A 56468-nucleotide genomic window follows, 5' to 3' on the forward strand; every position below is an offset into this window, starting at 1 on the left:
TAAAAAAGGCTATAATTTCAATCTACACTAAATATTATGCCTTGTGAAGCAAAACATCAATTCATATTTGCTACTCTTTAATCCGAACTCTTTATTCTGATTCTCCCCATAAAAATTAACATGAGCCGTCTTTATCTAGATAAATAATCATAGTCTAGGCAAAGACGCTCGATTTTTTAATGCTTATTAATATAGCATTTTTCCTTATCTCAAGTAAAAATAACTATCTTAGCAACGCTATCTGTGATGGGTGTGATTTTTAAATTATGCCCAATAGAAACAACGCTGCTAAGTGTAAAAATAAAAGCTGAGACAATAGTGAATCCAAGAGTTGTAGCCCGTTTCAACAACTTTGAAACTTGACAGGAAAGGGCCATGCAGTCGGCTACATATTCTTATACTAAATGTTTTAAATCAAACCATTTAATATGCCAAAAGAAAAAATCATCGAACTTAAAATCTATGACAAAAAAACTGGAGTGATCAATACGCTCGTTATTTGTGGATCGGAATGGGACTTTTTTTATCCCCTTTGCTATCATTGTCCTAACCCATACCAATGAAGAAATCTCAGCAAACCCATTCCTTAAAGGATATAGCTATTTGATGATCCCTTTAGTGGTCGTATGTGGAGCTTATAAGGTTGTCGATTCTTATGAAACCCATATGAAGAAACACGGCCCAATAAGCTCCTTAACACTATCTGATAAGGCAATAGAATTATTCAACAAGGAATTTACCTACTCAAACTTACAACATATTACTATTCGACTCAGGGATGAGAAAGTGCAACCATTGCATTCAGCAAACAATTATCTTAAAATTGAAACTTTTAATGACACATATGAACTAGCCCTTGTGATCGACTCTAAGGAAGATCTTGAAACAGTCAAAAAGGCGGTCGCGCATTTTAAATCAAAGGATGTGTCAATCATATTTAAAAACATTTTTTTAAAAACAAAATTATAAGAACGAAATATTTGCACCGTTATTTGCACCGAAAACCTCTGTAGTACCAGTGTTTAAGGGCTATTTGAGTCTTGTTGGGGGTGCTTTTACAGAAAACAATAACAATCATATTTTAAATCCCATATCCAACATGAATACCCAAGCTGATATGGATGTCCTCAGGATCAAAGGCGAATTCGAGAAGAGGTCCAAGATGGAAATCATAAATCTCAAAACCATATGAGGTTTCAAAATGAAAAGCAAAATTTACCTCTGAGCTTCCATCTTCAAAAGTTATTCCTGGCGATACTGCTAAATGTAACCTTTCCATTGGGCTATATCCACCTACAATTCCGAATGTATTGTGACCATGCTCATCAAATACCCGTTCGTATCCAAGTCCTAGCCCAAATTTTGAATGTGGTAGGGAACGAATATAATGAAGGTGAAGTCCATATGCCAATTCTTCGGCATTAGTGAAATACACAAGTGAGTTGGCAATACCAAGCTCGTTTTTGTGATGACTGTGGGTATGATTGTGTTCTGTGTTTTGAGCAAAAAGATTGCTTGAGATTAGACTAGCTAAAATGGCGATATATATCGTTATTTTCATAAATAAGCTTTGATGGGTAGTTATTGTGTTTAAATGATATGAGCAGGCAATTTAGTGAATATAGTTTAATGCTATTGTCGTTTTCAATAAATTAACAAGCTAAGGTGGTTTTATAATTGTTTATCTATTCACCGATAATTTCTATGAAAGCAATCGGGATACAGTATTGTGTATCAGTTGGATGATTGGTGTTTGGGTGCCTAAATCCTGAGAGGTGATCGCGATTTACACTCAAAAACGAATATGAGCCAAGAGGCTAAAAAAGGATGCTTATACCATTCAAAAAGTGGTTTGTTATAGTCCTTTTGATTCTCCAAATACTATTTTTGGTTTTATCTAAGAAACACTTGTTGAGCTAAAAAAAAAGATGCAATTTTACCTCGAATTTAAAAAAAGACTCTAATGATTTTTAGTTCTCTCGTATTCTTATACGTATTTCTGCCAACCGTTTTGTTGCTATATTACATGATCAGAAAGTCTTATAGGAATTATTTACTTTTTTTGGCGAGTCTAATCTTTTTTGCTTGGGGTGGGGTGAGCTACTCTGCTTTGCTCATTGTCTCTATTATTTTTAATTATTTAATTGGAAGGCGGATTGCCGTTTCTGAAAAAGCTAAAGTTTGGCTTTTATTTGGTGTTATTATTAACATATCGCTGTTGGGTGTATTTAAATATGCTGGATTGTTTACCGAAACCATAAATGTATTTCTGGGCTTAACCCAAAACTCATTGCTGCCTATACCTGAAATATTACTGCCCATAGGAATTTCATTTTATACTTTTCAGGCCATGTCCTATTTAATAGATATATATAGAAAAGAGGCTGAAGTCCAAAAAAACATTGCTAATCTAGGCCTTTATATATCATTATTTCCTCAGTTAATAGCTGGACCCATTGTAAGATATCATGATATCTCCTTGCAGATTAATAACAGAGCACATACTTATGAGAAATTTTCAGAAGGTGTATTGAGGTTTGTTTTAGGCTTAGCAAAGAAAACACTGATTGCTAATAATCTTGCTATTGTAGCTGATCAAGTTTTTAATACCCCAGCTGGAGAAATATCTACATTGGCGGCATGGATAGGCATTATTGCCTATACTTTCCAAATCTATTACGATTTTGCAGGCTATTCTGATATGGCTATTGGATTGGCTAAAATGTTTGGATTCGACCTTCTCGAGAATTTTAACTTCCCTTATATCTCTAAATCAATTCAAGAGTTTTGGAGAAGATGGCATATTTCTCTTTCAAGCTGGTTTCGAGATTATCTCTACATCCCTTTGGGAGGCAATAGAATTGGTGTGAAGCGTACTTATGTGAATCTATTTATTGTGTTTTTTGTTACTGGTTTGTGGCATGGCTCCAGCTGGAACTTTGTGGTATGGGGACTGATTCATGGTTTGTTTATTGTTATAGAAAGACTCGGATTTAAAAATACGCTAAAAAAATTACCTGCTTTGTTTTCTGGAACCTACACTTTGTTTATTGCCATGATGGCTTGGGTGTTGTTTAGAGCGGAGGATTTTGGTTTTGCTAAGGAGTTTTATATGACTTTGTTTGGTTTTTCAAACACAACAGATATCGATGTTGATTTAGCATTAATGATAAATTCAGAGTTTGTTTTAAGTTTGATGATTGCTATTTTTGGTGCTTTTGGTGGATTCATGTTGATAAAAAAGCAATTATTGAAGACTTTAAGTACAAACCTCCTCGCAAAACTAAAGCCCATAAGCTATTCTTTATTCATTATCATCATCATGATTTTGGTGACCACTTATTTGGCCAATAGCACTTATAACCCTTTTATTTATTTTAGATTTTAATAGCCAATTATGATGAAGTTAGCTGTAAATATTAGTTTTTTAGTCCTGTTATTCGCTTTTTCCCTGAATCATCTTTTTCATATTGTTCATAAAGAAGATACTTCTGAGAATAGAAAGTTAGCCGAAAAACCTAAACTTGATATTAATCAATTAGATCCCTATCCTAATGCTTATAATGATTATTTTAATGATCACTTTGCTGGTAGAAACTATCTTATTGATATATATGAATGGTTGAATAATAGTGTATATCAGAAAAAAACGAGTAGGGGTAAGTATATCAGAGGAAATGATAATTATGTTTTTGAAACTTCAAAAAACCTGCCTGTTTATACTGGCAAGAAAACCATTAGTAATGAGCAAATAGAGCGTATGGCTCTTGAATTTCAAAAGCGTAAAGAATATTTCAACAACAATGGAATGGAAATGTATATCCTCATTATTCCATCTAAATATAAAGTATTGTCGGAGAAGTTACCTATGCTCATTAGAAAAGGCTCCCAAAATATGGGAGATAGGTTTATTGAATATTTTAAAGCAAATACCAACATTGCTGTTATAGATGGATTGCCCATCTTGAAAGAGAAAGGCAAAATAGATCCTGTGTTTTTAAAATATGATACCCATTGGAATCAATTGGGGGCTTTTTATGTTTACCAAGAACTGGTTCAGAGTATTTATGCTGATATGGGTATTTCCCAATCAATGGATACCTCATTGTTTACTTTTGAAAGCTATGATAAAGAGGGTGGTAATATGAAAAATGCTGCTGTCGATCAAAGTGACTTTGATTTTGGATATCGTATTTCACCAAAGAATATGACCTTTAAAAAGGATTCTGGATACCGACATCATGATCCCGATTTCAGATATGGGGATTTTGAGTTTTGTAGACGATTTAAATCTTCGAATTCTGATTTTCCCAAAGCTATAATTTTTAGAGATTCATTTGGCAATACTAGTTTATCCTTCTTACCTGAGGTTTTTAGTGAAACAGTATATATTTGGGACGATTGGCAGTACAAATTTAATAAGGAAATTATTGATATTGAAAAACCTGATGTGGTCATTTATTCCATTTATGAAACCTATATTGATAGATTATTGCAGGAGCCTTCTTTTGTGGAGCCAGATATAGAGCAGGATAAAGAGGACGTTCAATAGGGAGTCAGCCAATAAATTACCCAAATACAAAGCGAAAAACTTCCTCAATCTTACTGACTGCCACTACTCTAATACCTTTGTCCTTTTGGAGGTTCTTTCCATTATATTTAGAAACCACTATAGATTCAAAGCCCAATTTCTCTGCTTCTGATATTCTTTGCTCAATGTGATTTACCGAGCGTATTTCTCCTGATAAGCCTACTTCTGCAGCAAAAGCAATTTTTTGATCTATGGCCACATCTTCACTACTGCTTAATATGGCACAAACTACGGCTAAATCTATTCCAGGGTCGACTACCTTAATTCCTCCAGCAATATTGAGAAAAACATCTTTAATACTCAACCTAAATCCGCTTCTTTTTTCTAAAACAGCCAATAACATATTGAGTCTACGGGCATCAAATCCAGTAGTGCTTCTTTGAGGTGTTCCGTATACCGCGCTGCTTACCAAAGCTTGAATCTCAATTAGCATAGGTCGCATACCTTCTATGCTTGCTGCTATGGCTATGCCACTCAGGTTATCTTCTCTTTGTGAAAGTAATATTTCAGAAGGATTGCTAACCTCTCTTAAGCCATTGCCACTCATCTCGAAAATCCCCAGCTCCGAAGTGCTACCAAAGCGATTCTTTACAGTTCTTAAAATCCTGTAGCCATAGTTTCTGTCTCCTTCAAAATGTAAAACCGTATCAACCATGTGCTCCAAGACCTTAGGGCCTGCCAATCCTCCATCTTTGGTGATGTGACCAATCAAGAAAACAGAAGTATGGGTTTGTTTGGCAAACTTCTGAAATTCACCAGCACATTCTCTAACTTGTGAAACAGAGCCGGCAGAGGATTCTATATGTTCGCTTTGTAGGGTTTGAATGGAATCCACAATAAGTACTTTTGGTTTTACTTCTTTCACTTGCTGAAAGATTCTTTGGATATTGGTTTCGGTAAGGAAGTAGCAATCGTCGGAGGTGATATTTAATCTTTCCGCTCTCATTTTTACTTGTTGTTCGCTTTCTTCTCCACTGACATATAGCACATCTAGATTCGTCATCTTCATGGCTAATTGTAGGAGGAGGGTAGACTTTCCAATCCCGGGCTCTCCACCCAAAAGTATCACTGAACCCGGAACTAAGCCTCCTCCTAGTACTCTGTTGAGTTCCTCACTTTGAGTATTAAGTCGGCTTTGCTCTTCTACCGAAATATCTTTGAGTTTACGAGCTTTGCTTTTAGCTGGACTAGTTCCTATGGCATTGGCGGTATCGCGCCAACTGTCTTTGGTACTTTCTTTTTCAATAATCTCTTCCACAAAAGTATTCCACTGATTACAACTCGGGCATTTCCCAACCCATTTAGGCGATTGTGCTCCACAATTTTGACAGAAGAATGCTTTTTTTACTTTGGCCATGATCTTATTGTTTTTTTTGAGGAGGTAAAATTAGATAAAAAGCTTTTCTTATTTATCATTTTCTAGATTCATGATGTGATTTTTTCTTCTTAGCTAGTGAATGTTTGTTCTGGTGTATAATACTGTGAATCAGTCAAATGTTAAAAAAATATTTTTTCTTGACCTTGCCTATTTACTGTTATAATTTTAACAAATCGTTTATAATCACTTAAAATCAAAATCTTATGAAAAAATCAATACTTATTGTTTCGAGTTTATTATTTTTTAGTGCCTCCTTGTTTTCCGCTACTTGGCGGGTGAATAATTTCCCAAATGCTCAAGCTGATTTTACCACTTTGTCGGCAGCCATTGAAGCGGCGACTGATGGAGATGTGATTTATATTGAAGGAACGGGCTTAAATTATGAAGAAGGGCAAATTAATTTAACTAAATCACTAACCTTTTATGGTACAGGTTATTTTTTGTTGGAAAATGAAGATACTCAAGCCAATCACTTGCCTGCTGTTGTGAGTGTTATGCTAATTGTAGATGCAGGTAGCGAAGGGAGCCTTTTTTCTGGAATCAGCTTCGTTGGTGGTTTATTATATGTATATACAAGTGAGATTACCTTTGAAAGATGTCAGATTTCTAGCGAAATGAGATTACGAGGCTGGGATCAGGACATCTCTAACTTTATGATGAAACAATGCTACGTTTATGCTAATTTATGGGTTTGGGACATGGCCTATCCATCATCAAATATTGTATTTCAAAATAATGTATTCTTTGATGGCATGAGTTTGAATAAAGACTTAGGGAGTTATGTGGTCAGGAATAATATTTTCGCAGGTCATTATTCTTCTCTATTTGGCGTTAATATGACTGTGCAAAATAATATTATTGATGGAGGAGTCAATTCTAGTGTGGGGAATAATAATTTAGTAGAAAATAATATTATTGGAACAGGAGAGATGCCTGAAATGGGTGAGAACAATATAGGCGGAATTGTGTTGTCGGAGGTTTTTGTGGATTATCCAGATGGCGAAAATACCAGTCCTGATGCTATGTTTGTATTGCAAGCAGGTTCAGTAGCCCAAGGCCATGGTATGGGTGGAATTGATTGTGGTATTTTCGATGGGAATTTTCCCTATATCTTAAGTGGTTTGCCTCCCATTCCACGTATTTACGAATCTAATATTTCTGGTGTTGGAAATACCAATGGTCTACAAGTTCATATTAAAGCAAAATCTCAACATTAATCTAAAGGTCATGAAAAAGCAATTAATAATATTGTTGGCCTTTATGGTCACTTGTTTGTATGGTCAGCAATTAAATCAAGTAGAATATTTCTTTGATGAAGATCCAGGTTTCGGTTTGGCGACTCCCATCAGCATCAATCCCTCCGAAGATGTTGAGATTATTGAAAGTCTCGATATTTCTAATCTTTTGCCAGGTTTTCATAGCCTATTTGTTCGAATAAAAAGCGAAAATGGAAGCTGGAGTAGTGTTTTATCAAAAGGCTTTTATATAGAAGCAAATAAAGGGGAAGCCTCCCTAATTAGTGAGGTAGAGTATTTTTACGATCAGGATCCGGGATATGGAAATGGGTTTCCTTTTCTTGAATTTCAACATCATAATGAATTACAATTGAGTTTTTTGGCAGGAGTGAGTCAATTGGAACCTGGAACTCATGAATTCAATATCAGAACCATGAATGACTTGAATCAGTGGAGTCAGACCTTTTCTCAGCAATTCGACTTGCTCAATTGTGATTTAAGCATTTCTGGTTTTATCTTCGATGCGGATGAAACCCCTATTCCATCTGGTATGTTGGTTCTGTATCAGTATTTTGGCGAAGGATCTGCCGTGGGGGTAGATACGCTGTATCTTGAGGATGGGAATTATGAGTTTTCTCAGGTTTGTCCCAACTCGAATTATTTTATAAAAATAATACCAGAAGATAATAATAGCTTTCTTCCCACCTATTACGGTGATACCCCTTATTGGCAAGAGGCTGCCATCATTTCCACCCAACAATCTAGTCTGTTAAATATGAATATCATGGTTTCCTCTTTTTCGGAAATGGATGCGGGGACTAGTCAAGTGAAAGGACATATTTATCATGCTGAATCAAGAGGAGAGCCTGTTAAAAATGTGGATGTGATACTTGAATTTGATGCTGCTGATGATAAAGGAAACTTTCTTCCTGTGGCTTACAATAGGAGTAATGACATTGGAGAGTGGAGCATGTCGAATCTTCCTATAGGGAATTTCAGAATAAAAGTAGAAATACCTGGTTTAGAAATGGATACTACCTACTATATCCAAATAGCAGAGGATAATACCACTGTGGAAGACTTGAATTTCTATGTAGATTTTAATACTGGAATATTTGTAGCACATATAGGAGTATCTGAATTAAACATGGAATCAAGTATCCAAATATTCCCCAATCCAACATTGGGAACAAATCTTTGGATTCAAAGTGTTAACCCTGAATTAAAAATTGTTGAGCTAATTATTTATAATTATGCGGGACAAACCCAAGACTTAAATAATGGGCTGCACACAAAAAATGCCATTGATATTAGTGAGCTTTCAAAGGGCTTTTATCTTCTGAGGATAAAAACCAACAAAGGGATAATGGTACGAAAAATCATTATTCAATAATATAAATATAGTTAAGTATCACATATTAAGGGTTATATATTTCTTTGCTCTTTAGGGCAGGGGTGAAAGCTATTATGATGATATGAAATGGTTGGAGTAATTTCTTATTATTCTAGCAGAGGCTATCAGAAGCTATGATTCCAAAATGGCATCTTCTGATGGCCTCTAATAATATTAGGGATTTCATTTCATTTTAAACATTTGCATAATAAATAAATCTATTTTGAGTTATACACCAGAAGAATAGAAACTATAAAGTCAAAATTCTTATTATTGTAGATTAGTATCTATACTATAGTTTTTATATTTGGTATTGATATTGATATAATATAAATGATTGAAAATAAATACAATGAATAAAATATTTACATTTTTTGCTCTTATTTTAAGCCTTTCTGTTTTTTCACAAAGTATTAGTATTGGAGATTGGCGCGATGAATTACCCTATCGCGAAGCCATTGCAGTGGCCATAGCTGATGATATCATATACGCGGTTACTCCTTATAGCCTATTCACGCTTAGGAAGTCTGATGAAGTGATGAAACGCTATAGTAAAATTAATGGTTTGAGTGATTTTGGAGTGAGTACTATTGAGTATAATAAAGCTGAAGATGTTTTAGTTATAGCATATTCCAATACCAATATCGATTTAGTGAAAGATGGGGAAATCATCAATATTTCTGATATCAAACGTAAACAGATTTTGGGTAAGAAAACCATTAACAATATTTATTTTATTGACGAGATAGCCTATTTAAGTTGTGGATTTGGAATTGTACTGTTAGATGTTAAAAAGGAAGAAATTAAGGATACATGGTATATTGGTGATGATGGCAATGCATTGGAAGTCTTTGATATAAGTCGTTTGGGAAACGATATTTATGCAGCAACCGAGGAAGGGCTAAGAAAAGCTGATTTATCAAGTCAAAACTTAGCCGATTTTCAGAGTTGGACAGTGGTAACAGAAGTCCCTCATTCTGATGGCGTATTTGATCAAGTAGAAAACCATCAAGGAAAAATATTGGTGAATCATCATCCTGATAATAATTTAGATAGTATTTTTATTTTGCAAGATAATACATGGAGCCCACTTGAAATTCAAAATGTAAGAAGAAATGTTAATTTAACTAGCGGTAATAGATATTTGTATCTATATAGAACTAATGCTCTGGTCCTATATCAGCCAGAACTCGATTCTAGTAGCACTGTTAGCCAGAATGGTCTTTCGTATAGCATGAAGCCTGCAGAAGTAGCAGAGGATTCGGATGGCTCGTTTTGGATAGCAGATGAACTTAGTGGTCTTGTTAATACGATTGACTTTTATCGTTTTAGTAACTATATATTGAATGGCCCGCGAACAGCTAATGTTTTTGATATGAGTGCCCAAGGGAATCGATTAGTAGTTGCACCTGGAGGTCGAGATGATTCTTATGCTAACGTTTATAATAGTGATGGAGTGTTTAGTAAAATTGATGGAGAATGGGTAAATTATTATAAAGGTAAAGATTCTGCCCTTGATACCATCTATGATATGGTTTGTGTTTCCGTTAATCCAAATAATATTAATCAATATGCTTTAGGAAGTTGGGGGCGTGGAGTCACTGTTTTTAATAGTGAAGGCGTAGAAGCGGCCTATGGAATAAGCAATAGCACCTTGACACCATATAATGGTACAACCAAGACATTAAGAATTGGTGGCGTAGCTTATGATGATGCAGGAAGTCTTTGGGTAAATTGTGCATATAGTAATGCATTAATGCATCGTTTGTCTCCAACAGGAGAATGGACTGCCTGGGAATTAGGAGCTTCCAGTGCTCAAGATGTGGGTAAAATGATGGTGGATTCAAGAGGATATAAATGGATGCAAATGCGCCAAGGAGGAAGTAATTATATTTTCGTCTTCGATGAAACTCAAGAGCCAGGAAATCAGTTGAAAGGACTAAATTCTTATCCCAATAATGGAAATATACCAGGAAGTACTGTTACGGCCATTGCTGATGATTTAGATGGCGAAATTTGGCTAGGAACAGATGCCGGAATTGGTGTGATTTATAATGCTTATGGTATATTTAATGGAGGTGATTTTGATGCACAAAGGATTATTGTGGAAAAAGATGGCTATGCTCAATACCTCCTTGAAGCAGAAAAAGTAAAGGCTATTGCTGTGAATGGAGCCAATCAGAAATGGGTGGGTACAGAAAGAGGTGGTTTGTTTTTATTATCCGCAGATGGTCAAGAGGAGATATATCATTTTACAAGTGAAAACAGTCCCCTTTATTCCAATAATGTGGTAGCTATTGATATTTTAGATAATGGCGAAGTGTATATTGGAACCGATAAAGGGGTCATAGTATTTAAAGATAGCCCTGTTCCTCCTGAACCAAAACTTACGGATGATGTTTATGCTTATCCCAATCCTGTTCGTCCAGATTATAATGGTGTCATTGCTATTAAAGGATTGGTAAGAGATGCAAATATTAGGATCACTGATGTGTATGGTGGATTGGTACATCAGAGTGTTTCCTATGGTGGACAAGCCATTTGGGATGGTCATTCCTTGAATGGAGGAAAGGTAAATACTGGTGTGTATTTGGTATATATCTCCGATGATTTGGGGAACGAAACCATGGTGACTAAAATATTGTTTGTGAAGTAGAAATCCTTATTGAAATAGCCTCAATAAATAGATTTAGGGCTACTAAAGATTGAAAAATATTCAGCCCGATATTATAAATGCAATTTATAATATCGGGCTGAATATTTTTTATTTGCGGCTATAATATATTTTGTTATTCCCACTGAACATGCCATATAAAATGATTAACTTTGTTCGCTCAGATGGAAAAACAATGGGTCATATTACCAGAAAGCGATGAGAAAGTTATTTCTCACTTGCAGGATGTTCTAAAACTAGAACCAACTTTGGCTAACTTATTAGCACAAAGAGGAATCACTAATTACGATGAAGCCAAAACCTTTTTTAGACCAGAATTAAGTCAACTTCATGATCCTTTTTTAATGAAGGATATGGATAAGGCTGTGGAAAGAATTGAAGAAGCAATCAATCGTCGTGAGAAGATATTAGTCTATGGTGATTATGATGTGGATGGTACCACCGCCGTAGCATTGGTTTACTCTTTTCTTAAAAAACTATACTCCGAAGTAGATTTTTATATTCCAGATAGATATAAAGAAGGTTATGGGATATCAGTTCAAGGAATTGATTTTGCAGCCAAATCTGGTTATAAATTGGTGATTGCACTTGATTGTGGAATCAAAGCTGTAGATAAAATAGAATATGCCCGTTCCAAAGGAGTTGATTTTATTATTGGCGATCATCACCGACCAGGAGATGAAATTCCCAATGCGGTAGCAGTATTGGACCCTAAGCGTGTGGATTGTGAATATCCATACAAAGAGCTTTCGGGATGTGGTGTGGGATTTAAAATGATACAAGCCTATTCTCAAAATAATACTTTTCCTTTTGATGATTTGAATGAGTATTTAGATATGGTGGTAGTAGCGATTGCTTCTGATATCGTACCCATTACTGGTGAAAATAGAATCTTAGCCTATTATGGCTTACAAAGAATCAATAGTAATCCACGCCCAGGAATAGAAGCGATTTTAGAGTATACTAGCTTTAAAAAAGTACGTCCTAGGAATGTGGAGGATGGAGATTATATATATAATAAAGAATTGACAGTAAGTGATTTGGTGTTTCAGATTGGTCCTAGAATTAATGCTGCTGGGAGGATTGAAAGTGGTAGGAACTCAGTGGAACTATTGATCAGTCAAACCCTTGATGAGGCCTATTCTTTTGCTAAGAAAATAAATGAACTCAACACCGAAAGAAGGACCTTGGATTCTGAAATCACTGAAGAAGCCATGACGGTGATAGAGGATGATCCAGAGGATGATACTAAACTAAGCACCATTGTTTTTAATCCCAATTGGAGCAAAGGAGTTATTGGTATTGTGGCCAGTAGACTGATAGAATCTCATTATCGACCTACTATTGTCTTCACCAAAAGTAATGGTTTGCTCACAGCCTCCTGTCGTTCCGTTCAAAATTTTGACATCTACGATGCCATTGACCATTGTAGTGAGTTGCTAGAGCATTTTGGAGGCCATAAATATGCGGCTGGTTTTAGTCTTAAGCCTGAAAACCTAGATGCTTTTAGAGCCAAGTTTGAGCAATATGTAAAAGATAATATCACCGAAGAATCCCTTACTCCTGAAATAACTATCGATGCTGATATTCACTTAAATGAGATCAATAATAAGTTTTTTAGAATCCTCCGTCAGTTTGCACCCTTTGGGCCTGGTAATATGGCTCCAGTATTTGTAACCACCGATGTGATGGATACGGGTAGTGCCAGAACAGTTGGTAAGAATCATTTAAAGCTAGAGGTGGTACATGCCAATATTTCTGGTTATCCCTTGCCTGCTATAGCTTTTCAGCAAGCAGATAAACTAAATATGATTAAAGGACAAGGTCTTACTTTTTCCATTTGTTACCATTTGGAAGAAAATGAATGGAATGGTCAAAAAAACCTTCAATTAAATATTAGAGATATCAAACCCGATATGGAGTAAGGATTAGTTGGATAATGTTTAACTTCTTCTGGTTGATATTCATACTAATTCTCTCGATTATCACCTAAAAAAGCAAGCACATAAGAAGAAAAGGTGCTAGGGATTTGGTACATCATACCATGGCCACTATCATATACATTAATCAAGGTGGAGCTTCTTATAGAATCATGGAGGATGCTAGAATTTTGGCAGGGGACCACTTTATCTTTATTTCCACAAATGAGAAGCACAGGCATTTTGAGTTGATGGAGATGACCCACAGATCCGCCCAATGGTTCTAACCATTTTTGAACCGCTTCATATTCCATTCCTATTGTTTTGGGATGGTAAGCTTCTGTTGCATGTGGCAAAACTAACCATGGTTTTGGATGTTTGGCTAACCAATCGTTTGGGAATAACGTTTTTAGTAAATCTAAGGATGAGGATTTTGGAGAACTAAGTATCCCAATGATTTCTTTTGAGGGATTGATGGTGATACCATCTCCAGGGTCTGTTGCATATAAAATCAATTTCTTTAGTTTTTCTGGGTATTGAATAGCAAACATCTGTGCCACATATCCTCCCATGGACCATCCCAATATATGAGCTTCTTTTATGCCAATGGCCTCCATAAATTCACTAAGATCTTTTGCCAATGAAGCCATAGTAAATGATGTGCCAGAATTGGAGCTTTTCCCCATTCCTCTGTAATCAAAAACAATGACTTGATAATGTTTTTGAAGGGCTTCAATGAATACATTACTCCATAAATCCATATTGGTGGCGTATCCTGTACACAAGATTATTGGGCTTCCTTCTCCATAGACACGATAAGCGATTTTGGCGTCTGTGATTTCTGCATATAGAATGCTGGAATCTGGATTTGCAAGTGTTTTATTAGGAGCGAATAAGGAAAGGAAGAGGACAAGGATGAACAGGTGAATGGCACTAAATGATGTTCTTAATGTGTTTTTCATGTCGATTATATTAAGTGTAATGATTGGTTTTTTCTTCTTTCAGCAGGCAGCGTTTCGGAAAGTGATAGGGAGAGTTCTCTTCTTTAAGCCACATGATGATCTTGATGACTCCTGCATAATTTAATAGAATTCCTAGAAGGATACCTATGAAATAATCGGATGCTTGAACAAGGTGTTCTGTATGTATGATATAGAAAAACATAATACTCAAGGGTAGGAATAGTAATACACTAGTGGCCATTCCAGCATTATAAAATGTTTTGCCCTTAATGTTAAAAATAAAGCTGTGAGCAATGATGTTTCCTGTAGAAATCAGGATGGTAGCCATACCCAACCATATTGCTTTTTCAGCGAATACAATGGCCAGAAAATAAGTCGTCCATCCCATAAAAACATTTACAAATACTGCGGATTGGGCATTTAAGGGATATCTGTCGGGCTTTTGGCTTTTAAACATCATCATATTTACCATGCCCGGAAAAGTACCCACAATTCGATATTCCTCCAGTTGATGAAGGAATAAACTCAATAAGCTCAAGCACATTAATAGTTGATAGAAACTCATATTCTGGCCATTTAATAGTAAAATTACGATAAGAAAGAGGGCGAAAAATCCTCCTAAATCATACCAATGGTTTCTTAGAAATTTCATGATGAAAGCCGTTTATGTTTAAAGGTAGTGATAATATTTTGAAAATGAACATTATAGATTCGTGTTTTTGCGGCTTTTTTTAGATTCTGCTTTTGTTTTCTGCCATATTTTTGAATATAGAGCTTTTTAGTAAGTTAGATAAATTCAATTTTGATACTTAACATTTATTAAAGCCACCATATATTTCTTTTTCTTATTTTAGCGCATTAAACAATTTGAATGAAACCGCAAAAGAAAGTCAGTAAAAGAAAACTTCAATCCTCCTACCTTACCACTATTGTAAGTATTACTTTAGTGCTTTTTATGTTAGGCTTGTTGGGTCTGATATTGCTTAATTCTAAGAAGTTGGGCGATCATGTAAGAGAAAATATTGGCTTTAGTATCATCATGAATTCAGAAGTAAAAGAAGCTCGAATTATGGAGCTGAAGAAGAATTTAGATGCTTCAGATTTTGTGAAATATACCGAGTATATTACCCCTGAAGAGGCTGCTGAAGAATTACAAAAAGAACTGGGAGAAGATTTTATTGGCTTTTTAGGTTATAATCCACTCTTACCCAGTATCGATTTACGCTTGAATGCACAATATGCTAATGTGGATAGCCTTAAAGTAATAGAAGCTCAATTGCTTCAGAATACAGATATTAAAGAGGTCTATTATCAAGAATCCTTAGTGGAGATGATTAATGCCAATGTGAGAAGAATAAGTATCTTTATTCTAGTGTTTAGCTTTTTATTATTGGTCATTGCCATTGCACTGATTAACAATACCATCCGATTATCGGTTTATTCTAAACGTTTTCTAATTAGAAGTATGCAATTAGTAGGAGCCACTAAGTCATTTATACGAACCCCATTTATCCTAACCGGAATATTGCACGGTCTTTTAGCGGCATTATTCGCCTCTATGGCTTTGGTTGGGATTTTGTATTTCTTATTACAGCAGGTCCCCGATTTAGTAACCATAAACGATTTTAAACTCTTTGCGGTATTGTTTGGTTTTGTGATTGCAACGGGAGTTATAATTACTTGGTTATCCAATCTTTCTGCAGTTAATAAATACTTGAAGGCCAAGCCCGACGAATTATATCAATAGAAAAGAAACATATTTACTATGAGTAAAATAGATAATAAACAAGAGAACCCAGACAGAGAGGTTTTTGTATTTGGAAAAGAGAATTATAAATTCTTATTCATTGGATTAGGTTTGATTGCACTAGGCTTTATCCTAATGATTGGAGGTGGTTCTGAATCTCCTGATGAGTTTAATGAAGGTATTTTTAACTTTCAAAGATTAACCTTAGCCCCTATTTTAATTTTGGCTGGTTTTGGTGTGGAAGTCTATGCCATCATGAAAAGAAACAAGTAGTACTAAGTTCCAGATTTAAAGAATAATAATGAAGTTCAAAGTTTTTAATTAAGCTTTGAGCTTTTATATTTTACTTGGGTCTGCTAATTATTTTTATTATATTTGATAGAATCACCAAATAAAAATCAGAAATGAGTTGGATAGAAGCATTAGTTTTAGGAATTATTCAGGGTTTAACAGAGTTTCTCCCTGTAAGTAGTAGTGGTCATTTAGAGTTGGCGAAATTTATTCTTGGCGATACCAGTTTGCCCGAAGATAGTATGCTGATGACAGTGGTTTTGCACGCTGCTACTGCTTTGAGTACTATCGTTGTTTTCAGAAAAGATATACTTGAAATCATTGTGGGTTTGTTTCAATTTAAGTGGAATGAACAGACCAAGTTTTCCTTAAAAATTATCATTTCCATGATTCCTGCAGGTATTGTAGGTGTATTCTTCAACGAAGAAATAGAAGCTCTTTTTGGTGGAAGATTGATGTTGGTGGGCTCTATGTTAATTCTAACTGCAGTTTTATTATTAATGGCGGATAGGGCAAAAACAACGGATAAAGGAGTAGGAAATTGGCATGCCATCATCATTGGTATTTCACAAGCTATTGCTATAATGCCAGGGATTAGTCGTTCAGGCGCTACTATATCTACTAGTGTGTTATTAGGTATTGATCGTTCCAAAGCCGCCCGTTTTTCTTTCTTAATGGTAGTTCCATTAATTCTTGGAGCTATGGCCAAAGATTTAATGTCGGGTGAAATTAATTATGAAAGCTCTCAGATGCTTCCTTTAATAGTGGGGTTTATTGCTGCTTTTATCACAGGAATTGCTGCATGTACTTGGATGATAGCATTGGTTAAGAAAGCCAAACTAAGCTGGTTCGCTTTATATTGTTTCATCGTGGGAGTCATTGCTATTGTTTATACCTTTGCGGTCTAATTAAGATTTTAATGGAGATTAATGAAAAACCCGACTTTAGAGCGGGAGAAGTATTTTTGCTAGACAAGCCCTATGAGTGGACTAGTTTTAATGTGGTGAATTCCATCCGATATCAAATGTCTAGGGTTACTGGTTTTAAAAGAAACAAAGTTGGGCATGCAGGAACTTTGGATCCTCTTGCTACAGGACTACTTATTATTTGTACTGGAAAAGCTACCAAGCAAATAGACAGTTATCAAGCCCAAATTAAGGAGTATACCGGAACCTTTAAAATAGGGTCGACGACCCCTTGTTTCGATAAAGAACAAGAAGAGGATAAGCAATATCCCACGGAGCATATTACTGAAGAGATGATTCGTGAGGCTACAAAGTACTTTATGGGTAAGATAGAGCAGACTCCTCCTGTGTTTTCAGCTATTAAAATCAAAGGGAAGCGAGCTTATGATTATGCTCGAAACGATGAAGAAGTGGTGATAAAACCCAAAAACATCGAGATTATGGAATTCGAAATCACTGATATCAGAATGCCAGAAGTTGACTTTAGAATAGTTTGTTCTAAAGGAACTTATATTCGGTCTTTGGCACGGGATTTTGGATTAGAGCTAGATTCTGGAGCCTATCTAATTGCTTTGAGGAGGACCAAGATTGGAGACTATGATGTAAAAGATGCTTTGACTCCTCAGGAATTTAAAAAGAAAATGCATGGTTTCTGGCCTGATCTTATTCAGGATGTTGAATAGAAATTTTATAAAACCAGTAGCCAAGGTATAAATGGAATACTACCTGAAAAGCACAAACTATCATTAAAGATGTTTCTATAGTCCCATCTGTAAAATGTCCTATAACAAAGGCAATAATCACCATGATATTCATACTTAAACTAAGCGCAAAAAATCTTTTCTGATTTTGAGTGATTAAAGGAATATGTGTGAAAGGAGAAATAAGAAAGTTTAGAAATAACCAAGGGCTTAGAATTTGAGCATAATGTCCTGCAATAGCCCAATCTTTACCCAATACAAAACCAAATATCTGGGTTCCAAATATCGCTAATAGTATAAAGATGGGTAAACCTAATAAGGCCATCATCTTTACTTGGCTGGTAAATAACGCTCTAATATCTTTATCCTTTTGCCATTGTTCACTTGCTTTTTGATAGAATACTTGTCCCATAGCTGAACCAATAAATCCGGCAGGAACTTTTACTATTCTTATCATTCTGCTATAAAACCCTAAAGTAGCATCGGAGAAGAATCGCGAAATAATTATATTCACAATACTCTGTTGTCCTATGTCGCTTAATACATGTAGAGAGTTGATTTTTGGGAAGTCAGAATGCTCTTTTGCTTGTCTTACTATCTCTACTCTATTTACTGACTTTAGCAAACTCATATCATTTCTCCAGAACTTGAAAATTAAAGGAAGACTTCCAATAAACCATCCACTAATTTGCCCCCAGATTAATCCAATGGAATTAAATCCTAAATATCCAGTTCCTATACTAACAGAAGCATTGGTGCTACTTTGACTCACCTTGGAATAGGCAATGTTTTTATAATATTTCTTTCGAGTTGCCCAAAGATTAAAGCTTTGAAAAATGCCACTGACCAAAACAAAAAGAGGAACCCATTTTAGAAAAGGAAATAAAGCTGGAGACTTTGCTATTTGCGAAATTTGTTCTCCAAATATCCATACAATTATTCCGGAGAGAATAGTCATGAGGAGGGCAATGGTTAAAGATAAGGCCAATATATTTATCGCTTTATCATCTTCTTTAGGAAGCACAATAGCCATTTCGTAACGAGCAGTGGCCAAAGCAGAAAAAAGAGTTGCAACAGCTAAAAATAGGGCCAAAATACCAAATTCGGCAGGGGTAAAGAGTCGGACGAGAATAATTTCAGAAGCCAGCGGAATAAGTTGTGCCAAAGTGCTGCCACTCAGAATAGTGAGGACAGGGCCCATAAATCCCGATTTTTTAAACTTCTCTATCATTCATTTCTGCCTTGGTGGAGATAGAAAAACTCGATGGGTCTGGTGATTTTGTCAAAAACAAAATATTGAACCATCAACATTTGGTTATTATGCCAGCCATACATTCTATCATAATCATATTCAGCTTCAAAACCATGTAATTCTTCATCGTGCAAGCCTTTCATTTTGAAAGTTTTTATCTCATGTTCTTTGCCATTGGTTTCTTTTACCTTAATGATGTAAACAGGTTGTGAATGAATAATAGAATCTACCTTAGTCTCTTGCATATCGTCTAACAAACTCTCGTAGTTGATGTCTTTAAAGGCATCTAAAAAAGTATATAAGGCCACGGTATCATATACAGGTAGTATTTGACGGTTCACCAAAGACATGATCTCATATCCCTTATCCATTTTTCTGATTTGGTAGGACTTACTTGGATGCTCTGGGGATTCCACAGAAACTTCAGCAATTCTATGATATGGGATTTTGAAAATTTCATGACTTAGCCAGTCTTTAGGATTAGTTGTGAAACGAGCGGCCACAAAACCTCTAAATCCTGGCAAGGTTACTACATAAGGTCGTTCGGCTCCTTCTAAAAGCATGACCGTTCCTTGATTGTCTTGGGTGGCATTCCCCACATAAAAAACCTTAGATTTATTCACGTAAGGGAACAACTTTAATGAGCCCATATTGATATAATGGTCGTTTTGATAAACTTCAACCTTAATGGAATTACCAGCCATCACCTTTACTACATTATTATGAGCTTTTTGAGAAACAGGGAATTTAACTTCTAATCTCTTTAAAGTGGTCAATAGCATTTCCATATTTAATTGATGGGCTTTGCCATTGCCATTTAATGTCCACCCTAGATCTGTCCTTTCAAAAGTAAGAGACTTCCCATTTTTATCGGCCATATATATTTTTACAATGTTGGCAGTGTCTTTAGTCGCGAAATTTGATTCACTGCCAAAAAGGGTAGAGTTTTTATCGGTCATTACAAAGCTAATGGCTATAATAACCAAAATAATCATTGTAATTAAAACGAGTTTGTTCTTCTTCATTCTATATCTTTTTCAAAAAAATGTCAATCAATAATTAATTCTTCACGGTATATTTTCTTTTTCTTCTCCATTGAAGAAACAAGGCCATGATAAAGATCAGGACAATGGGCGTCATTACATTTAACGATTTGATCAGCAACATATTCTCGTCCATCTTGTTTTTGTCCAATAGACGAAGTTTTATCTCTCTACTTCTGATGCTGATTAAGCCATTCTTATCTATTAAATAATTCATGGCATTTAAGATGAAATCTTTGTTCCCAAATGTCTCTCGAGTATACTGGTCAAATCCTAAAGGAAGTGGATAGCCTTTGCTATAATGTAACTGATTCTTGATAATATCACCATCTGAAACAAATATTTGAGCTGTTTTTTTACTTGCTTTTTGAAATCCTATGCTGTCGTTATTGGCTAATTTAGGTGGGATTCTGTTGGCAAATAATGAGGTGAACTCCCCCTCAACCAATACGGCAACCATTTTAGGTGGCAGATTATACATCCTAGGGTCTGGTGGATTATCCATAATCTGTAGATCGATAAGTGCAGGTGACTTAGATATTCGGGTATAATCGGAGGAGGCCAATAAAGCAGTTTTCTTTACATTTTCAGACTTTACCGTATCTAAAGTACCAGAGAAATCAGTCATAATGGAGTTCATATTATTCACTATCGGATGCTTACTGGCACTGGTTAAAATAGGAAAATAAAACCAAGGTAGGAATTCCTGTCGGGGTTGGTCTCCAATCATACCTGTAACAATAGGGATAGGCCGAGCATTTAAATCCATTAATAACTCCTGATTCATCCTCACTCCATATTTGAAGAACATATCATTGAGATTCAAATCTAATCCAAAACCTAAAGTTGTTCTGGCGTTTTGAAGGCTATCCATGGAGGCATAAACAGGATCTACGAGCCATAATACTTTACCACCTCTCATGATATATTGATCGATGATGAATTTGTCTTTTTCAGAAAATGCAGAATCCGGTTTAGCAACAATAATGGCGTCAAATTTATTGGTGATGATGATTCTTCCGGTACTGTCGTAGGTTTTGAAATCGGAAAGACTAGTTATTTGTTCATTCAAGCGAATATTGGTCACACTATAATGTTCTGATAAAGCATTACCTATATCTGCTGTTTCTTTTTTACTCAACTCACCATGACCTTCTATAAAAGCTATTTTGGCTCTGGTATTTACTGCCAATTGGCGGATGACGCTAGCCAAGGTGAATTCCAAATTCTCAACAGAACTATTTAAAACTTCTTCCGGAGGCATCCCCAGTTGGGTTTTCAATAATTCAACATGCCCTTCGGCATTCATATAACTCACAATGGCTCCTGGGAAGATAAGTTGTGCGGAATTTCCTGTTTTGTCGTTTACTTGAAGGTTGGTGGGTTGTAAGCCCTTTTCCATGAGTAATTTATAAACCTTGTTTCTTTCTTCTTCATCGCTGCTTTCGGAAGGGTTAGAGAATTCAAACTCAATATATTTGCTATAAGCCCTAAACTCATTAAGCATTTCCTTGGTTTCGTTTCTTAAGCGTTTGAAACCAGCAGGGAAATCCCCATCTAAATAAACTTTGAAGAATACATATTCATCTAGGTTTTCCAGCATATCGATGGTGGCAGGAGAGAGGGTATATCTTTTTTCACTGGTGAGATCGAATCGGGTATACACATAATTCGAAATGATATTGATGGTCATGATGATGATAAGACCATAAACCAGCTGTAGTATATTATTTCTTCGGTGATTGTTTCTTGTGTTTTTCATGTCAGCTTACCATTTACGTGATTCAAGAGATATTTTAGTTAACATGATGAAAACAGCAGCAAAGCTGAAAAAGTAGATTAAATCTCTAGTGTCAATCACCCCTCTACTCATGGAGGCGTAGTGGGCACTAATTCCCAAGGACTTAATAAATAAATCTACTGGACCAAAAAGGTCAAGAGAATAGATGATCTCGAAGCCTAAATAGCTAAAAGCAGTGATAACAATGGCTAATATAAAGGCTACAATTTGATTGTCAGTTATGGAAGAAGCAAAAAGGCCAATAGCTACAAAGGCTGCCCCTAAAAATATTAATCCAATATAGGATCCCCAGGTGCCACCTAGATCTACATTTCCTGCCGGAAAACCAAAGATATAAATGGTGATTAAAAATACTAGAGTTGGTAAAACACTAATGATAACCAAACTTACACCTGCAAAGAATTTAGCCATAATGATTTGTAAATCACTTAGGGGTTGGGTGAGTAAGATTTCTATGGTTCCTGATTTCTTTTCCTCGGAAAACATGCGCATGGTAATGGCAGGAATGAGGAATAAAAATACAAATGGGGCCATGAGGAATAAAGATTCCATGGAGGCGTATCCAAATTCTGGGATGTTAAATTCAGTTGGAAAAACCCATAAGAAGAGACTGTTGATCAATAGAAAAACGATGATCACGATATAGCCTATCAATGAATTTAAAAACGAACTGATTTCTTTTATGTATAGTGTAAACATTGCTTAAGAAAATCCTGATTAATAGCTGCAAATGTAATTAGTTTTTGGGAAATAATAGCCCAAGATTTAAATGCAGGATTCAATTTTGATTTTTTATGAATAAACTAGCAAATGATTAAAATAGATCCTCAAAAATTTGAAAAACAGATTTCATATCTTTAGCATAAGCTAGCAATCCCTCTTTATGTCCTTTCATTAAAAATAGGCCTTCGTCTTCTTGCTGATTTCGGATAAGGAATTTCACTGCGCTAGCCATATCTGTTGTTCCATAAGGTATGTGAGAACAGGTGGAGGGTAAAGAATGATAATATCGGTTCCAAAGTTGAAGATGATGGATATGGAGGATGGCATTAATTTGTGGAAGCTCTTGATAGATGACAGCATGAGTTAGTGATTCGGAGGAGGCTGCTATTGGTCCAGTGCACCAGATCTTATTGTTTTTGATAGCCCATTGATGAACCAAAGAATAGTGGTTTGAATTGGATGGTGTAATGGAGCCTGTGGCGCTACCGCTGACTAAAAATCCACCTTCTGCTCGTATGCTAATATTTCCATAACCAATTCCATTTTCATAAACTCCAATATATTTCTTTTCATGGGCCAAGTCTCTATAATATATAAGCTCCTCCAGATTTTTTGTATTTTGTAATTCTTCTTTTTTCCAATCATATTGGAATTTAATAATACCATCGTCGCTCATTATGATTTCCTTTCTGGATATAGGTTTAGCATTTCTTCTTCATTGGCTTTGCTGATTCCTCTTTCTGTGATGATTCCTGTAATAAGTCGAGCAGGAGTAACATCGAAACCGTAATTTACGGCAGGGCTATCTTTCGGACAGATCAGAATTTCTTCTATTTTGTGTTCTTTACTCAGTCCACTCATGTATTTTATTTCATGTGCATCTCTTTCTTCAATGGGGATTTCTTTAATACCATCCCTTAAATTCCAATCGATGGTGGAGGAGGGTAGAGCTGCATAGAAAGGGATATGATTGTCAAATGCGGCTAATGCTTTTAAATAAGTTCCTATTTTATTGGCTACATCACCAGTTCTAGTGGTTCTGTCGCTTCCCACTATCACCATATCAACCAAACCATGTTGCATAAGGTGGCCACCAGTATTATCTGCAATGATGCTGTGTGGTATGCCATGCTCTTTTAATTCCCAAGCTGTTAATGATGCCCCTTGATTTCTGGGTCTAGTTTCGTCTACCCAAACATGAACTGGGATTCCTTTTTCATGTGCTGCATAAATGGGAGATAAGGCCGAACCATAATCCACAAAAGCCAACCATCCTGCATTACAATGGGTGAGAATATTAAGTGCTCTTTGAGGATTCTTATGATGAAGCTCTTGTAATACTTGTAGTCCATGTTGACCAATTTTTCTGCACATTTCTGCATCTTCGTCAGCAATTTGATTCGCTATAGCTAGTGCTCTATTTTTAAGCTCCTCTAATTCTATAAGATCTTGCAATTCTACTAACATTCTGTCAATAGCCCAGCTTAGGTTTACAGCCGTTGGACGGGTAGATTTTAGCAATTGAGCTGCTTTAGTGAGTTTGGAATCAAAGTTATCATTTTGTTTTAAAGTCAAGCAAGCCAAATAAATCCCATAGGCACCAGAAGCTCCAATGAGACCCGCTCCTCTTACCCACATGTCTTTAATGGCTTCGGCTACCATGCTGTATCTGTTGAGTTCCTTTATCACAAATTGATGGGGGAGGAATCTTTGATCAATAATTTGTACTACTTCTGGCTTCTCCGGGTTTACCCAAATGGTTCTATATGATTGGTTACCAACTTTCATTTTTATTCAAAGATAAAAAAAAGAGCTGTCGGTTAGAACAGCTCTTTTGATGATTGATGTTGATTAATTCTTTTATATTCTTAGTCGATGTGATAAATATTCAAATCGTTTCTGTAACCACTCTTATTCATATACCAATCTGGATAATTACTGCCGCTTGTTTCCACCCAATTGATGAATTTTAAATGTGCATCGTTAATTGGTGATTTTTCTAGAGCATAGTCAAGTTTACTAGCAATGTTTAAACCGAATGGTAAATTAAATTCTGTTTTGTAATATCTTCCTTCTTCAGGATTAGAACGGTCAGAATACTGTCCAAAATAACTAGCATCCACCAAATCGGTAGGTGTATAATTGGCTAGATGAACTTCGCGGCCTCTTTCACCATTCACAAAAATGAATGGGTTGAATGGTGCTAGTCCAAAGTCAGCTACATCCATGGGGCTACTTAGTTTTATGCTTATTGTCATGGTATCAGGAACAATAAACTCTTGGCTCTCTTTGGTGTTTCCATGTCCATGGTCCCAAGCATCGTCAAATACAATCACAGTAGCATTGCTTTGTCCTGCTTCAGTTCCATTGGCATTGGTAGCGATAATATCGTGTAATAAATTTTGACCGTTGATGTATTCGATATCTGCAGGGTCTATTCCTTGCATCTCGAATCCAAACCCATTATGGAAGCTAGCTCCAATGGCTCTCACCACAAATTTAGCATCTAATTTCACTACATCGTTTTGAGCATTAGTGATTCTATTAAAATTATAATCGATAACGAGGTCGTTGAAATCATAATCACCTACTGATGGCCATAAGTCTTCAAAGGCAAGAGTTCCGTAATGGTCTAAACTGCTATAATAATTATTGAAAGCCAGTTCAGGGTCTTCAGGATATTCGTCAATTCCATCTTCTATACCATCACCATCTGTGTCAGTTGGGTCAGAATCAAGAGGAGGGAAGTTGATAGTCTCAACAGCGTCGATAGGGTCAACATAGGCATAGAAGATAGCATCGTTGAAATCATTATCACCACCTGGGCGAATTAAATCTTCGAAGCTAATGACAAAGGTATTCTCGCCCTCGTTATGCAATAATACCACGTGTTGTCTATACTCTTCATTAGGTTCGGGATTTAAAATTTTGTCACTGAAAATTGCTCCAGCGCCTGTGCTCACAGTTTGAGAAGTCTGATTCCAACCATTACGAAGCAAAACCCAACCTATAACAGTTTCAGCAGGAAAGCTTCCTAAATGCACTTTGCTTCCTGAGTTTAATTTACCACCACTACCTCTGTAGGAAACATTAGGAAAAATGATCTTGCATTCTTCAATATCTTCAATAGTTTGAGGAGGGAAATCTCTATGATATGTATAATAACCAAGGGCATTGGTGTATCCAGCTCCTTCGTGCACAAAAGTAACCCATACATCAGCATCGGCAACAAGAGTTAAATTTTGACGATTGACATCGTAAAGGTATTCAGGATGATATGTTGGTACAGGACGATTTTCGGGAAGAGCGGTGTTAATTTGTGTCATTAATTCAGGAGAAATATCGTCTCCAGGAGATTCTAGATAATTAGGTACGCCCCATCTATTATAGCTCCCCATATAATTAATGGTCATGTTAGTAGCATGACTTGATTTTAAAGCTTTTGCTAGTGGTGCAGGAGTAAAAACTTGATTTAAGGCTGTTTCTTCACTGCCTCCCAATGTATAATTAATGCGACCATCAACTATAGGAACCATGGCTTCATTAACAAATCCAATATGATTGGTGGCAATAACCACTTCTGATAAATGACCAGGGAATTTATAATCTAATTCAAATATACCATTCGCATTGCTGATACCATTAATGATAACAGAACCACCTTTGTCTTGAAAGTCGGTTAAGATGCTCACCTTTACGTTTGGGAAAGCATTGTCACTATGGTCTAAAGTTTGAATTTCGATGCTGGCTGTTGTAGAAGTTTCCCAATTGAAATTTGCTGCTGCTTTCACATCACCCATGCCTGATGCGTTTTGAGATGTTGCATTTGGATCTTGTTCCAGTTTTGGAAGGTGCTTAGCACATGAACTTACTAATAGGCTTCCTGCAAATAAGAAGGCAAATAATCTAAAATTTTTCATTTTCATAATATTAGCTCCGACTCAAGGAGTGTTTATTGACTCTATTCACTAATGTATATGCAATATCGATACTTTTTGTTTACCATAATATAGGAACGTAGCGATATTGTTAGCAAATGTAGCTATTTAACTCGTAAGTGTGAATAAGTAAATCCAAAAATCAGAACATTGTCCAGAAAATGTCCAAAAGGTTTGGGCTCGGAAATTTGTTGATAAGGGTATTGATGCTTTCGATGAAATCAGGATTGCTAACAATTACAAATCCGTTTGATGGGTCAAAACTGAGGTTACAAGATGTGAGTGACACTTGCGTTCCGGAGAATAAAAAAAGCCAAAACATAAAAAGTCTTGGCTTGATATTTTACATGGTTTCCATTAATTATTCAGGAATACCTTCTACAAAATTCAAATCAGGAAGCGTTTTTACTTTGCTAATGGTTTGAAGGTTCATTCTGTAGAACCCTCCCCCACTAGATCTTCCTGCATAAATTCCGTATCCATTTTCGATATTAGTAAAAGCTGGGCGATCAATAACTAAAGAAGAACTGGGTTTGTTCACTTCTAAATAGGTATTGAAAGTATCGTCGGCTGTACTTAAAATCAATTCGATTTGGCCATAATAACGTTTAAGATTTCCAGCAGGAGGTATGTTATTCATGAGGTTAGCATAGAATTCTTCTCCAATATATGGGACTTCCATATTTTCACCACCTGTTAAGGTAAGTGAGGAATAAGTAGGGAAAACCCAATCTACATATTTGTATTGACGAGTGGTGGTGTCATTTAGTATTTGTTCCATATAATGAAAGCGAAGATTGAGCTGGTAGGTTCTCGCATTTGCGATACTCTTAAATTCTACTACTTTGTCGCTTTCAAAAGTGATAGAGAAATTGGGGTAATCAAATCTCAAGCCACTACCATTGTGAAACTTTGAAGTGGAAGTGATAAGGCTCCCTGTTTTTGGGTTGCTAATTTCCAAATCATAATTGTTATCAGAATTGAATTTGCCTTTAGTCACCGCATAATATACTTGCATTTTGGGAGCGTAAAAGATGCCTTCATTTTTGTTAAAAATGGTTACCGTATCAAAGGTAATGGTTTGATTTCCTGATTTTATTTTTACATCTAATTTATATGGATAAAGGTTGGAGTCGGCAATTTGTGCTGATTGATAAATGTCTCCATTAGTTAAATAGGCTCTTTCGATTCTAATATAACTAATACTATCGTTAGGGTTCATTAACCCATAAACTATGGTAATATCTTTAAAATCATCTAGGATTTTTACATCTTTATCGCAACTCATCCACATAAATGGGATGGTGAGAAATAATATTATCGCGTATAATCTGTTCATATCTATCAATTATGGTAATGTTGCACAAAAGTACACATATTTCCTTTGTGGCCTTATTTTACAGTAAATATTTAAGGGATTCTGATGATTTTAGGTGATTAACCAAGAAGAATAAAGAAGATGAAATGATTTAGCATTAGAAAACACCTTTTTTAAAATGGGATATTGTTCTATTTGTAGAAATCGTTGTAAAAGCCTGATAAAAAGGTAGATAAACTACACTTTTTAAAAAGTGTAAGATAGTACTTAGAAGCTCAATTATAAAACATATATAATATTGTTCTATTTATAAAAAAAGGTGCTAAAAGCCATAGATATATTGCAATAAGCCCGATAAGTAATCAAAGCGGCTAATGACAAAAACGATTTGTTGGTACATTTTGATCAGCTATTGGAATTATCTTTTTACTTAAATGAACCAAGGTATAATCTAGCATAGGGATATTTAGTTTTAAATACATGATAATACTGCAGCGCATCAAAATCAGGGCAAACGCATACTTTGTTAAAAAGCTAAATTTAGAAGAAAATAGTTTAATCTATAGGTATATTGCTAGCGCGGAAATGTTTTCCGTGCGAAAATATTAACATTATGGAATGTATTTAAATCACACCAAATCCGCGTTAGCTTTGTTAAAGATAATTAGAAAAATATAAGTACGCGTTTGCCCTGGCATCAAAATGAGAAATAGCCAAATTTCTCATAATTATTCTTATATTTACCCTAAAGACTTATTTCGGTTAAGAAATATTTATTGAAAGATAAACAGAATATTTTGAACAAAACAAATAATAATACTTCTGATGTGCCTGATTGGATAATTAATAAATGGCAAGAGCTAGTCGATTTGTTAGCCTATTCTATTGATGTTCCATCTGTTCTCATTATGAAAACAGGGCGGAAGTACATGGAAGTTTTTATAGCCAGTAGAACAGAAAATAACCCATACCAAATAGGAGATAAAGAAAAAATGGCTGCTGGTTTTTATTGTGAAAGAGTCCTTAAAAGCAAAAAGGAACTAATAATCTCTAATGCATTAAAAGATAAAGAATGGAGCGAGAATCCTAATTTGAAACTAGGAATGATTTCCTACCTAGGGTTTTCAATAAATTATCCGAATGGCATTAATTTCGGGACGATTTCTGTTTTTGATAATAAGGAAAATAAGTTTAATGGTAATTTCATAAAATTAGGTAAACATTTTAGAGATATTATTGAAAATGATTTGTTTTTACTACAAACCTTTGAACATAAAGTACCTAAGGAAGTCACAACAATTGCAGAGCATTATAAAAAGATTACCAATCAAAATAAGGAGTTAATAAAAGCTAAAGAAGAACTAATGAAAGTTCATGAGAGCTTGGAGGAGATTGTAGTAAAAAGAACCCAACAATTACAGGATGAAGTTGAAGGTCATAGGAAATCGGAGTTGGCCTTGCAAGAGAGTGAAGAAAAGCTTAAGGCCATTTTGAAAACTATTCCCGATTTTCTTTTTCATTTTGATAATAAAGGTAAATTTATTGATTATTATCAAGAAAATAAGAATGATAAATTATTTTTAAAATCTGAAAAATTTATTAATAAATTGTTGTCAGATATATTCGAACCTGAGTTGGCAGCTAAGATGCTAAAAAAAATAAGTGAAGCGATATATGATGGGGAATCACAAATGGAGTATCAGCTGCTTATGGGCGAATTGAAACATTTCGATGCTAAGTTTTCTAGTTTAAATCAAAATGAAGTTATAGTAAGCGTTAGAGATATTACAGATCGAAAACAATCAGAAAAAGAGATAAAGGAAAGTGAAGCCAAACTGAGAGAGCTTAATGCAACCAAAAACAAACTTTTTTCAATTATTGCTCATGATTTAAAAAGCCCTTTTAATATTATTTTGGGATCATCGGGACTATTAATAGAATATCTAAAGGAATTTGATGTCGATAAAACTGAGAAATATTTAAGTTATATTAACTCATCAGCTCGAGAAACCCTTATCTTACTTGATAACTTATTGAACTGGACAAAATCACAAACCGGACAAATTAAATTTAATCCCAAAATACTTCATCTATCACCGATTATCCAAACTATTTTAAAATCATCCTACTCATTGGCGAAAATTAAGAGTATATCTTTAAATCATATTCAAGCAATGGATGTTGAGATTTATTCAGATGAAAATATGCTTAAGACCATATTGCGAAACCTAATTTCTAACGCTATGAAGTTTACAAACCCAGGAGGAAATATTGATGTTTCTGTTGAATCAAATCAAGGTTGTGTTGAAATCTTAGTTTCAGATAATGGAGTAGGAATTGACAACGAAAAGCTTAAAAAGCTATTCGATCTATCTGTTGATATTAGCACTTCAGGAACATCTGATGAAAAAGGTTCAGGACTTGGGTTGGTTCTTTGTAAAGAGTTTATAGATAAACTAGGAGGAAGAATTTTGGTAGAAAGCCACAAAGAAAATATGGCAGAAGGCATAATAGGAGGGAGTCATTTTAAAGTTGTTTTACCTATAAATAAATGAAATGGCTATCGATTTTTAATTTAAATATTTTTTTATGGTTTTTTGTGGCCAATAAATACAAAACTTAATCTTCTGGTATTCCGTCTACAAAATTTAGCCCTGGTACTCTCTTGATATGAAATTTTGAATAAACGCTCATGTTGAAAAACCTAGAGCCATTTGATCGGGCTGCAAAAACTCCCAATCCGTTATTGATATTTGTGAATAGTGGTTCTTCCATAACCATTGAACCTTCTTGGCTATTGGCTTCTAAATAGGTATGGTATGTATTGTCAATGGAACTGATCATTAATTCTATTTTCCCATAATATCTTTGCTTGGTGGAGGTTTCTTCAATGTGGCTAGTTAAAAAAGGGTAGAAACTTTGTCCAGCAATAAAATGCTGAATGGTTTCACCGCCAAGAATATCCCTGGTAATCGTTCTTGGAAATCCCCAATCTATGTATAGATATTCTCTAGTACTCGTATCGTTTACATCTTGCTCCATATAGTGGAATCTTAAGGTGAAGTCATATATCCGAGCGTTTTTCTGAGTCTCAAATTCTATAAGTTCATCATCCTCAAAATCGATGTTGTATATGGGTTCCGAATATTCTATGTTATTGCTATTGTGGAGGATGGAGGATGAGCTTACTTGTTTATTAAGTTTGGGATTGTTGATTTCGAGAAGGGTATATTCTCTAGTGTTTAATAAGCCTTTAGTAAGGGCATAATACACTCTGGTTTTTGGAGCACTAAAAATTCCATCTTCTTTATTGAAAAGGGTAAGGGTATCAAATATAATTGTATTGGAGCCAGACTTGAGTTTTACGTCCAGTTTATAAGGGTATTCAATGGAGTCTTGAACTTGAGCAGCTTCAAGAATGTCTCCTTCGGATAGGTATCCTTTTTGAATTCTTATATAAGTTATGCTGTCATTAGGGCTCAGTAATCCGTATACAATTGTAGTATCTTGATAATCATCCATCATATCAATATCCTTACTACAATTGCTGAATAGTGAAATGACTAATATTGAAATAAGAATTCTATGTGATATATTTCCCATCATTGATTATGCAATATAATTATTTTAACGTGAAAAAGGATGATTTGGTTGCCACGATCGGGTTGTTAATTTATTAGATCATTAATTATTATCCTCATAATCCTCTATGCTCCCTTTAAAATTAAGACCTTCAATATTTTTGATCCTAGTTTTAGCTCTATTATCGTATTGAAATACTTTAGTTTTGATGGCGCGACAAGCGAATAATCCATAGCCATTCTCAATATTACTGTATGTTTTACGATACATAATGATAGAATAATCAGAACTGGTTGATTGCTGATAAGCCATGAAGTCTTCATTTGCAGTGTTGACGCTAAGTTCCATTTCATCCGACCAATACCTTTCAAGTGTTGTGCTTGATGGGATGCCGTTAGATACAGCAGCAAGCAAAGCATCTATGTTATAAGTAATACTCAACCTTTCGGTTCCATCTGTTGTTAAGGCAATTTGCTCTTCAAGATAATAATCGATATGCTTATAAATACAACTTTCAGGGATTTGTGGGTCCACTTCCATATAGTATAGTCTCATCGCCACTTGGTATAACCTTGTGTTTTGAATGGTGTTGAAGTTGATAAAAAGCTTTTCAGGGATGCTTGTGTCAAAGGATATATAATTAGTTGGAGATATTATTTTAAGTCTAGATGCATCGTATATCATTGTTTCTGAAGTGGCATATTCATTGGTTTTTGGGTTTTTAATGACCAGTTTGATAGGGTCTAGATTTTCAAATTTACCTTTAGTTACAGCGTAATACACCTGCATTTTGGGTGCATAGAATATCCCTCCCTTTTTATTGAATATGGTTATGGTGTCGAATATAATTTCAGTGTTTTCTTTTTCTATTCTTACATCTAGTTTGTAAGGGAATAAATTGGAGTCTGCAATTTGAGCAGATTCATACATGTCCCCATAGGTTAGGAAAGCCTTTTCAATTCTAAGATAGGTAATGCTATCTTCAATGTTTATCAAGCCATAAGCGATGGTGATGTCTTTATAATCCTCAAAGAGTTTGAAATCCTTATTGCAACTTGTTGTTAAGAAGAATATTGATATTACAATGGTAAAATAGCTAGTGTTTTTCATATCTTTAATCTTTTGGAATGCCTCCAATAAAATTCAAATTTGGTATGTTTCTCAAACGATTAATGGTTCTAAGGTGTAATATGTATTCTCCTCCATTTCCTGACCTTGCAGCAAATATACCATGACCATTTTTTATATTTGAGTATTGGTATTGTTGTAGTTGGTTGCCAATCACTGAATGGTCAGGCTTGTTGGCTTCAAAATAATTTCTAAGAACAATATCTCCTGATGTTATTCTTAGTTCTACATTTCCAAAATATCTATCAAGTACTTCTGTAGGTCCCACTTGTTCCACTACTAAATCGTAAAAAGTCTCTCCCCATTGATAGAACTTTACTTGCTCTCCTCCATCTGAATTTTGAGTAAAATAGGGGTCGAAGGTCCAGTCAATAGAATCATACCTTCTTGAGCTATTGTCTCCAGGGGTTTGTTCCATATAATGAAATCTAAGATCTAATGTGTAATACCTTGTATTGGGTAGGCTTTCAAATTGGATATAATACTGATGCTCAAATGCAATAGATATGACCGGATAAACAAAATCTATTAAATCTCCATCATGTAAAATAGTTGAAGAAGTGGTAAATTCTTTTGTTTTTGGATTGAAGATCTCTAAATATAGGGAGTCAGTGGTGTTGAGTAAATCTTTAGTTACCGCATGATATAATAGCATTTTTGGAGCATAAAATATTCCACCTTCTTTATTGAAGATAGTTATGGTATCAAAAGTAATGGTTTTATTACCCTGTTTGAGTTTTACATCTAATTTATAAGTGAATTGATTGGAGTCTTGAACTTGTGCGTCTTCAAGAATGTTTCCTTCTGAGAAAAAGGCTCTCTCGATACGGATGTAGCTGATACTGTCGCATGGATCAATGAGACCGTATACAATAACTTTCTCTTTGTAATCCTCTAAGAATCTAATTCCTTTACTGCAGGAAGTGCAGAATAATATTGCAAGAAAAATAATATAGAAATAATTTTTCATGAGCCGGTATGGGTTTATGGCAGCTCAAATATAGAAATAATATTGGTATCAAACGTACAGAGGTGAGATTTTGTTTAAAACCTCACCTCTGTTATTGTAAAATGATTAAGCTCTAGGCTAAATAATCGTTGATGTTCTTTTCAACTCTATTCAAAAGCTCGTTAACATCTCCTTTTACGAAATTCTCACCTGTAATCATTTCGTAAAGCTCAATATAACGCTCAGAAACTGATTGAACAAACTCATCAGTCATTTCAGGAATAGCTTGTCCTTCTTGACCTTGGAAACCATTTTCCATTAACCATTCTCTCACAAACTCTTTTGACAATTGTTTTTGGTTTTCACCCTTGTCGAATCTTTCTTGATATCCATCTTTATAGAAATAACGGCTAGAATCTGGAGTGTGAATCTCATCAATTAGATAGATTTCTCCATTTTTCTTTCCGAACTCATATTTAGTATCCACTAAAATCAAGCCTTTTTCATCAGCAATTTCACTACCTCTTTGGAATAATTCAGCAGTATATTTCTCCAATAAAGCGTAATCTTCAGGGCTAACCAATCCTTGTTTTAAGATTTCTTCTTTAGAGATATCTTCGTCATGCAATCCCATATCTGCTTTAGTGGTAGGGGTGATGATAGGACTTGGAAAAGCTTGATGCTCTTTCATACCATCAGGAATGGGGACACCACAAATTTCTCTAGCACCTTTTTTATAGGTTCTCCAACTGCTTCCAGTTAAGTATCCTCTAATGATCATTTCGATTGGAAATGGCTCGCATTTTACGCCTATGGTTACTTGTGGATCGGGAGATGCTGTTTTCCAATTCTGTACGATGTCAGCAGTTGCATCTAAAAACTTAGAAGCAATTTGGTTTAATACTTGACCTTTGTAAGGAATGCCCTTTGGTAATACGACATCGAAGGCCGAAATACGGTCGCTAGCCAGCATCACTAAAATATCTTCGCCTATAGAATATACATCTCTGACTTTGCCTTTGTAAACCTTAGTTTGACCTGGGAAATTGAAATCTGATTGAATGATGGTGTTCATAGTTTTTTTTGCTTGATTTTGTTTTGGCAAAAATAATGGATTCCAGTTAAATAATGGAGGTTTTTTTAAAAATCAAGGCGTTAAATTTTATGTAAATATTTTATAGCGTTTGAAGCGGAGTAGAGATTCTTGATTTCCTGTTAATTTTACTATAAATATTCGTTTTCAACAGATTATGTTTGTAAGTTTTCCTTTTGGAGGATAGCAATATCAATACTTTCCGCTATTTTTGCCTAAATTTTTTGCGATGTCTGAAAACTATAATGAATCTAGTATAAAATCACTCGATTGGAAAGAGCATATCCGACTCAGGCCCGGAATGTATATTGGTAAGCTTGGAGATGGTTCTGCCCACGATGATGGTATTTATGTTTTACTTAAGGAAATACTCGATAACTCCATCGATGAATTTGTCATGGGAAATGGTAGGCATATCGAGGTGGAGATACAGGACCGAAAAGTAATGGTTCGTGATCATGGTCGTGGAATTCCTTTGGGAATGGTGAATGCTTGTGTTTCTAAGATTAATACTGGAGCCAAGTATGATAGTAAAGTCTTTAAAAAGGCTGTTGGACTCAATGGTGTTGGAACCAAGGCTGTAAATGCCATGTCTTCTTATTTCGAAGTCCAGTCTATTCGCGAAGGAAAAACGAAAATATCGGTATTTCATCGTGGCGAATTAATTGAAGATAGAGAAATAGAGGATAGTGAAGAAAAACCAGGTACTAAAATTACATTTATCCCAGATACTAATCTATTTGGAAATTTCAGGTATATCAGTGACTATATTGAAAAGATGCTCTGGAATTATGCCTACCTCAATAATGGTTTAACCATTAGTTTTAATGGAAGTAAATTTGTCGCAAAAAATGGGCTCCTAGACCTTTTACAAAATGAATTGGATGCCACTTTATGTTATCCCATTATTCACATGAAATTTGAGGATTTTGAATTTGCTTTTACCCATGCTCGTCAATATGGTGAAGAGTATTATTCTTTTGTAAATGGTCAGCATACCACTCAAGGTGGAACCCACCAAAATGCATTTAGAGAAAGCATAGTAAAAACCATCAGAGAATTTTATAATAAAACTTTTGAGCCAAGCGATATCAGAACTTCAATTGTTGCTGCATTAAGTTTGAAAGTTCAAGAGCCTGTTTTTGAATCGCAGACCAAAACCAAACTGGGGAGCCAGTATATGGAGCCCGATGGGCAAACGGTACGTAATTTCATTAACGATTTGGTGAAGGTGAACCTGGATAACTATCTTCACAAAAACCCAGAAACAGCAGAAGCCCTTCTGAATAAGATTATGCAAAATCAGAAAGAGCGTAAGGAGATGGCTGGTATTAAAAAGCTGGTAAAAGACAGTGCCAAGAAAACCAGTTTGCATAATAAGAAATTGAGAGATTGTAGGGTTCAGTTGAGTAGTAAACACGAACGTCGCCTAGAATCTACTTTGTTTATTACAGAGGGAGATTCGGCGAGTGGTTCAATTACAAAATCCCGTGATGTGAATACTCAAGCGGTTTTTAGTTTGAAAGGAAAGCCATTGAACAGCTACGGTTTGAGTAAGAAGATTGTTTATCAGAATGAAGAATTTAATTTGCTGCAGGCAGCTTTAAATATTGATGAAGACATGGATAATCTACGATATAATAATATCGTAATCGCTACTGATGCCGATGTAGATGGAATGCACATCCGACTCCTTTTACTCACCTTTTTCTTGCAGTTCTATCCTGACCTGATTAAACGTGGTCATCTTTATATCCTGCAGACTCCTCTATTCCGTGTTCGTAATAAAAAGAAAACCTATTATTGCTATTCCGATGAGGAAAGGAAAAAAGCCATAGAGAAGTTGCGAGGAAAACCAGAAATCACTCGATTTAAAGGATTAGGTGAGATTTCTCCTGATGAATTTAAATACTTTATTGGCAATGATATTAGATTAGATCCAGTTATTCTGAAAAAGGATTCTGCGGTAACCAACCTCCTTCAGTTTTATATGGGTAAGAATACTCCTGATCGACAAGAATTTATTATCGACAACTTGAAGGTGGAAGAAAATGAGATTGTGGATGATGCTGTGGCCTAAATAAACTTGTAAAAAAGAAATTAAAAAAGTTCAACTACAAAGGTAAATAAGGAAGGCTCAAAGCTGAATTAGCTTAGGTTTTATTAATTAATCCTTTGTGATGCCCTTTGTGTCCATAGTGGTGAAATTTGGTCATTGTTCAATAGTCAGATGTTTCTTTGAGAATAAAGATTTATGTTAGCATTAATTCATTTGGAAAATGATAAGAATTTATCTTGGGCTTAAATATTTAATTCTTATTTAAGAAAAATCATTGCCATAAAATCAATATTTTTGCAAAAAAGAAAAGCTTTGAACGACTATTACGAAAATCCAGGCTTGGTTTTGCCAGAGAATATCCAAGAAGGAGAAGTGAAATGGAAAAGCCCTAGCAATATTGCTTTGGTAAAGTATTGGGGGAAATATGGAACACAATTACCCAAAAACGCCAGTTTGAGCATGTGTTTATCCGAATCTTTTACCGAGACATCCATACAATATCAAGTAGCAAAAGGGAAACCTCAGCGTGAATTTTATTTCGAAGGAAAAGCAAATGAAGCCTTTGCCAAACGTATCTGGAAGTTCATCGATTCATTAGACTCCATCTATCCCTATCTCAATCAACTCGATTTACGAATTTATACTCATAATAGCTTTCCGCATTCTGCAGGAATTGCCTCCTCAGCTTCTGCTATGGCTGCTTTGGCTCTTTGTTTGGTCGATATGGAAAGGACTTTCTTTTCTTGCCCTAAGAAAGAAGATGACTTTTTTCATAAGGCCAGTTATTTGGCACGTTTGGGAAGCGGTAGTGCTTCACGTTCCGTTTATGGTGGCTATGCCATTTGGGGAGATGCTAAGTCGATTCAAGAAAACACGGATAATAAATTTGCGGTTCCTTTTTCTGGAAAAGTAGATGCTACATTCGAAAATTTGAGCGATGCTATTTTAATAGTAGACAATGGTCAAAAAGAAGTGAGCTCTAGCCTTGGGCATTCCTTAATGGAAGGACATCCTTATGGCGATGATAGATTAGCTCAGGCAGATCGTCATATGAAAGTCTTGGCTCAAGCCATGGTGGAAGGAGATAAAGAGGCTTTTATTAAAGTTGTGGAAGCAGAGGCCTTGAGTTTGCATGCTTTAATGATGGCTTCCGATCCTTGGTTCATTTTAATGAAACCCGAGACCTTGAAAATTTTGCAATTGATTAAGAATTATAGATCACAAACCCGTCATTTTTTATGCTTTACTTTGGATGCCGGACCCAATGTTCATTTGATCTATGGAAAAAAGGATGAATTGGAGGTGGTTCAATTTATTGAGAAAGAACTCAAACCACTTTGTCATCAACATCAGATTATTTATGATAGTATGGGCAAAGGGCCAGAAAAATTGATCTAATGATACAGAAGAGCAACGTTTTTTACGGAAAGATATTATTGTTTGGGGAGTATGGGGTTATTTTTAATTCCATGGCCTTAACCATCCCTTATTCTCATTTTAAAGGGGAGTTGAGCTTTATTAGCAAATATAAATATACCGATTTTGAATGGGCCAAAGAAAGTAATCGCTCCTTAAAAGAATATGCCAATCATCTGGTAGAACTACAAGAGAATAATGGAGCTGGATGTTTTTTGGATTTGACAAAACTACACCGTGATATTGATAAAGGCATGTATTTTGAAAGCAGTATTCCGCAGGGATATGGAGTAGGAAGTAGTGGCGCTTTGGTGGCCGCTATTTACGATAACTATGCCGAAGAGAAAATAAAAAGCGATAGAAGATTAAGTCCGAAGAGTATTTTCAGATTAAAGGATATTTTCAGTCGAATGGAAGCTTTCTTCCATGGCAAGTCTTCCGGACTCGACCCTCTCAACTGCTATATCCAATATCCACTGCTTATTCAATCCAATAACGAAATAGAAACCGTTGCCATCCCCCGAAATAAGTTTAATAAGGATGGAGCTATCTTTTTAATCAATAGTGGTAAGCCAGGTAAAACAGCCCCTTTGGTGAAACATTTTTTGGAGAATTATAAAGAGGAAGATTTTAAGAGGATGGTAAATGAGGAGTTTATCCCTACAAATAATGAATGCATCGAAAGTTTATTAGCTGGTAGAGGAAATGAGTTCTTTGAGTCCTTGAGTAAATTGAGCCATATAGAGTTCGACCATTTTCAAAGAATGATACCCGAATCGATTAGTCAAGTTTGGTCACATGGCTTAAATTCAGGTGATTACAGTATGAAGCTCTGTGGCTCCGGTGGCGGAGGGTTTATGTTAGGTTTTGCCCAAGATTATGACAAAGCCCGTCAAAGCCTTGCCGATAGGGGTGTGGAGATGATTCCTGTTTATCGGAATTCTTAGGGTAAATGTGTATTGTTGTATGGCCACGATGGCACAAGGAGATGAAATTGTGCAATTGACCTCGGTCCTTATTCAATCATTCACCCATTCAATCATTATTTCATTACCTAATCTACTGCACCACCAACTTAGTCTCCTTGCGATATTGCGATGCACTTGTTCCAGTAAACTCCTTAAATAGTTTATTGAAATGGGAAAAGTTATTAAAGCCACATTCATAGCTGATATCGGTAATGCTACTGTTGCTTTCTAATAATAACTTAGTCGCATGAACAATTCGGTATTCATTCACCAGCTTGGTGAAGGTTTTTCCGGTTGTCTTTTTAAAATAGCGACAAAAAGCAGGGACAGTCATGCTGGCCTTATTAGCAATTTCACCTAGGCTAATTGGCCTTTCAAAATTTTTATTAATATGCTTATAGATAAGGTCGATTTTATTGCTGTCCTGTGGGCTAATCTCAAGTGCATAGCCATCGGCATTTAAAATGGTATAATCTTTAGAGGAGGTGAGTTCGCTTAGTATTTCTAAAAGTAAGATAATTCTCTTTAAACCTTCAGATTTATAAAGCTCCTCAAACATTGGGCCTACTATTTTTTTAGTCTCTCTATGAAACTTCACCCCCTTTTTGGCTCTTTCCAATAAAATATTAATCGATTTCATTTCGGGAAGGCTTAAAAAGTGTTCTCCAAAAAAATCGGGCTTAAATTGTACTATGGTTTCCGATCCTTTAGTTGTTAGTCTATCGCTAAAACCATGGTGAGGTAAATTAGCACCTAATAATAAGAGCTGGCTGCGGTTAAAATAAGAGAGGTGATTACCTATATGTACTTTTCCTTGTCCTTTGTTTATATAAACAAGTTCAACTTCTGGGTGAATATGCCAAGAGGCTTGATTCACCATGTCATGACCAGAGTGTTGTAGTACTTTTAGAGAGCTTCCAAAGCCAGTGTTGATATGCTCTAATGCTGGTTTCTGTGTATTCATATTCTATTAATTCTTATTCAAAGATAAAGCAATTATCGTAGATTAAATATGCAAATTTAACCATAAAGTGTACTATATTAACATTAATAATTATTTAACATTAAAGTAGGGTTAAAATAGCAAATATATTGGTCAATATTGATGCATTCTAAATAAGAAAACGGTCCTACATTTGCCTCGTTATAAATTATTAATTAAAAAGAAAACGATCATGAAACAAGCATGATAAAAATAATTATTAAATATATATTCCAATGATTATTTTTCATCCTGCGGTTCCATTTGACAGTTAAAAACTAAAAAAGTAACAAATGAAAAACGTAATGAAACAAAGTCTAGTAATTCTAGCACTATTTACAGCCTTGTATACTTATGCGGGCGAAGTAATTACATTTTCAAGCAATGATGTAAATGCTAAGAGTTTGGTTAAAATCCAACAAATTAGTGAGGGAACTCATTTTTCTATCAAAGATGAAGATGGTATTACGCTCTATCAAGAGACCATAAATAATAGCGGTATAGTTTCAAAATTATTGGATTTCAGCACGCTTCCAGATGCGGACTATTATTTTGAGTTGGATAGCGAAGAGAAAATTAAAGTGATTCCATTCTCAGTGAATAAAAGTATAGCTGAGTTTGTAGCTGCTGAAGAATATAGTATCGTTAAGCCTAAAATTGTGGTGAATGATCAGTTGGTGCATATTAGTAATGATGCCATAGAAAATCAAAAGGTAGATGTTAAAGTCTATTATGAGAATGATGATTTGGCCTTTAGGGAGTTATTACAGGATGCAAAGGCTATTAACAGAACTTATGATTTCTCAAGTAGTTTGAAAGGTAATTATACTATAGTATTAACTAAAGAGGGAAGAACCTTTGTTGACAATATTTATATTCCTTAAGAAAAATAACATACGATTTGTTTTGATGGAAAACTGGGGCTTCGGCTCTGGTTTTTTTTGTGCCAGTATATTTGCACTATATACTAGATATCCATATAGATAACTCTTTTCTCGGGAGTAATTTTGATAGGAATTGGAAAATAGTGAATGTTAATTTTTAGCATCAATTTGTTATTTTTAAGGTGTTGAAAAACATTGAAATATATATTTGTTTGATATAAACAGATATATATTCTTTAATCATAAACTATGAGGCTTCGTGTTGGTTTTTTCCTAATTCATTTTCTTTTTCTTTCATTTATTGTTAATGCATCACAAATTGATTCCTTAAAACTGGAGTTAAATCCAGAAAACAAGGATACCACCTATGTGAAACTTCTCTTACAGATAGCTGATCAAATGTATGTGATGAGTACAGATAGTATGCATGCCTATAGTCTTTCAGCTTATGACATTACTAAAGAGAATATGAATCATGCAAAAAACAAAACCGAAGAAAAAGCTTACCATGCTATGATGGCTTTGGCGATTAGTAATATTGGAAGCTATTATAATGATATGGGTAAAATCGATACTGCACTACATTTATATGTTAATGCCAATGAAATACTTGAAGAATTAGGTGACAAGGAAGGAATGGGGATAACGCTAAATAATATTGGTTTTATTTATAATAATTTTAAGGTGGATATTCCAAAAGCTATAGACTATTATGAGCAAAGTTTGGCTTGTTTTGAAGAAATTAATTTAGATTATGGGAAGGCGGCCATCTTAAATAACCTGGCATATATTTATGATAATCAAGGAGATTATAAAAAGGCCTTAGACTATTATTTTAAAGCATTGGCTATCAGGGAAAAGAATAATAATAAAAATGGTAGGGCAGAAGTATTGAATAATATTGGAGCTGCTTATCAAGATTTGGGAGATGATGAATTGGCTTTCGAAAATTACACTAAAAGTCTAAAGTTAAAGGAAGAAATAAAAGATAGTGTGGGAATGGGCTATTCTTATAATAATATTGCCTCCATTTATATGGACATGAATGATTATGAAAAGGCATTGGAAACTCATTTGCTAGCTCTGAAAATAAGAAATAGGATGGGGAATCCTCGGCAGATGGCTGAGTCTTATGGTAATGTTGGGCTGGTATTAACACTTATGGGCAATTATAGCGAAGCGGAAACTAATCTTAAAAAATCTTCAGAATTGTATAGTGGACTAGGCGTAAAAGATGGAGAAGGTTATACTATTCATAATTTAGGTCTGAATTACTATAAAGAGGAGGATTATCAAAATGCCTTGTCTTGTGGTAGAACAGCTTATGGTATTGCCTCAGAACTGGGTTATAAAAAGAATTTACGGGATGCGTCTCATTTATTATATTCTATTTTTAAAACACAAAATCAGATGGATAGCGCATTGGTTTATTTCGAGATTTACCATGAGATGATGGATAGCATTAAGAGTAGTGATAATATCAAAGCTAGTGTAAGGATGCAGACTAGGTATGAAATAGCTCAGGAGAATTTAATAAAGGAACAGCTTCTGAAAGAAGAAGAAAAGATTGCACAAGAGGAAAAGAGCAGAAGAAATAGTATTCAATATACATTGATATTTATAGCCCTTTTGATACTAGCTGCTGCTATTCTTGTTATGGGCATCATACACGTTTCTGAGAAACAAGCGCAAGGATTGATATTTCTCACCTTCTTACTTTTTTTTGAATTCCTTTTGGTCGCTCTTGACCCTTGGGTTGATATGTATTCTGGTGGAGCTCCTGCCATTAAATTAGGATTTAATGTTATCATTGCTGCATTAATATTTCCTGCTCATCAATATTTTGAAGGGGTGATTCATCGTAGGGTAATTAGAAAGATAAAGAAGTAATTTAATAATGATTCACGAGTTCTTGGTTTGTGTAAATCTGAATGATGTTCATTTGTTAAGCTTTGATAAGCACAGTGATAAACTTGTGCTTTTATACAAAAAGGCCCTCCAAAATGGAAGGCCTACTCAAAAATATCTTAATATTTGTTCTACCAAATCACAGCTCTATCTTCTGGAGCTATATACAATTTGTCACCTTCTTTTACACCAAAGGCTTCATAGAAAACATCCATATTGTATAAAGGTACATTTACTCTGGCATCACCAGGAGAGTGTACATCTTCTTTTAATCTACGAGCTAATTCTTTGTCGAGGATGTTGGAACGCCAAACACCAGCATAAGAAAGGAAGAATCTTTGTTGTGGAGTAAATCCATCAATTTTCTCAGTGCTTTTAGCTTGCTCTGTTTCTTGGAATGCTTCCCAAGCAATGTTCAAACCACCGAAGTCAGCAATATTTTCACCTAATGTTAATTGGCCATCAACATGTAAAGTATCCAACTCAACAAAAGCATTGTATTGGTCGATTAGTAATTGTGACTTGGCTTCAAATGCTTTTGCATCAGACTCAGCCCACCAATTATTCAAGTTTCCATCTTTGTCAAAGTTACGTCCTTGGTCATCAAAACCATGTGTCATTTCATGGCCAATAACCACTCCAATAGCACCATAATTTACAGCGTCATCTTCTTCCATAAAAAAGAATGGAGGCTGAAGAATAGCGGCTGGGAAAACTATCTCATTGGCATTAGGACTGTAATAAGCATTCACAGTTTGAGGAGTCATTCCCCATTCGCTTTTGTCGTAAGGTTTGCCAATTTTTGCTAATTCTTCTTTTACTGAGAAAACTCTAGCATTGGTAATATTTGCATAATAATGACCTGCTTCAATATCAAGTTTACTATAATCCATCCATTTATCAGGATATCCAACTTTAACACTAATAGCATTTAATTTAGCATGAGCCAATACTTTTGTACTGTCGCTCATCCACTCTAATTGGTCAATTCTATTACCTAAAGAAACTCTTAGGTTTGCAACTAAGTCAATCATTCTCTCTTTAGCCTGTGGTGGGAAATGCTTTTCAACATATAGTTTGCCAATAGCTTCGCCCATAGAACCACTTGTAGAACCCAAAACTCTTTTCCATCTTGGTCTTTGAGCTTGCTGACCGCTTAATACAGTACCGTAGAAGTCAAAGTCAGCTTTTTCAAAATCAGAGCTTAAATAATTAGCCGATCTGTTAATTTGATTCCAGATTAAATAGTTTTTCCAAGTATCTATTTTTTCTTGATCTACCATTTGGGCAACTTCAGTAATAAAACCGGTCTGACGAACATTGATTTCCTCAAGTTTATCAAAGCCTAAAGTAGAAAAATATTGATCCCAATTGGTTCCTGGAGCCATCTTTTGAAGATCGGTAACAGGCATTTTATTATAAGTTCTGAATGGGTCTCTGTTTTCTAAACGTGTTAAAGAGGCAGTAGCCAAACGAGTTTCGAAGGACATGATTGAAACAGCCATTTTTTGTGCCTCTTTATCAGAATATCCAGCTAGTTTTAGCATGGTAACCATATGGTCCACGTAAGCGGCACGCATTTCGGTACTTTGTGCATCTTCGCTGGTATAATAATCTCTATCTGGTAAGCCTAAGCCACCTTGGTAGAAGTTAGCAATCATCATAGAACTGTTTTGGTCATCTTGTGAACCAAAGAAATAAAATAAAGGGTTGATTCCGCTCAATTGCATTTCGGCAACCAAAGGAAGGATTTCTTCTTTAGATTTTACCGCATTAATTTTGTCAATGGCAGGCTGAATAGGTTTCATTCCTAGTGCATCGATTGCAGTGGTATCCATTCCGCTATTATAAAAATCACCAATTTTTTGAGCAATACTACCCTTTGGAGCGTCTGCTTCAGCAGCTTCCAAAATGAGTGCTTTTAATTGTTTTTGATTTTCGTCAGACAAAACAGTAAAAGAACCATACTGTGTTTTATCATCAGGAACAGGATTGTCTTTTAACCATCCGCCACTTGTGTATTGGAAAAAGTCGTCACCAGGTTTTACGGTGAGATCCATGTTCTTTAGGTCCACAGCTTTAACTGCAGTACTTGTTGTCTTTTTGCTCGTTTCTGAGCTGCAGGAAAACAATATCATTCCTAATGCCAAACTCCATATAGAAGTTTTGAGTGTAAAATTCATCTTTTTTTAATTAAGGTTTAACAATAAATGTGGTTTTACTATTATCTATTGTTTGTTTTGTGATTCTTAAAATTCGATTTCCAATTTTAGTACATCTTTTAGCTTGCGGAGATTAGGATTCTTTTTAGCCATTTGCTCAAACTTTTCCATGGGCCCGTCAGCCTTGAAATTTTCGGTGGCTAAAATACTAGTTTTTATTTTAATCTGGTAATTATTTAATTGGGTGCGCAGTTTCATCAACAGAACTTCTGCATGGCTCATCAAATCTTGCTCTTGGGCTTTGTTATAGAATTTGAATTCTATTTCTTTGTCGTTTATTAGTGCTGGTTTTTCTGAACGTAAAACCGATTTTAGGCTGGGTTGACCTTCCAATTCATTGATAAATGAATTGATAATCTCATCTAGCTTGTCCTTCTCGATAGGTTCGGCTATATGCTCTTTCCCTATCATATAGGCTATTGGATCTTCTTCGGCATCCGCTTCCTTTTTTTCATCATTTAATGAGTAACCCAAATCACGACTGAATCCTCTATTGATTTTTCTTTTTAATGGTTTCGGTTTGTCTTCTTTTGTGGAAGGTTTTGTTGTTGGTCCTGTATTTTCTTGACTGTCTGCTCTTGGTATTGGGCTTGGTTCAATAGCTTTTTCCTCTGTTTTCTGAGGACTTGAAACACTAGTGTTTTCAGGTGAAGGAACATTTGTGTTTATGTTGGGAGAAAGTAGTGTGTCCGCAAAGTCTTGTTTATCAGTTAATAAGCTTTCTGGAACTTCATTTTTTTTTAGGTCAATCCTTTTTTTTTCAGCCCCAGTTTTGTCAAACATGCCAGAGGCCAGTCCGCACATTTGCATCAATCCCAGTTCTAGAAGAAGCCTTTTGTTATTGCTTGTTCTGTAATTGATGTCGCTCTGATTGTTTATCTCAAGACATCGAATGAGGAACCCAGTTTCAAACTGAGGAGCTTGTTGACGGTATTTTTCCTTTATATTATTAGAAGTGTCCATCAAATCTATGGTAGCTTCGTCACGGCTAATCATTAATGATCTTAAGTGTTCGCCCAATCCAATGATAAAGTGTTGTCCATCGAAACCTTTGTCAATAATCTGGTTCAATAATACCAAAGCGCTACTGATATTTCCTTTGAGGATTTCATCGGTGATTTTGAAGAAATAATCTTGGTCTAATACGTGCAGGTTTTCTACCACTTTTTCATAGGTCAGGTGACCTGAAGTAAAGCTCACTAATTGATCAAATATTGAAAGTGCATCCCTTAAAGCACCATCTGCTTTTTCAGCTACCAGGTGAAGTGCATCTTCTTCTGCAGTAACGCCTTCATTTTTGGCCACATAAGCCAAGTGTTTAGCCATATCGCTAATGGTGATTCTGTTGAAGTTGAATACCTGGCAACGAGATAAAATAGTCGGGATAATTTTATGACGCTCGGTAGTTGCTAAAATAAACTTCACATAAGTTGGAGGCTCCTCTAATGTCTTCAAAAAGGCATTGAAAGCTTGGGTAGATAGCATATGAACCTCATCTATGATATAGATTTTGTATTTACCAACCTGAGGAGGGATTCTAACTTGTTCCACCAGTTGACGAATATCATCTACGCTATTATTAGAGGCTGCATCGAGTTCATATATATTAAAGGAAGAATTAGTGGCAAAAGATTTACAAGACTCACACTCGTTACAGGCTTCGGTATTCGCCACATCGAGGTTCATGCAATTAATGGTTTTAGCAAAAATACGTGCAGTTGTTGTTTTACCAACACCTCTAGGCCCAGTAAATAGGTATGCTTGCGCCAAGTGATTGGTGCTAATGGCATTCTTCAAGGTGTTGGTGATGCTTTGTTGCCCCACCACGGTATCGAAGGTTGCTGGTCTGTATTTTCTCGCCGAAACAATAAAATTCTCCATAAGATTGCAAAAATAGGAAAATCTTTGATGAATGGGAGAGATGAGGGGGATAATTTTTATTGCTTTTTTGTTATGATAATTTTCTAGTAAAAATGGCCTTTGAGGAATAGTTATGGCCTTTCCTGGTTTTTGAAAGTGATGCTTGTCCTATAAATTAGGAAATTATAGATACTTTGCACAAAACTATAGCACCCCAATAGCATGATAAAAAAATCAAATGCATGCATATAAAAACAACAAAAAATATAGCTAAATATTTCCAGTTAAAGCCAGAAGGATCGACCCTTTTTTTGTATTTCGGACTTTCTCTACCAAAATCACTGTTTCATGTGATATTTACGAGATTTTTTTGTAAACTTGCACATGTTTAATTAGGCCAGAAAACTGAGATTTGGATTATTTACCTAAAAGAATGATTTTGAAGCATATAAAGTTACTTTTAATTGCCCTGACCATAAGCGGTTTTGCCCTTAAATCAAGCATGGCACATACTGATCATGCCACTGAGCATAAAGAAAATATTCATGAAATTGCCGATGAAGAGGTTTTCGACGCTGGTAAAATGATTATTGAGCACGTCATAGATTCCTATGAATGGCACATTCTAAATTGGGGTCATACCCATGTTTCTGTTCCTCTTCCAATTCTTATTTTCCACGATGGACAGTTGTTGTCATTTATGTCATCTGCTTTTGTAGATCATGAAACACACCATAAAATCCCTGTTTTTTTCGATTCTAACGGAGAGATGATACATGATCTTGAGCATGGTGCTGATGTAGCTTACGCTTTTGCAATTATGCAAGATGGCGGACATAAAGGTAAAATAGCCTATATAGATGCTCAAAAGTATTTGGTTCATCATGAAATTGTGGAAATCACCGAAGGTGGATTACCTTTAGATTTCTCCATCACTAAAAATGTGGTAGCACTTTGGTTCAGTATTATTCTAATGCTGTGGATTTTTGCCAGTGTAGCTAAAAGCTATAAAACTAGAAAAGGAATGGCCCCAAAGGGCATGCAGAGTGTTTTTGAGCCTTTGATTGTTTTTATTCGTGACGATATTGCCAAGTCTTCTATTGGCGAAAAGAAATATGAAAAATACCTTCCATTTTTACTCACTATTTTCTTCTTTATCTTCTTTAATAATCTTTTAGGTTTGATTCCTATCATTCCTGGAGGAGCGAATTTAACAGGAAATATTGCGGTAACTGGAGTTTTAGCAGTATTCACTTTTGTAATTACTACTTTAAGTGCCAATAAAAACTATTGGGTACATATTGTAAATACACCTGGTGTACCATGGTGGTTGAAGTTCCCTATTCCATTGATGCCTATCGTAGAAATCATGGGGGTGTTTACTAAGCCATTCGTATTAATGGTGCGTTTATTTGCTAATATCACAGCTGGTCATATCATCATATTAGGCTTTATGAGCTTGATATTTATTTTCGGTGCTATGACACCAGTAGCTGGATATGGTGTGAGTATTGTCAGTGTTGCTTTTTCTATCTTTATGTCATTACTAGAGTTTTTGGTTGCTTTTATCCAAGCCTATGTATTTACATTATTATCGGCGCTCTATTTTGGAGCTGCTGTAGAAGAGCATCATTAAGAAATAGAATTATATATTACTAATCAATAAATAAACAATTATGTCTTTATTAACCATTTTATTGCAAGCTGTAGCTGACTTCGCTCCTTATGCAAAATTAGGTGCTGGTATTGGTGCTGGTATCGCTGCTATTGGTGCAGGTATCGGAATTGGTCAGATTGGTCGTGGTGCTGTTGAGTCCATTGCCCGTCAACCAGAAGCAGTTGGTGACATTCGTTCAAATATGATTGTTGCTGCCGCCCTTATCGAAGGTGTAGCTTTCTTTGCTATTGTGGTTTGTCTCTTGATTTTATTCTTGTAGTCGAACCCTGGTTCAAGTATCCTGACGGTAGGTCAGGATGCTTGATTTTTTAATTGCTCATTTATAAACAAAAAGATATATGGAATTAGTTAGTCCCGGTTTTGGATTGATATTTTGGATGTTGGTATCCTTCAGCATATTGCTGTTCATCACTTTTAAGTTCATTTGGCCTGCTATTTTAGGAGGATTAAAAGAACGTGAAGAAGAAATTGCCAGTTCTTTAGAGGAAGCTAAAAAAGCTCGTGAAGAAATGAAAGCACTTCAGTCTGATAATCAGGCTTTAATTAAAGAAGCTAAAAATCAGCGTGACGAAATTTTAAAAGAAGCCAAAGCTTTAAAAGACGACATTTTGAAAGAAGCCAAACAGCAAGCTACTTTGGAAGGTCAACAATTGGTAGAAGAATCAAGAAAACGCATTCAGCAAGAGAAGGTGGCTGCTATTACCGAGTTGAAAAACGAAGTAGCAGACTTATCTATCAGTATTGCAGAGAAATTGATTAAGACCGAATTATCTGCCGATACTAAGAAGAAGGATTTGATGGATAAGTTGATTAAAGAAGCTGACAAGCAACTAAACTAAATAGAGATGAATCAAACACGCTTAGCAAACAGATACGCCAAAGCGCTTTTTGAGCTTGCTCTGGAACAGAAAAAGTTGGAAAAAGTTGGTGAAGATATGTTTCTAATTTCTCAAACTATTGCCGAGAATAAAGAGCTAGAAAACATGCTCAAAAGCCCGGTGATTAAGTTGGCGAAAAAGGAAAATGTGATGAATAGCCTTTTTGGTAAAAGTACTGATCCCATCAGCCTTCGTTTTATGATGTTGGTGGCAAAAAAGAGTAGAGAAGAATATTTGGCATATTTCGCTAAAGAATTCACCAATATATATAACGATTATAAAGGTCTTATTGATGCATGGGTTTCTACTTCTGGTTCTATCGATAAAGAAGTGAAAGCTGATATCATGGCACTCCTCAAAAAGATTTCTGGTAAAACAGTGGTATTGCATGAGAATGTAAATGCTGATTTATTAGGTGGTTTTATCGTAAAAGTAGGCGACTATCAATACGATGCCAGCACACGTACTTTAATGAGGAAGTTAAAAGAAGATTTTTCGAGAGATCTTTTTGTAGGAAAAGTTTAATTTAGAAGAAATAAAGAAAAAAATATAGAGATATGGCTCAAATCAAACCCGCTGAAGTATCAGCAATATTAAGACAAGAGTTAGCAGGTTTTAAAGATGAAGCACAATTAGAAGAGGTAGGTACTGTTCTCCAAGTAGGAGATGGTATTGCTCGCGTTTATGGTCTTACCAATGCTCAAGCTGGCGAGTTGGTCGAGTTTGAAAAAGGTGGCCTTAAAGGTATTGTATTGAATCTTGAAGAAGATAATGTTGGAATTGTATTATTAGGTGACGCTGATACCATTACAGAAGGTGATACGGTGAAAAGAACCAAATTAATTTCTTCCATCAATGTAGGTGAGGGAATGCTCGGCCGTGTGATTGATACCTTGGGTGCACCAATCGACGGTGCAGGTCCAATTGAAGGGAAAACCTATGAAATGCCTTTGGAACGTAAAGCGCCAGGTGTAATTTATCGTCAGCCTGTAACTGAGCCATTACAAACAGGTATTAAAGCTATTGATGCCATGATCCCTATCGGGCGTGGACAACGTGAGCTAATCATTGGTGACCGTCAAACAGGTAAGTCAACTATTGCAATTGATACCATTATCAATCAAAAAGAGTTTTACGATAGAGGGGAGCCTGTATATTGTATCTATGTAGCTTCTGGACAAAAAGGTTCTACAGTGGCTAATACCATGCAGGTTTTAAAAGAAAAAGGAGCTCTTGCTTATACCGTAATTGTTTCTTCTACGGCCTCTGATCCAGCTGCGATGCAATATTATGCTCCATTTGCTGGTGCTGCCATTGGTGAGTATTTCCGTGATACAGGAAGACCAGCATTAGTGGTTTATGATGATTTATCTAAACAAGCGGTTGCTTATCGTGAAGTATCATTATTATTAAGAAGACCTCCAGGGCGTGAAGCTTATCCTGGTGACGTTTTCTATCTTCACTCAAGATTATTAGAACGTGCTGCTAAGGTGATTGACAATGATAAAATTGCCAGTCAGATGAATGATTTGCCTGCAAGTTTGAAAGATATAGTAAAAGGAGGAGGGTCTTTGACTGCACTTCCTATTATTGAAACGCAAGCTGGTGATGTTTCTGCATATATTCCTACCAACGTGATTTCTATTACTGATGGTCAGATTTTCTTAGAGTCTGATTTGTTTAACTCCGGTATTCGCCCAGCGATTAATGTGGGAGTTTCAGTATCTAGAGTTGGGGGTAATGCTCAAATTAAACCAATGAAAAAAGTGGCGGGTACTTTGAAGTTAGATCAAGCTCAATATCGTGAATTAGAAGCTTTTGCAAAGTTTGGTTCCGATTTGGATGAGGCTACTTTATCCGTATTAGAAAAAGGTAAGAGAAACGTAGAAATCTTAAAACAAAATCTATTCTCTCCAATGAAAGTGGAGCATCAAGTGGCTATCATTTTCTGTGGAACTAAGGGATTATTGAAAGATGTTCCTGTGAATAAGATTTCAGATTTTCAGGCGGATTACATACATCATTTGGAAACCAATCATGCCGATACCTTGAAGACTATTGCTGCTGGAAAATACACCGATGATATTACAAAGGTGTTAACAGACACTGCAGCACTTGTATCAGAGAGATTTAAATAGATATTAAACATAATTCTTCAGCATGCCAAGCTTAAAAGAAGTAAGAACGAGGATAGCCTCTGTAAATTCGACCCAGCAAATTACCAGTGCCATGAAAATGGTGGCCGCAAGTAAGTTGCGTCGGGCTCAGAATGCTATTGTCAATATGCGCCCTTATGCCAATAAGTTGAATGAGATATTGCAAAATGTTTCCTCGAGTGCAAATTCTAGTGAAGATAATGTATATGGTGAGGAGAGAACTTTGAATAAAGTGCTTTTAATTGCCGTTACTTCAAATAGAGGCCTTTGTGGAGCTTTTAATGCTAATATCATTAAGAAAACTCGCCATTTAATGGTAGAGAATTTTAGCGATTTACATCGGAATGGAAACGTAGATGTGATAACCGTTGGAAAGAAAGCCAGTGAAGCTTTTGCAAAATTGGGAGATCGCCATGTGGGTTCTTATGATGATTTCTGGGATGATTTAAAATTTGAAACTATATACCCTTTGGCTGAGGAGCTCTTAAGCAAATTCAAAAAGAAAGAATACGATAGGATTGTAGTGGTTTATAATATGTTCAAGAATGCAGCTACACAATTGGTAACTGCAGAACAGTTATTACCTGTTCTGCAAACAGAGAAAGCAGAAGGTGCAGCAGAATCTAATTACCTTTTTGAGCCTTCAAAAGAAGAAATTTTAGGAAGCTTAATTCCAACGATTTTAAGGATGCAGTTTTATAAAACTTTGCTTGACTCATTTGCCTCAGAACATGGAGCTCGTATGACTTCTATGCAACAAGCTACGGATAATGCTCAGGAGATGTTGCGTGATCTTAAACTCAAATACAATAAAGCGCGTCAGGCTGCCATTACTGGTGAAATTCTGGAAATTGTAGGTGGTGCTGAGGCTTTAAAGAACGCCTAATTAGATAGATTCCTCTTATTGAGGTTTTAGATATATGAGGAGCTGCTTTTGTGAAAAGGTGGCTCTTTTTGTTTTCCTGAATAAATCCCTTAGAATAGGTTGAGCATTATTAACTATATTTGCTTCTATCAAAAAAGGGATATGAAATTTTTATTGAGATTCATTCAGATTATAATTATTGTTGGAAGTGTTTTTGTATCATCTTCTTTTGCCTCAGAAGATTCTAAGGTAGATAGCCTCGCATCTCTATTATTTAAGACAAATAATGAAAAATTAAAGCTTGAGCTTTTGTTGGAATTAGCTGATAAAACAAGTTGGACAGATATCAAATCATCTGAGAAATATGCAAGACAAGCGTTAGAATTATCTCGAAAACTAGAGGATATTAAAGGATTGGCCTATTCTAATTTTTGGTTGGCTAAAATATATGGTGATTATGAATTCGATTTAGCTGAGAATCTAATTCTGCAGTCTTTAGAACATGCCATGTCCATACAGGATAGCATTTTAATGGCTAGAGGTTATAATCTATTAGGAAATTTAAAAAGCAATCTAAAGTTCAATGAAGATGCTTTATCCTATTATAATCGTTCTTTAGGTATATTTTTAAGGCATGATCAAGATTCATTGGCAGCAGGAACTTATAATAATCTAGGTATTTCTTATGCTTTCGAATACGGAGATAGCCTTTCTATCAATTATTATCAAAAAGCGGCATCAATTAACATCAATAATAATAATTACCTATGGTTGGCCATAAATTATCTTAATATCGGTAACGATTATCTTCGTTTAGAAAGATTAAGTATGGGTTATGAATATTTGCAAATGAGTATGGAAATTGCAAATGAGCATCAATTTATTAGATTATTTCCTTGGATATATAATAACCTTAGCAATTATTATTTAAAGTCTAAAAATTTTCCAAAAGCTTTAGAATTAGCTAAAGAAGGCTTGAATAGAGCGAAAGATCAATCTAATAGATTGCAAGAACTATATGCCTTAGAACAATTGAAAGAAATCTCTCAGGAAATGTCTGATTTAGCTTCTACCAATTTTTATTTGGAAGATATTATTGAGATTAAAGATTCAATTAGTAAATATAATAGGCTCAAAGAATTGGATCTGTTGGAGATGAGATATAAATTTGAAGAAGAGCAAAAAGCTCAAGTATTAGAGAAAGCACTATTAGAAGCTAAATATTATAGGAAGGAAGTCACTTATCTCTTAATATTATTAATTGCTGGAGTATTTACCTTTACTTTTTTGTCACTCTATATTTTTCAACGAAATAGAAACCGTAGGAAAACTTTAGAACAAAAAAATACATTACTTGAAAAGGAGAAATTATCTAAAAACTTAGAATTTAGAAATAAGGAACTCACTACAAATGTAATGTACTTATTAAAGAAGAACGAGTTTATTTCAAATATATCAAGTAAGCTAAAAAATATAGATATAGATAATTCACAACAAGAGAATGATTATATCAGAAAAATTATTATTGAATTAGATAAAAGTATATCTGATGATAATTGGGAAGATTTTGAGGTCCGGTTTCAAGAAGTACATGTTGGATTCTATAATAGCCTTAGTAATAGTTTTCCTGATCTTACTCCCAATGAATTGCGTTTATGCGCTTTCTTACGATTGAATATGACCACCAAAGAAATAGCTGATATTACTTTCCAATCTGCAGAGAGTATCAAAAAAGCTAGATATCGCCTAAGAAAGAAATTAAATCTAAATAGAGATGATAATTTAGTCACTTTCTTGTCAAAAATGTAATTGTCCACTTTTTATCCCACTACCCTTAATACCATTGTCCACTTTTTGTCTTCTAAATAAAAATCTGATAAATAGCTCTTTATGTAGTTTTGTGTTCTGATTAATCTACAATACATAATCAAATATTGGGCACTTTATATGGACAAGAAAAAAAATGAAGACTTAGTGGATATACCGGCGTTATTGTGCCAGTCATACCGACGTTATTGTGCCAGTGTGAACAGCTATAATTTCTAGGCTAAATTTACACATTAATTTGTTTCATTTTCACACATTAATTTTCCTAAATATTTCACATTAATTTGCTTCTGTTTTTGATGATTTTAATTTGTTTTTTCTTAGAGATTCTCCTTTCAATTGTATTCTATGAGATGAGTGAACAATTCTATCTAAAATAGCATCAGCTATGGTTCCTTCCCCAATAATTTCATGCCATCCTGAAACAGGGATTTGAGAAGCTACAATTATTGAGTTCCGGTCATATTTACTTTCAAAGATATCCATCAACGTTTGTCTGGATTGGTTATCAAAAGCAGCCAAGCCAAAGTCATCAAGAATAAGCAATTCTGCTTTCTCTATTTTTAAAAGATTCTTTGTATAAGTTCCTTCAAGCCTTGTGAGCTTTAAGTAATCCATTAGTCGTGCAGTGTTGAAATAGAGTGTTTTCACAAGCATCATACAAGCCTGATTACCTAAAGCCTGAGCCAGATAACTCTTTCCTGTTCCCGTAGCACCTGTTATAATTATATTTTCATGATTGCGGATAAAATCAAGTAAAGCTAATCTCTCAAAGGTATTCCTATCGAGGTGTCTATGAGCAGAGTAATCGATATCTTGGATAGTCGCAGGGTATCGGAAGTTGGCTTTTTTTATGAGGTTTTTAATCTTATTATTCTGCTTGTTTTCCCACTCCTGATCTATGAGCATTGTAACATACTGATCGTTTGTGTACTGTTGGTTAATATTGATGTCTATATTGGTGTAATGCATTTCAGCCATAGCTGTTAAACGCATTTGTTTCATTTTTTCTATTGTATTTTGATTGTTCATTATTTCTATTTTTTTAATTATAAAACTCTGCTCCTCTGATGTTACTATGTTCAGTTATATGTGGATCTGTCGTTGAGCTATTATCAGATATATCCATTTTATTTGCAAGGATATTTTTAATGATACGATAGCCATATCTATACTGATCCATGGCTATTTCACAAGCTTTATCCAACCTTTCTTCTGGGTAATCTTTCTTTAAGTTGATAATACCTAAGCATTGTTTATAGGCTATTTCTGGATAAGAATTTTGATTTAAAAGCTTTTCTGTATAAGCCGCTACATGATCTCCTGATTTCTTGGCCCAGCTTATAAAATAACTAGGACTCCAATCCTTATAAAACTTGTGAGAGCTACTCAAATGGTCATCTTTCTTTGTGTAAGCACCTCTTTTATAATTCCTTTTATGATTGGCAATACGCTCCGATTTACAGTATATTTCGACGTCTTCAGAGTTATATTGTACTTCAACATCATTGCCAATATAACGAAAAGGAACGCTGTAGTAGTTTTTGTCTTCATGTAAATATACAAAGCCCATTTTTTGAACTTTTGCTTTTTTGTACTCTTTTAATTCATAAGGTTGTGATGGCAAAGAGGATAGGTATGATCTTTCATAGTCTGAAAAGTGTTTAAACCGACTTGTTCCCAACTGTTTCATTTGAAAAGCATTATACTCTGTCAGTTTCTCTTTTATGGCTTTGTTTAGTTCTGATATGCTAAAGAATGTTTGTTTGCTCAAAGGATAATAGATACGTTGATACACTAATTTCACAGCTCCTTCAACAAGTGCTTTATCTTGTGGCGAATAAGATCTGGTGGGATTAATGCTCGTTTTATAATGAATAGCCAAATCTTTTAAGCTCTTGTTTAAAATCGCACTGTATTTGCTTGATTTTGTTACTGCTGATTTTAAATTATCCGTTACTATAGTTTGGGGTACGCCACCAAAATATTGTAAGCAATGATTCATAGAGTTGATGAAATCTTCCTTTCTCTGGCTCATAGTTGCCTCTACATAAGTATAATGACTAGCAGGAAGTATGCTAA

General features: G+C 35.2%; 45 protein-coding genes. 24 read left to right on the forward strand and 21 right to left on the reverse strand.

Annotated elements, in window-relative coordinates; all coding sequences use genetic code 11:
- Positions 1-501: 501 nt before the first annotated feature.
- Positions 502-969, forward strand: a complete 468-nt coding sequence (locus HNS40_RS12595) for a hypothetical protein (RefSeq protein WP_172281317.1) — start codon at positions 502-504, stop codon at positions 967-969.
- 112 nt (positions 970-1081) lie between these two features.
- Here the strand turns inward: HNS40_RS12595 and HNS40_RS12600 are convergent, their stop codons facing one another.
- Positions 1082-1561, reverse strand: coding sequence for a hypothetical protein (locus tag HNS40_RS12600; protein ID WP_172281319.1), 480 nt, complete (start codon positions 1559-1561; stop codon positions 1082-1084).
- Positions 1562-2062: 501 nt separating this feature from the next.
- Here HNS40_RS12600 and HNS40_RS12605 point away from each other — a divergent pair.
- Both HNS40_RS12605 and HNS40_RS12610 read left to right on the forward strand, forming a co-directional pair.
- Positions 2063-3388, forward strand: a complete 1326-nt coding sequence (locus HNS40_RS12605) for an MBOAT family protein (RefSeq protein WP_216663681.1) — start codon at positions 2063-2065, stop codon at positions 3386-3388.
- 9 nt (positions 3389-3397) lie between these two features.
- A complete protein-coding gene (locus HNS40_RS12610) occupies positions 3398-4552 on the forward strand; it encodes a hypothetical protein (protein WP_172281323.1) in 1155 nt (384 codons plus the stop codon).
- 16 nt (positions 4553-4568) lie between these two features.
- On the opposite strand, the gene radA is transcribed toward HNS40_RS12610, so the two are convergent.
- Positions 4569-5948, reverse strand: a complete 1380-nt coding sequence (gene radA, locus HNS40_RS12615; protein ID WP_172281326.1) for a DNA repair protein RadA — start codon at positions 5946-5948, stop codon at positions 4569-4571.
- Positions 5949-6172: 224 nt separating this feature from the next.
- Here radA and HNS40_RS12620 point away from each other — a divergent pair, with 224 nt between their 5' ends.
- The 4 genes from HNS40_RS12620 (at position 6173) to recJ (ending at position 13196) form a co-directional block, all read left to right on the forward strand.
- Positions 6173-7186, forward strand: coding sequence for a hypothetical protein (locus tag HNS40_RS12620; protein WP_172281328.1), 1014 nt, complete (start codon positions 6173-6175; stop codon positions 7184-7186).
- A 10-nt stretch (positions 7187-7196) separates the two neighbouring features.
- A complete protein-coding gene (locus HNS40_RS12625) occupies positions 7197-8597 on the forward strand; it encodes a T9SS type A sorting domain-containing protein (RefSeq protein WP_172281330.1) in 1401 nt (466 codons plus the stop codon).
- Between the two features lie 352 nt (positions 8598-8949).
- Entirely contained in the window at positions 8950-11253 is a 2304-nt protein-coding gene (locus tag HNS40_RS12630; RefSeq protein ID WP_172281332.1) for a hypothetical protein, read from the forward strand.
- Positions 11254-11435: 182 nt separating this feature from the next.
- Positions 11436-13196, forward strand: coding sequence for a single-stranded-DNA-specific exonuclease RecJ (recJ, locus tag HNS40_RS12635; RefSeq protein WP_172281405.1), 1761 nt, complete (start codon positions 11436-11438; stop codon positions 13194-13196).
- A gap of 44 nt (positions 13197-13240) precedes the next feature.
- Here the strand turns inward: recJ and HNS40_RS12640 are convergent, their stop codons facing one another.
- Positions 13241-14152, reverse strand: coding sequence for an alpha/beta fold hydrolase (locus tag HNS40_RS12640; RefSeq protein ID WP_172281334.1), 912 nt, complete (start codon positions 14150-14152; stop codon positions 13241-13243).
- 10 nt (positions 14153-14162) lie between these two features.
- Complete coding sequence (locus HNS40_RS12645) at positions 14163-14804, reverse strand: HXXEE domain-containing protein (protein ID WP_172281337.1); 642 nt, start codon at positions 14802-14804, stop codon at positions 14163-14165.
- A 219-nt stretch (positions 14805-15023) separates the two neighbouring features.
- On the opposite strand from HNS40_RS12645, the gene HNS40_RS12650 reads away from it, so the two are divergent.
- The 4 genes from HNS40_RS12650 (at position 15024) to truB (ending at position 17838) form a co-directional block, all read left to right on the forward strand.
- Positions 15024-15899, forward strand: a complete 876-nt coding sequence (locus HNS40_RS12650) for an ABC transporter permease (protein ID WP_172281339.1) — start codon at positions 15024-15026, stop codon at positions 15897-15899.
- Positions 15900-15917: 18 nt separating this feature from the next.
- Entirely contained in the window at positions 15918-16172 is a 255-nt protein-coding gene (locus HNS40_RS12655; RefSeq protein WP_172281341.1) for a DUF3098 domain-containing protein, read from the forward strand.
- Positions 16173-16303: 131 nt separating this feature from the next.
- Complete coding sequence (locus HNS40_RS12660) at positions 16304-17098, forward strand: undecaprenyl-diphosphate phosphatase (protein ID WP_172281343.1); 795 nt, start codon at positions 16304-16306, stop codon at positions 17096-17098.
- Positions 17099-17109: 11 nt separating this feature from the next.
- Entirely contained in the window at positions 17110-17838 is a 729-nt protein-coding gene (truB, locus tag HNS40_RS12665; protein ID WP_172281345.1) for a tRNA pseudouridine(55) synthase TruB, read from the forward strand.
- Here the strand turns inward: truB and HNS40_RS12670 are convergent.
- The 8 genes from HNS40_RS12670 to HNS40_RS12705 form a co-directional block, all read right to left on the reverse strand.
- A complete protein-coding gene (locus tag HNS40_RS12670; protein ID WP_172281347.1) occupies positions 17819-19087 on the reverse strand; it encodes a lipopolysaccharide biosynthesis protein in 1269 nt (422 codons plus the stop codon). The genes truB and HNS40_RS12670 overlap by 20 nt on opposite strands.
- Positions 19084-20133, reverse strand: a complete 1050-nt coding sequence (locus HNS40_RS12675; RefSeq protein WP_172281349.1) for a DUF4340 domain-containing protein — start codon at positions 20131-20133, stop codon at positions 19084-19086. The genes HNS40_RS12670 and HNS40_RS12675 overlap by 4 nt, the downstream gene beginning before the upstream one ends.
- A gap of 34 nt (positions 20134-20167) precedes the next feature.
- Entirely contained in the window at positions 20168-21913 is a 1746-nt protein-coding gene (gene gldG, locus HNS40_RS12680) for a gliding motility-associated ABC transporter substrate-binding protein GldG (protein ID WP_172281351.1), read from the reverse strand.
- A gap of 6 nt (positions 21914-21919) precedes the next feature.
- Entirely contained in the window at positions 21920-22651 is a 732-nt protein-coding gene (gene gldF / locus HNS40_RS12685) for a gliding motility-associated ABC transporter permease subunit GldF (protein WP_172281353.1), read from the reverse strand.
- Positions 22652-22766: 115 nt separating this feature from the next.
- Positions 22767-23351, reverse strand: coding sequence for a class II aldolase/adducin family protein (locus HNS40_RS12690; RefSeq protein ID WP_172281355.1), 585 nt, complete (start codon positions 23349-23351; stop codon positions 22767-22769).
- A complete protein-coding gene (gene mtnA, locus HNS40_RS12695) occupies positions 23351-24463 on the reverse strand; it encodes an S-methyl-5-thioribose-1-phosphate isomerase (protein WP_172281357.1) in 1113 nt (370 codons plus the stop codon). The genes HNS40_RS12690 and mtnA overlap by 1 nt, the downstream gene beginning before the upstream one ends.
- 80 nt (positions 24464-24543) lie before the next feature.
- Positions 24544-26595 (reverse strand): LruC domain-containing protein, encoded by a 2052-nt coding sequence (locus HNS40_RS12700; protein WP_172281359.1) that lies wholly within the window; start codon positions 26593-26595, stop codon positions 24544-24546.
- A gap of 379 nt (positions 26596-26974) precedes the next feature.
- Positions 26975-27952, reverse strand: coding sequence for a hypothetical protein (locus HNS40_RS12705; RefSeq protein WP_172281361.1), 978 nt, complete (start codon positions 27950-27952; stop codon positions 26975-26977).
- Between the two features lie 755 nt (positions 27953-28707).
- On the opposite strand from HNS40_RS12705, the gene HNS40_RS12710 reads away from it, so the two are divergent.
- Positions 28708-30486, forward strand: a complete 1779-nt coding sequence (locus HNS40_RS12710; protein ID WP_172281363.1) for an ATP-binding protein — start codon at positions 28708-28710, stop codon at positions 30484-30486.
- Positions 30487-30550: 64 nt separating this feature from the next.
- Here the strand turns inward: HNS40_RS12710 and HNS40_RS12715 are convergent, their stop codons facing one another.
- The 4 genes from HNS40_RS12715 to HNS40_RS12730 form a co-directional block, all read right to left on the reverse strand.
- Positions 30551-31537, reverse strand: a complete 987-nt coding sequence (locus HNS40_RS12715; protein WP_172281365.1) for a DUF4249 family protein — start codon at positions 31535-31537, stop codon at positions 30551-30553.
- A 78-nt stretch (positions 31538-31615) separates the two neighbouring features.
- A complete protein-coding gene (locus tag HNS40_RS12720; RefSeq protein ID WP_172281367.1) occupies positions 31616-32623 on the reverse strand; it encodes a DUF4249 family protein in 1008 nt (335 codons plus the stop codon).
- Positions 32624-32627: 4 nt separating this feature from the next.
- Positions 32628-33611, reverse strand: a complete 984-nt coding sequence (locus tag HNS40_RS12725; protein WP_172281369.1) for a DUF4249 family protein — start codon at positions 33609-33611, stop codon at positions 32628-32630.
- 112 nt (positions 33612-33723) lie between these two features.
- Positions 33724-34665 (reverse strand): phosphoribosylaminoimidazolesuccinocarboxamide synthase, encoded by a 942-nt coding sequence (locus HNS40_RS12730; protein ID WP_172281371.1) that lies wholly within the window; start codon positions 34663-34665, stop codon positions 33724-33726.
- A gap of 247 nt (positions 34666-34912) precedes the next feature.
- Between HNS40_RS12730 and HNS40_RS12735 the strand changes: the two genes are divergently transcribed.
- From HNS40_RS12735 to HNS40_RS12745, 3 genes are all read left to right on the forward strand, one after another.
- Positions 34913-36763, forward strand: a complete 1851-nt coding sequence (locus HNS40_RS12735) for a DNA topoisomerase IV subunit B (protein ID WP_172281373.1) — start codon at positions 34913-34915, stop codon at positions 36761-36763.
- Between the two features lie 273 nt (positions 36764-37036).
- A complete protein-coding gene (gene mvaD, locus HNS40_RS12740) occupies positions 37037-38140 on the forward strand; it encodes a diphosphomevalonate decarboxylase (protein ID WP_172281375.1) in 1104 nt (367 codons plus the stop codon).
- On the forward strand, positions 38140-39105 hold the full coding sequence (locus HNS40_RS12745) for a mevalonate kinase (RefSeq protein WP_172281377.1): 966 nt from the start codon (positions 38140-38142) through the stop codon (positions 39103-39105). The genes mvaD and HNS40_RS12745 overlap by 1 nt, the downstream gene beginning before the upstream one ends.
- Positions 39106-39217: 112 nt before the next feature.
- Here HNS40_RS12745 and HNS40_RS12750 read toward each other — a convergent pair whose 3' ends face one another.
- Positions 39218-40090, reverse strand: a complete 873-nt coding sequence (locus tag HNS40_RS12750; protein WP_172281379.1) for an AraC family transcriptional regulator — start codon at positions 40088-40090, stop codon at positions 39218-39220.
- A gap of 311 nt (positions 40091-40401) precedes the next feature.
- Here HNS40_RS12750 and HNS40_RS12755 point away from each other — a divergent pair, with 311 nt between their 5' ends.
- The gene (locus tag HNS40_RS12755) at positions 40402-40992 is read left to right on the forward strand and encodes a hypothetical protein (protein WP_172281381.1); all 591 of its coding nucleotides are present in this window, start codon (positions 40402-40404) and stop codon (positions 40990-40992) included.
- 249 nt (positions 40993-41241) lie between these two features.
- Positions 41242-42882 carry a tetratricopeptide repeat protein gene (locus HNS40_RS12760; RefSeq protein WP_172281383.1) on the forward strand — a complete coding sequence of 547 codons (1641 nt, stop codon included), beginning with the start codon at positions 41242-41244 and terminating at the stop codon, positions 42880-42882.
- Between the two features lie 149 nt (positions 42883-43031).
- On the opposite strand, the gene HNS40_RS12765 is transcribed toward HNS40_RS12760, so the two are convergent.
- Both HNS40_RS12765 and HNS40_RS12770 read right to left on the reverse strand, forming a co-directional pair.
- Positions 43032-45083, reverse strand: a complete 2052-nt coding sequence (locus tag HNS40_RS12765; RefSeq protein WP_216663680.1) for a M13 family metallopeptidase — start codon at positions 45081-45083, stop codon at positions 43032-43034.
- Positions 45084-45149: 66 nt separating this feature from the next.
- Positions 45150-47003: a DNA polymerase III subunit gamma/tau gene (locus HNS40_RS12770; protein WP_172281385.1), complete on the reverse strand. Its 1854-nt coding sequence runs from the start codon at positions 47001-47003 to the stop codon at positions 45150-45152.
- A 418-nt stretch (positions 47004-47421) separates the two neighbouring features.
- Between HNS40_RS12770 and atpB the strand changes: the two genes are divergently transcribed.
- From atpB to HNS40_RS12805, 7 genes are all read left to right on the forward strand, one after another.
- Positions 47422-48618 (forward strand): F0F1 ATP synthase subunit A, encoded by a 1197-nt coding sequence (gene atpB / locus HNS40_RS12775; protein ID WP_253916334.1) that lies wholly within the window; start codon positions 47422-47424, stop codon positions 48616-48618.
- 40 nt (positions 48619-48658) lie between these two features.
- A complete protein-coding gene (atpE, locus tag HNS40_RS12780; RefSeq protein ID WP_172281389.1) occupies positions 48659-48919 on the forward strand; it encodes an ATP synthase F0 subunit C in 261 nt (86 codons plus the stop codon).
- A gap of 79 nt (positions 48920-48998) precedes the next feature.
- Positions 48999-49499, forward strand: a complete 501-nt coding sequence (gene atpF, locus HNS40_RS12785) for a F0F1 ATP synthase subunit B (protein ID WP_172281391.1) — start codon at positions 48999-49001, stop codon at positions 49497-49499.
- Positions 49500-49505: 6 nt separating this feature from the next.
- Positions 49506-50063 carry an ATP synthase F1 subunit delta gene (gene atpH, locus HNS40_RS12790; RefSeq protein WP_172281393.1) on the forward strand — a complete coding sequence of 186 codons (558 nt, stop codon included), beginning with the start codon at positions 49506-49508 and terminating at the stop codon, positions 50061-50063.
- Positions 50064-50095: 32 nt separating this feature from the next.
- Complete coding sequence (gene atpA, locus HNS40_RS12795) at positions 50096-51676, forward strand: F0F1 ATP synthase subunit alpha (protein WP_172281395.1); 1581 nt, start codon at positions 50096-50098, stop codon at positions 51674-51676.
- A gap of 22 nt (positions 51677-51698) precedes the next feature.
- On the forward strand, positions 51699-52580 hold the full coding sequence (gene atpG / locus HNS40_RS12800; RefSeq protein ID WP_172281397.1) for an ATP synthase F1 subunit gamma: 882 nt from the start codon (positions 51699-51701) through the stop codon (positions 52578-52580).
- A gap of 141 nt (positions 52581-52721) precedes the next feature.
- A complete protein-coding gene (locus HNS40_RS12805; protein ID WP_172281399.1) occupies positions 52722-54368 on the forward strand; it encodes a hypothetical protein in 1647 nt (548 codons plus the stop codon).
- A 297-nt stretch (positions 54369-54665) separates the two neighbouring features.
- Here HNS40_RS12805 and istB read toward each other — a convergent pair whose 3' ends face one another.
- On the reverse strand, positions 54666-55418 hold the full coding sequence (gene istB, locus HNS40_RS12810; RefSeq protein ID WP_172281401.1) for an IS21-like element helper ATPase IstB: 753 nt from the start codon (positions 55416-55418) through the stop codon (positions 54666-54668).
- A 13-nt stretch (positions 55419-55431) separates the two neighbouring features.
- Positions 55432-56468, reverse strand: a 1037-nt coding sequence (locus HNS40_RS12815) for a DDE-type integrase/transposase/recombinase (RefSeq protein WP_172281403.1), incomplete at its 5' end; no start/stop codon positions are given.

This window comes from Lentimicrobium sp. S6, from assembly GCF_013166635.1.
Lineage (GTDB): Bacteria > Bacteroidota > Bacteroidia > Bacteroidales > UBA12170 > UBA12170.

Excerpts from the sequence above, each read along its gene's own strand:
- HNS40_RS12600 (WP_172281319.1), bottom strand. The coding sequence starts at position 1,561 with ATGAAAATAACGATATATATCGCCATTTTAGCTAGTCTAATCTCAAGC.
- HNS40_RS12610 (WP_172281323.1), top strand. The coding sequence starts at position 3,398 with ATGATGAAGTTAGCTGTAAATATTAGTTTTTTAGTCCTGTTATTCGCT.
- radA (WP_172281326.1), bottom strand. The coding sequence starts at position 5,948 with ATGGCCAAAGTAAAAAAAGCATTCTTCTGTCAAAATTGTGGAGCACAA.
- HNS40_RS12620 (WP_172281328.1), top strand. The coding sequence starts at position 6,173 with ATGAAAAAATCAATACTTATTGTTTCGAGTTTATTATTTTTTAGTGCC.
- HNS40_RS12625 (WP_172281330.1), top strand. The coding sequence starts at position 7,197 with ATGAAAAAGCAATTAATAATATTGTTGGCCTTTATGGTCACTTGTTTG.
- HNS40_RS12630 (WP_172281332.1), top strand. The coding sequence starts at position 8,950 with ATGAATAAAATATTTACATTTTTTGCTCTTATTTTAAGCCTTTCTGTT.
- recJ (WP_172281405.1), top strand. The coding sequence starts at position 11,436 with ATGGAAAAACAATGGGTCATATTACCAGAAAGCGATGAGAAAGTTATT.
- HNS40_RS12640 (WP_172281334.1), bottom strand. The coding sequence starts at position 14,152 with ATGAAAAACACATTAAGAACATCATTTAGTGCCATTCACCTGTTCATC.
- HNS40_RS12645 (WP_172281337.1), bottom strand. The coding sequence starts at position 14,804 with ATGAAATTTCTAAGAAACCATTGGTATGATTTAGGAGGATTTTTCGCC.
- HNS40_RS12650 (WP_172281339.1), top strand. The coding sequence starts at position 15,024 with ATGAAACCGCAAAAGAAAGTCAGTAAAAGAAAACTTCAATCCTCCTAC.
- HNS40_RS12655 (WP_172281341.1), top strand. The coding sequence starts at position 15,918 with ATGAGTAAAATAGATAATAAACAAGAGAACCCAGACAGAGAGGTTTTT.
- HNS40_RS12660 (WP_172281343.1), top strand. The coding sequence starts at position 16,304 with ATGAGTTGGATAGAAGCATTAGTTTTAGGAATTATTCAGGGTTTAACA.
- truB (WP_172281345.1), top strand. The coding sequence starts at position 17,110 with ATGGAGATTAATGAAAAACCCGACTTTAGAGCGGGAGAAGTATTTTTG.
- HNS40_RS12670 (WP_172281347.1), bottom strand. The coding sequence starts at position 19,087 with ATGATAGAGAAGTTTAAAAAATCGGGATTTATGGGCCCTGTCCTCACT.
- HNS40_RS12675 (WP_172281349.1), bottom strand. The coding sequence starts at position 20,133 with ATGAAGAAGAACAAACTCGTTTTAATTACAATGATTATTTTGGTTATT.
- gldG (WP_172281351.1), bottom strand. The coding sequence starts at position 21,913 with ATGAAAAACACAAGAAACAATCACCGAAGAAATAATATACTACAGCTG.
- gldF (WP_172281353.1), bottom strand. The coding sequence starts at position 22,651 with ATGTTTACACTATACATAAAAGAAATCAGTTCGTTTTTAAATTCATTG.
- HNS40_RS12690 (WP_172281355.1), bottom strand. The coding sequence starts at position 23,351 with ATGAGCGACGATGGTATTATTAAATTCCAATATGATTGGAAAAAAGAA.
- mtnA (WP_172281357.1), bottom strand. The coding sequence starts at position 24,463 with ATGAAAGTTGGTAACCAATCATATAGAACCATTTGGGTAAACCCGGAG.
- HNS40_RS12700 (WP_172281359.1), bottom strand. The coding sequence starts at position 26,595 with ATGAAAAATTTTAGATTATTTGCCTTCTTATTTGCAGGAAGCCTATTA.
- HNS40_RS12705 (WP_172281361.1), bottom strand. The coding sequence starts at position 27,952 with ATGAACAGATTATACGCGATAATATTATTTCTCACCATCCCATTTATG.
- HNS40_RS12715 (WP_172281365.1), bottom strand. The coding sequence starts at position 31,537 with ATGATGGGAAATATATCACATAGAATTCTTATTTCAATATTAGTCATT.
- HNS40_RS12720 (WP_172281367.1), bottom strand. The coding sequence starts at position 32,623 with ATGAAAAACACTAGCTATTTTACCATTGTAATATCAATATTCTTCTTA.
- HNS40_RS12725 (WP_172281369.1), bottom strand. The coding sequence starts at position 33,611 with ATGAAAAATTATTTCTATATTATTTTTCTTGCAATATTATTCTGCACT.
- HNS40_RS12730 (WP_172281371.1), bottom strand. The coding sequence starts at position 34,665 with ATGAACACCATCATTCAATCAGATTTCAATTTCCCAGGTCAAACTAAG.
- HNS40_RS12735 (WP_172281373.1), top strand. The coding sequence starts at position 34,913 with ATGTCTGAAAACTATAATGAATCTAGTATAAAATCACTCGATTGGAAA.
- HNS40_RS12745 (WP_172281377.1), top strand. The coding sequence starts at position 38,140 with ATGATACAGAAGAGCAACGTTTTTTACGGAAAGATATTATTGTTTGGG.
- HNS40_RS12750 (WP_172281379.1), bottom strand. The coding sequence starts at position 40,090 with ATGAATACACAGAAACCAGCATTAGAGCATATCAACACTGGCTTTGGA.
- HNS40_RS12755 (WP_172281381.1), top strand. The coding sequence starts at position 40,402 with ATGAAAAACGTAATGAAACAAAGTCTAGTAATTCTAGCACTATTTACA.
- HNS40_RS12760 (WP_172281383.1), top strand. The coding sequence starts at position 41,242 with ATGAGGCTTCGTGTTGGTTTTTTCCTAATTCATTTTCTTTTTCTTTCA.
- HNS40_RS12765 (WP_216663680.1), bottom strand. The coding sequence starts at position 45,083 with ATGAATTTTACACTCAAAACTTCTATATGGAGTTTGGCATTAGGAATG.
- HNS40_RS12770 (WP_172281385.1), bottom strand. The coding sequence starts at position 47,003 with ATGGAGAATTTTATTGTTTCGGCGAGAAAATACAGACCAGCAACCTTC.
- atpE (WP_172281389.1), top strand. The coding sequence starts at position 48,659 with ATGTCTTTATTAACCATTTTATTGCAAGCTGTAGCTGACTTCGCTCCT.
- atpF (WP_172281391.1), top strand. The coding sequence starts at position 48,999 with ATGGAATTAGTTAGTCCCGGTTTTGGATTGATATTTTGGATGTTGGTA.
- atpH (WP_172281393.1), top strand. The coding sequence starts at position 49,506 with ATGAATCAAACACGCTTAGCAAACAGATACGCCAAAGCGCTTTTTGAG.
- atpA (WP_172281395.1), top strand. The coding sequence starts at position 50,096 with ATGGCTCAAATCAAACCCGCTGAAGTATCAGCAATATTAAGACAAGAG.
- atpG (WP_172281397.1), top strand. The coding sequence starts at position 51,699 with ATGCCAAGCTTAAAAGAAGTAAGAACGAGGATAGCCTCTGTAAATTCG.
- HNS40_RS12805 (WP_172281399.1), top strand. The coding sequence starts at position 52,722 with ATGAAATTTTTATTGAGATTCATTCAGATTATAATTATTGTTGGAAGT.
- istB (WP_172281401.1), bottom strand. The coding sequence starts at position 55,418 with ATGAACAATCAAAATACAATAGAAAAAATGAAACAAATGCGTTTAACA.